Here is a 56407-nt window from a genome sequence, read left to right as displayed (position 1 = left end):
GGTCTTCCAGAAGGACGGTACCGCGCTCGATCCCGAGCAGCTTTCCGGCGGCGAGCGCGCGCTGTTCAACCTCTCACTGCGCTGTGCGATCTACCGACTGCTCGCGGAGGGCATCGAGGGCGCCGCGCCGATGCCGCCGCTCATTCTCGACGAGCCGACGGTCTTCCTCGACTCGGGGCACGTTTCCCGGCTGGTGGACTTAGTCGAGGAGATGCGTCGGCTGGGCGTCGCCCAGATCCTCATCGTGAGCCACGACGACGACCTCGTCGCCGCCGCGGACGACCTCGTGACCGTCGAGAAGGACCCGACGAGCAACCGGTCGTCGGTCGACCGCGTCGCCGACGCGTCGCTCGCGGCGATCGAATCGAGCGCCGACGACTGAGACGGTCGCCCCGACTGATACGATCGAACCGGGTGATACGATCCCGCCCGACCGCGCGGCGAAGCGGCGTTCACTCCCCCCATTCGACCGCCTTCGACAGTATCAACACCGCCGCAATCGATGCCCGGGTATGGGCACGCCGCGTTCCGATCGCGAAGCACAGGTCGCGGAGGTTCTCGACCGGCTCTACGAGGAGTACCCCGACTCGACGATCTCGCTGAATTTCACGACCCGGCTGGAGCTGCTCGTCGCCGTCGTGCTCTCGGCGCAGTGCACAGACGAGCGGGTCAATCAGGTGACCGAGGAGCTGTTCGAGACGTATCAAAGCGCGGCGGACTACGCCGCGGCCGATGAGGAACAGCTCGCAGACGACATCTACGGGATCACGTTCCACAACAACAAGGCCGGATATCTGAAGTCGATCGGCGAGACTCTGCTCGAAGAACACGACGGCGAGGTGCCGGACACGATGGCCGAACTCACCGAGCTCTCGGGCGTCGGCCGCAAGACCGCGAACGTCGTGTTACAGCACGGTCACGACGTTGTCGAGGGAATTGTCGTCGACACACACGTCCAGCGGATCTCGCGTCGGCTCGGCATCGCCGAGGAGGAGACGCCGACGAAGATCGAACGCGAGCTGATGGCGCTCGTCCCCGAATCGGACTGGCAGCAGTTCACGCATCTGTTCATCAGTCACGGTCGCGCGGTGTGCACGGCGCGCAACCCCGACTGCGAGGCGTGCGTTCTCGAAGACATCTGTCCCTCGTCGAAGCTCGACGGCGGCGTCGATCTCGCGTCGGGTGAGGCGTGGGGTTGAAGGGGCGTCTGAACACCTGAACGCCGACGGCTACCCGAGCACGTATCGCCCGAGGTACTGATACACGCCGAGCAGCCACGCGAGAATCCAGAAGATCACGTATCCGAAGACGCCGATCCGCAGTCGACCCCGCCACGCACTCATATCCGGATGGAGTTCGTCGAGATCGACGTCCTGACCGGGGTCATCGTAGAGGTCGGCGGCGCGCTTCACGTGGATGATCCGGACGATGCCTGTCAGCGCGAGTACCAAGAGCGCGTACGCCTGCAAGCCCAAAATCGCGTGGAGGACGATCACGCCGCCGAGTTGGTCGAGCAGTCGCGGGAGCATCCATCCGACGACCGGGACCGTGGTGAGGACCAGTCCGGGAACGATGAACTTCAGGTGGTAGATCAGCACGCCCCAGCTGACGGTGTCGGCGTCGATCATAATCCACGCGCCGTAGAGGTAAAACGGTAGACTGGCCGTGACCATCAGCGCGGCGACCGTCGCGATGGCCGACTCGGATACCATCGCCCGACGTTCGGACTCCCGGCGGGTAAAGTGTCCGACTTACTCGTGGTGGTGAGAAAAACCGTTACCCTAAGGAGTGTGCCGATCCAATAGCCGGGAAATGACGGAGTCCTCCGAGGAGTCGGACGCGACCGAGGGTCGATCCGATCCCCGCGCGCCAGACGGGTCGATGGACGAGGCGAGTGCGTCGACTACGGGGGATGGTGGTGGGTCGTCGACTGCGGGAGATGAAGATGGGTCGTCGACTACGGGAGATGAAGATGGGTCGCCGACTGCGGGAGACGCGCAATCGGCCTCGAAATCCCCCTCGGAGTCGGCGGATCTCGATGCGCTCCGCCGCCAAGTGGAGAAAACCTACGACTTCGACGACTTCGGCCCGCAGGAGATGGCCGAGATGAGCCTCGACGAGTGGGAGGCCGTGTTCGACCCCGACACGTGGATCGTCGGCGAGGAACTCCTCGATCGGGTCGAACAGGAACTGAACGCGCGGGTCGCGATTCGCGAGATATTCGCCGTCGTCGAGCGAGTTCGAGCGGGCGACGACCGGGTCGTGGCCTACTCCGACGAGGGCTATGCGATCGTCCACGCCGACGGGAGCGTCGAGGGCGAGGGAACGGTCCTTCGGGACGTCAAGCCGACCGTCGCGCTCTGCTCGATGGAGAGCTACGAACTGATGGACGCGCCGGAAGACGCGTCGCTTCCGGACCCCGACGAAATCGTCGAGGGCAGCGGCGAGTTCGGCAACCTGATGCTCCAGATCGTCGCCGCCGCGCAGATGGTGGTCGGACTCGGTCTGCTCGTCGCGTGGATCGCGCTGCCGTCGCTCTCGACGATCGTCGCGCCGATCGCCGCGATCGGGTTTCTCGTCATCGGGTTCTTCCTGTTCCTGGTCGTCGCGAACGCGCGCCTCTCGGACCGGTTTCGAACGCGGGAGTTCCGCAATCGACTTCGCGCCCTCGAAGCCGTCAAAGATGAGCGCCCCGAGTTCCTTCCTGACAGACCGACGGCTGGGAGGGCCGAAGAGGAAGGCGGTCCCTCCACTGAGGCCGAAGCGATCGACGGGGGAGACGCCTCCGACCCCGCGGAAACAGCGGACGACGGAACCGACTCCGAGCGTCCGCTGTGAGGGGGGAGTCGGTGGGTTTAAGCGCGCTCCATCCTGACGTCGAACCGTATGAAGAGGCGGGACTTTCTGCGAGCAGCGAGCGTCCCTGCTGCTGCCACGACGGCCTCTGCCACCGCCGGACTCGGTGCCGCCCAGGAGACCGAGACCGAGGGTGGAACAGCCACCGGCACGGCAACCGGAACCGACACTGGGACCGGAACCGGAACGGGGACCGAAAGCGGCTCCGGCGGCGGAGGCGGAACCGAAGAGGTCCTCGTCGGCCCCGACGGATCGCTCGTGTTCACGCCCGGTACTGACGAACCGCTACAGATCGCTCCCGGGACGACCGTCGAGTTCGTCTGGGAGTCGGACAACCACAACATCATCGTCGACAGCCAGCCCGAAGATGCCAACTGGGAGGGACATGAACCCCTCGAGAACACCGGGTTCACCTACGAGTACACCTTCGAGACGCTCGGCACCTACGAGTACTACTGCGAACCGCACCGAGTGTCGGGGATGGAAGCCACGATCGAGGTCACCGAAAACCCCAACGCCGGCGGCGGTGGCGGCGGCGAGAAGGAACTGCACGATCTCGGCGTCCCGATTCACGCCCACTGGGTCGGCGCGGCGACGATCCTCGGGATCCTCGTGACGGTGATCTTCACGTTCTACATCCTGAAATACGGTGAGTCCCCGCACACGGGGACCGGGAGAAACTGACAATGTCATCGAGCGGGAGTACCTACGGCGACATCCACCGGTACGAACCGGCGCGAGAGAGCACTGCCGCGGCGATCGCGATCGTGCTGCTCACGATCATCGAGGTCATTTTCGTGTTCCTGTTCACGTACGGTCTGCTCTCCGGATGGGGACTGACCGACACGGGTAATATGTACCTCGGGGCCGTGCTGGCGGTCATTTTCATCGACCTCGCGTTCATCCTCGCGATGTACCGCAAGGAGTTTCTTCCGGACGTCGTGATCGTCAAGAAACGACGCCGCAAGTGGGAAGATCTCTACGTGCGCGAAGAGGAGGTCGACGGCGTGCCGTTCGCTGACGGCGCGTGGGATCACGTCAAGCGTGCGGTCTACCCCTACTACAAGCGATAACCATGAGCCTCGAAAAGAAAGACGAGTACGACCACAAGGGCTGGATGAAGGAGAAGGATCTGACTCCCGTGGAGTCGATCTTCCTCACCTCGCTCATCTGGCTCGACAAGCGACTCCGCATCGTCGACTATCTGGAACTGCTCGAGACCCTTTATTACCGGGTCAACCTCCAGATGCCGAAGAGCCACACCGAACAGTACAACCTGGACAACAAGTTCTGGTACTGGTACCCCCTGTACACGCTGGGGCTGTTCTCCACGCTCGCGTACGTCGTCGCCGCCATCAGCGGCGCGCTGCTCGGGTTCTACTACTCCCCGGCGACGACCGGCGATCCCTCGACCGCCTACAACTCCATCGCGTTCATTATGCAGGACCTCCAGTTCGGGTTTATGCTGCGGTCGATCCACCGCTGGTCGGCGCAGGTGATGGTCGCGGCGGTGTTCCTCCACATGCTCCGCGTGTACTTCACCGGGGCGTACAAGGAGCCTCGCGAGTTGAACTGGCTGCTCGGCATCGTCCTGATCAGCCTGACAATGGTGTTCGGGTACACCGGCTACCTGCTCCCGTGGGATCAGCTCGCCTACTGGGCGGGACAGATCGGCGTGGAGATGGCGCTGTCCGTTCCGCTCGTCGGCGAATGGGCCGCACAGCTCCTGTTCGGGGGCTTCTCGCTGAGCCAGGCGACGCTGCAACGAATGTACATCCTCCACGTGTTCCTGCTCCCGTTCGTGGTGACGGCGCTCATCGCCATCCACATCGGTATCGTGTGGGTGCAGGGCATCGCGGAACCCCACTAACTCAATGACCGACGAAAACACATCAACCGACGACGTCCGCGCCGACGGCAGCGGCATCGTCGCTCCCGACGACGAGACCCCGACGTGGCGCGAGCGCAAAGAACGCACGCAGGGCCTCTCACAGCTGACCTACGAGTACTTCGAGCGGTCCCGTCGCGAAGACCAGGACCTCAGACAGGAGTCAGACTACGTCGAACGCGACGTGCTCGCGTTCCCGACGTGGCCCCACGAGATCATTCGAAACCTGGCCATCGCCAGCTTCTTCGTGGGAATGCTGCTGTTCCTGTCCGCGACGCTTCCGCCGCACATCGGCGACCCGGCGAACCCCTCGAGCACGCCCGCGATCATCCTCCCCGACTGGTATCTGTACTGGTCGTTCGGCCTGCTCAAGCTCGGTCCGCTGAATCCCGAACTGTCGATCCTTGGCGGGCAGAAACTGATGTCCGACCGGATGTACGGCGTCCTCGCGAACGTCGTCGTGGTCGGCTTCATCGCGATCGTCCCCTTCCTCAACAAGGGGAGCGCGCGGCGGCCGGTCGAGCAGCCCTTCTGGGCCGCCATCGGCGTCGGCGGCGTCATCTTCGCGCTCACGATCAGCGTCTACTCCGCGAAGAACCTCCTGCCGATGAACGTCAACCTCGCGTTCGACCTGACGTTCCTGCTTCCGATCGTCGGCGGGTTCATCACTTGGGCGGTGCTGAAGACGATGCGCGAAGGGTATATGTACGACCTCAATCGCCGCTACTACCGGCTTCGGCCGCCGAAATAGCGGTACCGCACGTTCAGCTCTCCCGCTTTCGATCGATTTTCCTCACCCCTGAGCGACGCACCCGCTCGCGACCGACACGAAAAGGATCATGTCCCGTCGGGCCGAATGGCCGCCAATGAGTGATGACGATTCGAGAGCGGGCCCCGCGGGGTCGACTGAGCCCTCCCGGGAGACGGAAGCGTCGACTGAGCCGCCCCGAGAGACGGAGGCGTCGCCCGAGCCGCTCAAGGAGACGGAGGCGTCGACCACGCAGAGTGGGGTGGCGTCGACTGCGCGCGGTAGCGAAGGCGACGAGGACGGCCGACGCGGTCGCGACGTCGTCGTCCCGATGCGACTGTACAAGACCGTGACCGTGTTCTCCACCCTCATCGCCGTGGTGAGCGTCGTACTCGGATTTATGCTGCTCGACGCGGCGACGCTGAACGTGAGTTTTCTGGGAAACATCGTCCGGGGCGCGCTCGCCGCCGTGGGCCTTACGATCGGTGACGGACTGTTGAGCACTGCATTCGCGGCCCTGGGGCTGGCCATCATCACGTTCGGTGCCGGGGTGTACGTGATCGGAACGCGGTTTCGCGCCCGCGGAATGGGAAAGTCTCAAGAGGACTCCGGTGAAGATTCAGATACCAATGGCTGACGAGTTCATCAAAGGGCTGGGTATCTTCACGGCAGCAGGTCTCGGGTGGATGATCCTCGCGGGTTGGTACCGCACACCGAGCTTCGAGAGCCAGGAACAACTCGTCTCGCCGGTGTCGCTCGGCGACTCCGCGACGATGTTCGACACGCTCGGCGTGATGCTCATGGACGCATTCTTCTGGTTCACCATCATCGGCGCGCTCACGTTCTGGGTCGTCATCCCCGTCATTCGGCAGGCCCGCGAAAAGCTCCAAGAGCGCGCCCAGTAACTTCCGCCGACTTCGTTCCGTCGCCAGCCTGCGACCGGATATGTCATTTCTGCGGTTTTCCACCCATTGCTCCCGCATCGGATTGGAAAAACTCTAATGAGTCCTGTACCCAACGTCGGGTATGCAACCGCTACAGTTCCTCGTCCCACTCGATGCGTTGGACGCACTCGAGCCTATCATCCCGCTCGTGGTCTTCGGTTTCGTCATCCTCAACATTCTGACGCGCCTGCTCCAGCACCGGCGGCACCGCTCGCAGGTCGAATCCGGTGACGAAGACGGGTCGGTCAGTCGCTGGCTGCCGCACACCGCGACCAATCTGGGACTCGTGCTCTCCTCGTTCGTCTATATGATCATCGAACCGCACGGCGGGATGGTAATGTCGATCCTCGCGCTGTCGGTGTTCATCTCTGACTTCTTCGAGTTCGAGTCCCGCCTCGTCGAGGCGCGCTCGAAGTCCAAGTCGCTCGAACGGCCGACTGCGGCGATCGGCGCGTCGGTGTTTGCGCTCCTGTACGCGAGCTACCAGAGCTTCTTCTTCCTCATCGAGCCGCTCTGGAACTCGATCGTCTGAGGCGGACGGTTGTCGCTGTCCCCCGGTGGTAGCGCTCCACCGGGTGGCACCGGGGTGATTCAATGCGAGGCGACGCACCCGTATGAGATCGCTCAGTCGTCCTCGGACAGCTGTGGACGGACGAGCGACAGCTCTCGGGCGACCGACACGGTGACGGGAACGTTCGTCGGGACCGAGCGGACGACCTCGTCGTCGAAGTGCAGCGATACGTCGGCTTCGTCGCGCTCGACCGAGAGCGTGATCGGCTCCCGAAGCACCCACGCGTCGGGGTTCATCGCGTAGGGCGACACGGGGAGGCAAACGAGCCCCGTCTCCGGAGCGAGCACCGGGCCGCCGACTGCGCGCGCGTAGCCGGTACTTCCCAGCGGCGTGGCGACGACGACGCCGTCCGATCGAACGGTCTCAGTCCACCGGTCCGCCGTCGAAACCGAATACTCCGAGATCCGTGCCGGATCGGCCGTCATCAGCGTCACGTCGGCGACTGCGTACCCCGCCGATTCGCCGTCGACATCGACGTCGAGAACTGGATGCCGTGCGATCTCGAACACGTCCTCCCGGAGGGCGTCGACGACCGCGGTCATATCCCCGCCCGCGATATCGTAGCGGCCGCTGTCGACGCCGAGGGGGACGATCGGGCAATCGACCCGCCGCGAGGCGAGTGCCGAAAGCGCCTCGAAACCGACGGCGAAGACGGCGTCGACACCAGTTGTTTCGTCGCCGCTCTCGACAATCTCGCGTATCGCGACGACGTCCTCGCGAACGTCGTCGCGCGCGCCGAGCGCGTCGGTGACGCCGTCCGTCGAGCCGTCGTCTCCGACGACGAGGCAGCGCAGGCTCACGGGCGTCTCCTCGTCCGATCGCACCCCATCTCCTCGGACTCGACTTCGCGCATACCCGTCGGTACACCGCCGGGGAAAAAGACCCAGCGGTTCCGGTAGCCACGCGGAGCATTCTTTTGACGGTCGGTTACGCCGCACACGTCCCGAGGTCCGATTATTCCTCGATGGCGTCGCGGACGACATCGACGAACGCGGCGGGGAATTCGACGTGCGGGAGCAGTTTCGCGTCGTCGATCACGACGAGTCGGCAGTCCGCGGCTTCCGCAAGCGCTCTGCCCCGCTGCAGCGGCGTGATCTCGGCCTCGCGGCCCCAGACGAGCGTCACCGGTGCGTCGACGGCCGCGAGCGCGGCTTCGAGGTCGACGTCGCTGTTCAGAAAGCCGCTGACGAACGACGCGGGTGCGAAGCGCGCGTTCGGCTGATGGGCGGTCCGCCACTCGTAATCGATCCACGACTCGCTCACGCGCTCGGGATCGTAGTAGCCGTGGTCGGCGTTGAAGTACCGTATCGACGGCTTCGAGGCGAGCGCGTTGAACAGCGCCTCGCCGACGAGCGGCGCGCGGAGGAGTTCCCTGACGGGGAGGTTGCGGTCGGGACCGCCCCGCGCCGTTGGGCAGACGAGGACGACCGACGAGAGGTCGAGGTGTGCGGCACCGGCGGCCAGATACGCGCCGGTGAGCGAGGAGGCGACGACGGCCGGGCGATCGAACCGAGCGACGAAGTCGCAGACGAACTCCTCATACAGCGTCGCGGAGTACCGAAGCGGCGGGCGATCGGAGGTGCCGAAACCCGGGAGGTCGGGGGCGATCACGTGGTACTCCTCGGCGAGAGCGTCGAAGACGGCCCGGAACTCCCCACTCGATCCCGCGGCGTTGATGCCGTGTAAGAGTACGAGATCTCGATCGGCGGGGTCGCCCGCTTCGGCGTATCGGACGTCGATCCCGTTCCACTCGACCGTGTTCTGCGTCCCGTCGAGCGGCGGTTCGAGCTCCGCCGCGTTCCGTCTCAGGACGGCGTTCGCGACGGCGGTGGCACCGATGCCGAGCGCGACACCGGCGGCGAGCGAGCGAAGGCGCATACTCCTGATACGGTCGCGGTCGGTTTCAGCCTACTGGCACGAACGTCGGGAGGATCCGCCCGTGGTCACTCTCGTTCCGGCGCGGATCCCTCCGCTTCGGTCGCTGTCTCACCGGGTCCGAGACAGTCGCGGAGCGGTTCGAGGATCGATTCGGCGACGGCGTACGGATCGGTTTCGCCGTCACGGACGCGACGCGCCAGCGTCTCGATCCCGCCGCGACGGCGGATTTCGGCCTCCAGCAACTCGTTCCCGTCGTTTCGCACGAGTCGTCTGAGTTCCTCTGCGATCCGATCGAGTTCCCGTCGCTCACCCTCGGCTGAGCGCGTCAAGTACGCGGCGTGGTCGTCGAGCGCCGCGAGGAGGTCGTCGATTCCCGTGCCCGCGGTCGCGACCGTCTCCACGACGGGTGGCTGCCACGAGGCGTCGTTCACAGCAGGTTCGTCCGGGTCGGCGTGCGACTGCCCGTCCGATCGCCGGTGGATCATCTCCGTCAGTTCCGCCACCGTCCGCTCGATCCCGTCCATATCGGCCTTGTTGACGACGAAGACGTCCCCGATTTCGAGGATTCCGGCCTTCAACATCTGAACATCGTCGCCGCTGCCCGGCTGGACGAGCACCGCGACCGTGTCCGCCGTTCGGACGACGTCGACCTCGCTCTGTCCCGCGCCGACGGTCTCGACGACGACGACGTCCTTGCCGAAGGCGTCCAGCGCCGTGATCGCGTCGGTCGTCGCGGTCGATACCCCCCCGAGCCGACCCCGCGCGCTCATCGACCGGACGAACACGTCCATATCGCCGACAGTCGAGCCCATTCGGATTCGGTCGCCGAGGACGGCCCCCCCCGAAAACGGCGACGACGGATCGACGGCGATGACGCCGACTGTCTCGCCGCGCTCGCGATACGCGGCAGCCAGTTTGTCCACCAGCGTCGATTTCCCGGCTCCCGGGCTTCCGGTGATCCCGACGACGCGCGCCGAGCCCGCGTGTTCGTACAACCGAGAGACGAGATCGCGGTACCCGGGTTCGCGGTTCTCGATCCGGGTGATCGCTCTCGCCAGCGCCCGGTGTTCACCGTCGAGCAGCGCGTTCACGAGTCGGTCGTTGCGCTCCGATGTTCCCGTCTGCCCGGAGTCGTCGTCGGTCATCATTCTCGCCGCGGTGCGTTCTCTCTGACGAACTCGATCGTGTCTCGCATCGGGGTACCGGGACCGAAAATCGCGTCGACCCCCATCTCGCGCAAGCGTTCGCGGTCTTCGTCCGGGACGATCCCGCCGACGATGAGAAGCATCTCGTCGAACGCGTCGTAGGACTGCAAGCCCTCGATGACCGCCGGAACGAGCGTGTTGTGTGCGCCCGAGAGGATCGAGAGACCGAGAACGTCGACGTCCTCTTGGACGGCCGCCTGCACGACTTCCTCGGGAGCGCGGTGGAGCCCCGAGTAGACGACCTCGAATCCCGCGTCTCGAAACGCCCGAGAGATGACGTGTGCGCCACGGTCGTGGCCGTCGAGCCCGACTTTCGCGACGAGACTCCGAATCGGCCGGTGCCGCCGTTCGGGATCGGTGTCAGCACTCATACCCCAGCGTTCGACGTCTGCCGGTTTGGTTCTACCGCTGCTGCGGTCTTTCCGGGCTCTCGGTCGCGCTACCGAGAGGTGTCACAATCATCTGGCGTGCGACTGGATTGTCTGGCGTGTGCTCACTGGACGGATTCGAACGCTTTGGTGGTCCTGTCGCCGACGTAGATCCCGTAGGCGCATTCGTGGACGGTGGGGCGTGATACGGGAATGATGCGGAGCGCGAACGTCTCTGTCCCCCCGTTTGTGGTCGTTCGCTCCGCACTTCCGGTCGAAACGGTTCCCGTATCGAACGCGTGCTGGTACTGCTCGAATTCGGCGTCGGTCTGTACGACATCGGCGAGTTGTTGGCCCGGTTCGAGACCGCCGAAGTGTTCGCTATACGCGTGGTTGGCCTCTTCGACGACGGTTACCCCGCCCCGTCGCTCGACGTAGATCGCTGGCGAGGGGAAGTCGCTGAAGAACGCGTGGAGTCGATCGCGTTCCCTTCGGAGCGTCACCTCTCTCCCGATTCGTTCGAGGGCCTCTCGGGTGTAGCCCGCGAGAATTTCGACGAACTCCCTGTCGCGGTCGTCGAACGCGTCGTAATCGCTCGAAACGACCTGGATCACGCCGTGGTCGGCGATCGGAACGCTCAGCACCGCGTGCAACTCGTCGTGTTCCGGTATCGCGTCCGGATCGGTCTGCATATCCGGAACGATCTCAGATTTCCCCCGCGCTAAGGTCCGTCCGGCGATCCCCTCCGAAACGCCGCAGGGGCTCGCGGGCGGGTCCGGGAGGGTCGACGCCCGCGGAACGAGCAGCGTATCCTCGGCGAGAAGGACGACACAGTAATCGAACGCGAGCGCGTCGATGGTCGCCTCGACGGTCCGCTCGACGACGGCCTCGACTGTCTCACAGGCGGTGATATCCTCGGCGTAGTGACTCAGTGCAGTCAATCGCGCGTTGGACTCCTGAAGATCGTTTTCGACGCATTCCCGTTGGATCTCGGCCTGGACGTATTCGATAAGCGTCTCGATCGAATCCGCCTCGGTAGCCCCCTCGTCGATACGGCCGACGATCGGCGGCTGGCAGACGATCGTCGGAACCGACCCCGCCGCGACGAGCGCGTGAAGCAACTGTCTGTCGTCGACGAGGACGACGACGCATTCGAGGGTCGGCCCGAGTTCCTCGACGTACTCGATCGCTGTTTCCGTACAGCGCATCACTACGTCGACGGAGAGTCGCTCCTCGAGTTCCGAGATAACTCGGCTCGGATCACAACTATCTCGGAGTGGACCGTCTGAATCCGCTGATCCCCTTCCTGTATGTCGCCGGTCGCCGTTCTCGTCGGTATGTCGCTGGTAGTCGCTTTCGTCGGCATATCGCCGGTCGCTGCTCTCGTCAGATCGCTCCTGTGGGTGCGTGCGCTCGCTCGGTTTCGGGGCTGAACTCCCGCCACGACAGAAATCATCCACGTTGGACGCGTCGGAGTCGGTGCCCCCGGTACCCGTTGTCGACCCTCTCTCTCCCTGGGTCGATTCCCCGTCTCCGTGAGTCGGTTCTCTCTCCTCCTGGACGCCGGGTTCCCCCCCGCTCGGTTGCACCCACTCCGACGGAACGACGACGAGCACGCGCCCTCCAGTCGGATCTCCCGTCATATCTCACCTTCTTGTTCGTCAACACATTAAGACGTTCGATTTTCTGATGATTATGATTCACTTTTCGCTTCCCTCCGACGCACAGCCGCTGGAAAATCGATTCAGTGGTCGTCTGAAATCCTCACAACCATTCGGTTGTATAACATATGTATTCCGACAGTAGCTTACTCGACGTGCTCGGCGAGGAACTCGACGATCTCCTCGTAGGCGCGGACACGGTTTTCGAGCTTCGTAAATCCGTGACCCTCGTCCTCGAAGATGCGTTCACGCACCGGGACGTGTTCCCTCGCGGCTTCGACGAGTTGGTGCGCCTCCGAGACGGGGACGCGGGGGTCGTTCTCGCCGTGCAGGACGAACAGCGGCGCGCGGATCGAATCGATGGTGGTGAGCGGCGAGATGGATTCGAGGAACTCCCTGTCGTCGGCTAAGGACCCGTACTCGGCCTCGCGGAGCTCTCGACGCCACTCGCCGGTGTTTTCGAGGAACGTCACGAAGTTCGCGATGCCGACGATGTCGATCCCCGCGGCCCACAGGTCCGGATACTCGGTCATCGCTGCGAGGACCATAAACCCGCCATAGGAGCCGCCCATCGCGACGATTCGATCGGAATCGACGGCGGGGTGGTCGTGGAGCCACTCCACGGCGGCTTCGATGTCCGCGACGGAATCCATCCGCTTTTCGACATCGTCAAGGTGGCCGTAGGCCTTGCCGTAGCCCGCAGAGCCTCTGACGTTCGGCTCGAAGACAGCGTAGCCGTTCGCGAGGAAGTACTGCGTGACCGCGCTGAAAGAGGGCCGTCGCTGGGATTCGGGGCCGCCGTGAATGTCGACGATCACCGGCGTTTCGCCGTGGCCGGTGTCTGTCTCCGGCAGCGAGAAGAACGCGGGGATTTCGCGGCCGTCGAACGTCGGGTAGTGGACGAGTTCGGGCTCGACGAACGAATCGAGCGGGATTCCGGCGGTCGCGGCGCGCGTCCACCGCTCGGTCTCGCCCGTGGATCCGCCGCCGACGTAGACGTTCGCGGTGTCACCGCGACGCGTCACCGTCAGCGCGAATCCCTCGCCCGCAGCGTCGAAGTCGATGCCCCCCGCGACGCCCCGCGGGAGCTCGGGTGTCTCCGTCACCTCGATCGCCGTCGGCGTCGATAGCTCGCCCACAGTCAGTTCGGTGTACCCGTCGACGTTCGTCGAGTAGGCGATCCGCCCGGTCTCGTCGTCGACGGCGACGCCGTCGATCTCCCAGTCGTCGTCCGCCGCGACGAGCGAGAACGCCCCGCTGTCGATGTCGACGCTCCAGAGGTCGAGCGTGTCGCTCTCGCGGTCGGAGACGAAATACACGTGGTCGCCGTCCGGTCCCCACGTCGCGCTCTGGAACCTGACGGTTCCGTCGTGCGGCGTCAACTCGGTCAGTTCGCCGGTCTCGACGTCCACGACGGCGACGTCCTGATCGAAGTTCGAGTACGCCTCCGTGACGATCAGCCGGGAGCTGTCCGGTGACCACCCGCCGAGCGTCAGCCAGCCGTCGCCCTCGGCGACCAGTTCCGCGTCGGTACCCGTCTCGCTGCGATCCTGCACGTAGATGTCGAACACCGACTCGTCGCGACGGTTCGCGGCGAACGCGATGCGCTCGCCGTCGTGGCTCCAGCCGCCCCAGCGGTGCTTCGCGTCCGGATCGGTGGTCCAGTTCGTGATCTCGCCTGTCGACACGTCGTAGTGAAACAGCTGCTGGCGTTCGTCGCCCCCTCGGTCCATTCCGAAGGCGAACGCCGGGCGCTCGGGCGACCACGACACGAACGTCACGCGCTCGTCGAAGAAGGTGCGCTGCTCGGGCCAGCCGCCCGGGTCCGAAAGCGTCCACACCTGCGGTACGCCCGTCGTATCCATCAGAAAGGCGAGTTCGTCGTCCGCGCTGAACGACGCACCGTAGGCGCTCCGTATGTTGAGGTAGCGCTCGATATCGTGGGCCATACCGTCATGTTCGGGCGATACGGACGAAAGCATTCGGGTGGGTCCGAAAGAATCGTCGCCGCCGTTTCACCGCGTCGCGATGTCTCCCCGTTCACTCCTGGTCCGCGAAATCGTCCAACGAGGTCCGCTCGTCGTCGATCCAGCCGCGCAGTTTGGCGTACTCTGTTGGATTGTTCGGGACGCCCTCTGTGTTGAGGAGCGTCTCCGGAAACAGTTCGTACGCGATGCCGACGAGTTGGTATTCGAGCTCCGCCAGATAGGGATACGTGTCGGGATACGGTCCCTCGCTGCGATCCCACGGGCTGACCCAGAAGTACACCGGCTGGCGGAGTCGATGCGTTCTGGGCTCGAACAACTGTGCCGCCCACCTTCGATACTTCCCCTTCGGATCGCTGTGATTGGTCGTGTCGATGTCGTCGCAAGCGTCGAGGACGGCGGCGCTCAGATCGCCGAGATGGTACGCGTCGCCGTAGCCCCAGCGTGCGAACTTGCCACCCGTCTCCGAAATGTTCCGTAAGTTCGCGCTCAGGCGGCCGTCTGCGCGTCCGAACATACCGGATTTTCCGATGTAGTACGGTATTACCCGCGATCCGTCCAACCCGTACATCAGATACACGATGCCGTCGTAGTCGCCTTCTCGACGCTCGTGGTCCTCGACGACGGTTTCGACGGCGTCAAAAAGCCGTGCGTTCATCGCGTCGCTCCGTGTGAGTACGGGCCGCTTTCGCCGGGTGCCGTAGTCGGTGAGCGCGACGGTCAGCGGTCCGTCAGTGGCGTCGTCGCCGAGACGGTCTCCGCTACGTTCTCCGTCGCCGTCCACCGTTGCAAAAAGCGGCGTAGGGTCGTCGCTGTCGACGTACCGATCGATCCACGACTCCCAGAGAATCCGTTTGGTTTCGCGCACGAGCGGGCCGCCGTTCGGACTGTCAGATCATCCCTTCGGCTTTAAGCCCCTCGATGACGTCGTCGACGAGCGTTTCGACGTCGTCGTAGGGGAAGTCCTGGTGGGAACCGAGCTTCGCGGCCATTTCCATCGCGGTGAGCGTGACGTCGCCCGCCTCGAACTTCGTGCCCGGACCGTTCGGGAGCGCGGGGACGAGGTCCATCTGGCTGCTGATCGGGAAGTCGGCACCACTGAACGCGTCGATGAACTGCTGGCGGAGCTCCGCCTCTACGTCTGCCATAGCCGTGACGTGCCAGACGACGCGCAAAAGCGTTGCGGAACCACCTTTTTACTGCGGAGGGTCCAGCGGACCCTCCGCGCAAAAACCTGGAGGGAAAAACTACCCGCGAGGCTCGCAGGGGCGAGCCACGCGGTACAACCGCTTGCGGACCGCACCGCACTGGGACCGTCCCGCGACCGCCCAACTACTCCGCATCGTTCCACACTGCAACCGCTCCGCATCGTTCCGCATCGTTCCGCATCGTTCCGCACTGCGACCGCACCGACGACGGACTGCGACTGCCGCCAGCGACGACCCGACCCACTCCGTGCATCCCCGACGAAAGAGACAAACCAAAGTATTCACTACAGCCGACTCCCAACGCCCGTGTATGACTGACGGCAACGCGGATATGTCCCGTCGTGCCTTCCTCACGGCGGCGGCCGGTTCGGCTGCGGTCGCCGGTGCTACTGGTGCCGCTGCGGGACAGGAAGGCGGCGGGTCCGAGCAAGTTCTCGTCGGTCCGGACGGATCGCTCGTGTTCACGCCCGGAACCGACGAACCGCTGGAGATTCTCCCGGGGACGACCGTCGAGTTCGTCTGGGAGTCGGACAACCACAACATCGTCGTCGAGAACCAGCCCGAAGACGCCAATTGGGAGGGATCCGAGAGCCTCGAGAACACCGGGTTCACCTACGAGTACACCTTCGAGACGCTCGGCACCTACGAGTACTACTGCGAACCGCACCAGGTCTCCGGCATGGAGGCGACCATCGACGTCGTCGAGGAGATTTCGACGCCCGAACCCGCGAACGTCCCGCAGGTGCCGGATTCCGCGAAAACCCTCGGCGTCGCGACGACGTTCGCGATGGTGGCGACGCTGGGCCTCGCCTTCTTCTTCATGAAGTACGGCGGCAACTACGAACTCGAAGACGACGAGTAGTCCTCGCGTTCCGCCGTCGGCACCGCCCGCTCGCTCACCCACTGGAGGGCGACGTTGATCGCGGCGAATACGACGCCGACGATCGCGCCCACGATCCCGGCGGCCACTCCACCGATCGTGGCGATGAGCGCGACGGCGGTGAGAGACGCCGCATCGGTGACAACGACGGCGATCCCGGCGACGAGGGCGACCCCGCCGATCAACCCGCCCCCGGCGAGTGCGCCGCCCCCCGCGCTACGGACGATGAGCGTTCGGATCGCGCGCTCTTCTCGAAGTCCCCCGTCGCGCAGCACCCACCACACGGCGGCGACGACGAGGAACCACAGGTACCCGAAGAGCAGCAGCCCAGGGACCGTCCCCAGCCCCGCGAGCGCGCCCGACAGTCCTCCCGAGAGATGAGCGGAGACAAGCGCGACGAGCGAGAGCGTCGCCAAATCAACGGTCCCGATGACCCAGACCTCGAACCAACTCGCGGAGTCACCCATGGGCGAGCACCTCCGCGAGCGCGACCACCAGAACGAGAGACCACGCGGTCCCGGCGTACAGCGTCCGGAGACGAGCGTGTGCGTGATCGCTCGCCGCTCGATCCCGGTCTTGGAGGCGCAACACCGCAAGCGATCGGACGGCCGAGCCGACGACGAGCGCGAACACGACGAGTAACTTGGCGGTCAACACGGCACCCCAACTGGTCGACGGTCCCGGTGGGCCGAGCGTCCCGAGGTTTCCGACGCCCGTGGCGACCAGCAGCCCGATTGCGCCCCAGAAGAGCCACTCGAAGCGGCGCAACGACGGAATCGGATCTTGATCGTCGCTTCCGAGCAGTTGCCAAGCGAGGACGGAGCCGCCGAGGGCGATCGCCATCCCGAGTACGTGGATCGATCGAACGACGAGGTGGAGGGAACTCGACATCGCCTCCCCGTACGTTGGGCGGGTAGGAAACTCCCCGGGTCGACCGGTTCGGCTCGCTCGCTTCAGAAGAATCCGAACTCGTCGATCTCGGACCGGTAGATCCGCAGAAACGACTCGAGTATCTGCTCGTGATCGTAACCCGCGAACGCCTCGTTGACCGACGCCGGTTCGTGCGCGGCCGCGGCCGCGACCTCGTCGGCGAGTTCCTGCGGGCTCGTCACGCGCACGCCGCGGTCGAAGTTCTCGACGAGCTCGTGCGCGCTCGATCTGGCCTGGTACTCGACGATCCCGACGCAGCCGCAGGCGAGCGCCCAGAGCAGCTCTCGGGCGAACGGTTCGACCGTCGCCGTCTGGGCGAACACGCGCGCGCCCTTCAGAATCGGCACGTACTCCTCGGGCGTGAGGTCGCCGAGGAAGGACACGCGGTCGTCGATCCGGAGGTCGGCCGCGGTCCGCTCGACGGCGTCACGCTCGGGCCCGTCACCGATGACGACCGCGCGCCACTCGCGGTCGCGGAGCTCCGCTAAGGCGAGCAGGAAGGTCTCCGCGTTCGCGTGCTCGTCGAGTCGGCGGGCGTAGACGAGATCGGCACGGTTGTCCACCTCCGCCTCCCGAACGAGGTCGAAGTCGATCGACTCCGGGACGAGCGTGACGGCATCCGCGGGCGCGCCGCACTCGCGCGCCTCGGTTTTGACCAGCCGAGAGGGAGCGATCACCCGGTTCGCGCCGGTCGCGGCGCGGCGGGTCATCCGATCGGTGTCGTCGTCGCGGCGCGCCCACCAGTCGACGACGACCGGCACCCGAAGGAACCTCGCGGCCGTCTTGGCGGCGACGACCTGCGAGGGCGGGCTGTTGGTGCAGTGAATCACGTCCGGCGACACGCGCCGAAGCGCGAAGGGGAGCCTTGAGGCGAAGGACCGAACTGCGGGTGTCTCGACGACGCCGACGTATTCGACGCCGTTCTGTTCGAAGGCGTCGATCGGCCCTTCCCACCATTTCGCACAGCAGATGAAGACGTCGTGGCCGCGCGCGGCGAGCCGTTCGGCGACTCGTCGAAGCCGTTGCGTCGCGCCGTCGGAGCGCCGTTGATCGGTGTACAGCGAGACGAACGCGACGCGCATACCCGTGGGTTTCGTCGCGGCGATAAAAATCCTCGACATTCGGTGCCCGCCCCGAATTCACTCGATCCCATCGCGTGACACGGGCGTGGTTGTCGAGTTCAGAGAACGAAGAGAACCGCCGCGGTCATCGAATAAAAAGGACCGCCGCAGTCATCGGATGACCAGAACCGCCGCGGCGGCTTCGACGTACTCCCAACTGAACGCGTGGTTGAGGAGGAGGTACGTGAGCACCCCGAGCGCGAGCGAGAACAGCCACGCCGAGGCCGCGATCCGGCCGACGCGTCGATGCGGCGTCTCGCGCCTGAGTTCCTCGGGCGAGTGGGTCGCGCCGAGCACGAGCGCGTACAACACGACCGGAACCGCTACGATCGAGAGCACGATGTGGATCGCGAGCATCGCCAGGTACGGGTAGTACACGAGCGTCGGCCCCACGAACTCCTTCGTGCCGCCGCCGCCGATTTTGGTGAGATACATAACCAAAAACACGAGGATGAGGAGGAACGACGTCACCATCGCGGCAGCGTGCTTTCGCACGTCGTCGCGGCGGATCCAGCGCCAGCCCGCGGCGATCACGACGACGTTCGCGGCGTTGACGACGGCGATCGCGTCCGAGAGGCGATTCACTTCCCACAGCGATAGCTCCGGGAACACGCTCCCGGGGACGGCACCGAGAAAGGTACCGATGACGGCCGCGTATCCGACGATGGACAGCAAACCGGTCACGGCGAGCGGGTGACGTTTGGCCGCGTTGTCGGCGCTGGAGGTTGCCATACCTCGGGTTGGCAGCCGTTCCTAATCGGTCCTTCGGAACGGGTCGTCCCCGAACGGATCGCCCGTCACCGTGTTGATCGCGTCGCCGCCTCGCGAGCGGCCGACGCGCCGACGCTCAGACCACGTCGGTCAACGTCGCCGCCTCGCGAGCGGCCGCCTCGCTGACGCCGTCGCCGAGGATCGTGTACCGGTCGCGAATCGAGTGCGCGGTCGTCACCGCCTCCAGGAACGTGTCGTCGCCGATTCCCAGTCCGGATGCGGTCGTCGGCGCGCCCATCGCTTCGAGGGCGTTACGAATGTCGGCCCACTCGCCGCGCTCGCCGGAGTGGAGGTACTCCGTCACGATCGACGCGACGCCGACCTGGTGGCCGTGGAGCGCCCGACCGGGGACGAGTCGGTCGAGTTGATGTGAGACGAGGTGTTCAGCGCCCGAGGCGGGCCGCGAGGACCCGGCAATCGACATCGCGACGCCGGAGGAGACGAGCGCCTTCGCGACGAGCCACGCCGACTCCTCGAAACCGGGTTTGATCGCGTCGGCGGACTCGACGAGCATCTCCGCGGTCATCTGCGAGAGCGCCCCCGCGTACTCGCTGTATTCGACGTTCTTCAGCCGATGGGCGAGCTGCCAGTCCTTGACGGCGGTGTAGTTCGAGATGATGTCCGCACAGCCCGCTGTGGTGAGTTCCCACGGGGCCTCTGCGAGGATCTCCGTGTCGGCGACGACCGCCAGCGGCGGGTCGGCGGCGACCGAGTGGCGGGTGTCGCCCTCGGGGATCGACGAACGCCCCGAGACGATCCCGTCGTGGCTGGCGGCGGTCGGGACCGAGATGAACCCACAGCCCAGCCGATCGGACGCCATCTTCGCGGTGTCGATCGGCTTGCCGCCGCCGAGCGCGACGAGGTAGCCCGCGTCTGCGTCCGACGCGGCGTCGACGACGCGCTCGACGGCGTCGAAGCTCGCCGTTTCGATCACGATCGTCCCGGCGACGTCGAACTGCGCTCGGACTCGCTCGCCGACGAGTTCGTTCGGCGTCGGACTCGTCACCACGAGCGGCCTCCCCGAGAGGTAGAGTTCCTCGACCGCTGCCGAGAGGTCGTCGAGGACGCCGTGACCGACGAGGACGTTCCGCGGGAGCTTGATCCACGTCGTCTTCTCGAACATACCGCCCGTTTCGTCGGGTGGCTCAAAGGGTTTCCCTTCGGTGACAACTGCTACCGAGATATTCCGTCGATCTGGGCGCTACAGCAGGATTCCGGCGCTCTGCGTCACGAAGAGGATGCCGAAGGCGGCGAGCACGACGGCGCTGACGCCCGCGACGATCGGCGCGAAGGCGTCGACGCGGCGCTCGGCACCGACGAGGGCGGCCGGGAAGCCCGTGATCCACACCACAATACCCCCGAAGAAGCCCGCGATGAGCGCTGGCGAGCCGGTGTCGACGACGACGAGTCCAGCAATCGACTCGCCGAGGTACGGCGTCTGCGCGAGGACGTCGACGCGTCCCGGTTGGAGCATCCCGACGCCGATCGTGAGCCAGAAGAGGATCTGGTAGGGGTTGGTGAGCGCCAGCACGAACGCCTTCCGAAAACCCGTTCCCGCGCGCGACTCCCGCGGTTCGACTCCGCTGTCCGCCCGGAACGACGATCGCATCTCGACGAGCGCGCCGTAGGCGAAGTACAGCATCAACCCGCCGCCGACGCCGATCATCACCGCGCGGACGATCGGGAACTGCTCGACGAACGCGACGACGCCAAGGAGCGCGAGGACGAAGAAGATCGCGTCTGCGGTCATCGCACCCAGTCCTGCTTTGAACCCCGCGATCCAGCCGCTGAGAACGCTCTCCTCGGCGATGATCGCGTTCATCGGCCCCGGCGGTGCCGCGAGTGCGACGCCGAAGATGAGACCGGCCGTAAGCGTCACAACGAGACTCGTCATCACACTAACAACGGGAGCATACCGAGAAAAAGGATCCGAAGAAAGACGGATTGCGAGGACGCGAAACGACCTGCGGGGACGCGAAACGATCTGCGGGGACGCGAAACGATCTACGAGGACGTTCCACTGGTGATCAGACGAGTCCCGCGGCGGCCGCGCTGACGACGCCGATGAGTGAGTCCCAGACCGAGAAGCCCGTCAGTAACGAGAGCACGACGTCGAGGCCGAAGAGGGCGAACAGCGCGGCCGCGGCGAGGTGTGCTTTCCGCATATCGACCCGGTGTGCGAACGTGTGGAAGAAGTACGCGTTCGCGAGGCTGATCGGGATGATCGCCAGCATCTCGCCGACCCAGATGGCGGAGGTCGCGCCGTACTGGACGGCCAGCCCGATGGTGATCAACTGGGTCTTATCGCCGAACTCGCCGGTCACCATCAGCGCGAAGATCGGGAGGAAGCCGCCGAACGACCCCGAGTAGCGGTCGAGCGGCTCCGGCAGCCGCAAGCCGTCGAGATCGGCGGTCCCGCCGTCGGTCGTCGGCGACGCCGAGCGGTCGCCGGACGAGGGGGCAGAACGGTACAGCAGGACGGCGAACGTCAGAAAGAGCGCCGCCGTCACCGCGTCGAGGACCTGCGGGGAGAGCGCCGACTGCAACGCCCGTCCGAAGAGGATCTCGAGGGCGGTCCAGCCAGCGAACGCCGAGCCCGCGGCGGCGACGACCACCTTCGGGTCGTAACGGGTTGACAGTCCGGCGATGATGAACTGGACTTTCTCGCCGGGGAGCACCGCCAACTGGGCAACGAACGCGATGACGACGATTTCGAGGTACGCGCTCACGCGTTGCCGACGCCTCCCCGTTGATCGGTGTCGCCTCGCTGCTCGGAGTCGGTCGCGTCGGCGTCGGCGGCGACGTAGATTGCCTCGGCAATCGATTCGGGGAGGCTCTGTTCGACCCCCTCGTCCGTTCGAACCGTGATCATTCCAAAGGGAGCGACATCGACGATTTCCAGCGCCGTTCCGGGCGTGATTCCCGCGTCGGCCAGGTATTCGAGTTCCTCGCGGTCGCGGTCGCTGACGCGGGAGACGACGACGCGGTCGCCGACCTCCCGAGTCGACAGCGGCGTCGCCTCGTCCTCTTCCAGCGGCGTGAGATCCGCCGACGGGATCGGGTCGCCGTGCGGGTCGACGACGGGGTCGTCGAGGGCGGCCGCGACGCGCCGCTCGAACTCCTCGCTGATGTGGTGTTCCAGCGCGTCGGCCTCCTCGTGGACCTCGCTCCAGGAGTAATCGAGCTGTTCGGCGAGGTACGCTTCCAGCAGTCGGTGGTGTCTAAGCACTTCTAGCGCGACGGTCTCGCCCTCGCGAGTGAGTTCGGCCCCCTTGTACTTCTCTCGCGTGATCAGCCCGCGCTCTTCGAGCGTACCGAGCATACTCGTCACCGTCGCGGGCGTCTTATCGAGCGCCGTCGCGATCGCGGAGGTGGATACCGGCGGTCCAGAGCGCGCCTGTATCTGGTAGATCGCCTTGAGGTAGTCCTCCATCACGTCGCTCAACATACCCCGGTTTAGACCCGTCTAAAGTAATAATCTGGCGGTGGAAACTTCCGGGAAATCGAATCGAAACCCGACCGACGTCGGTACTGTGGACTCCGTGTTAGATCCAGTTCTCCCCGTTATATCCCCTTCCCCATCAAGTGACTCCGGAGCACGTCGGCGCTTTTAGTCCCGGACGCCGTGTTGAGGACGACGACGTCGTCATCGCTTCCGAACGCGCCCTCGTCGGCGAGCGCCGCGGCACCCGCGAGCGCGACGCCGCCAGCCGGTCCCGCTTCGACGCCCACCCGCTGTGCGGCGAGCACGGCGCTCTCCAGACTGTCCTCGTCGTCGACGGCGACGACCCCGCCGCCTGTCGATCGGACCGCTTCGAGCGCGGCGTCCCCGCCCTTCGGGTCGGTGATCTCCAGTTCGCCGACGATCGTGTCCGGCGACTCCCAGGACTCGATCGCGTCGGAATCTCGCTGATGGGCCGCGACGATGGGCGCACAGCCCGAAGGCTGCGCGGCGTAGATCGGCGGTACGTCTGCGGTCAGTCCGAGCTCCCGCAGTTCGCGAAATCCCTTCGCGATTCCGGCGACGACCTCGCCGGTGCCCGCGGGGACGACGACGCCGTCCGGAGTCGCCCACGAGAGCGACTCCGCGATCTCGAAGGCGGCGGTCTTGATCCCGTCGTGTCGGTGCGGGTTGTCGAACTCCTGGAGCGTGTACCACGCCGACTGCAACTGCTCGGAAAGGGCGGACTCGGCGTCTGGGTAGCGCCCGCCGACGACGCGCATCTCGCCGCCGTGGACGTTGATCATCGCCTTGTTCGGGAAGGGGGCCCGCGAGGGGACGAACGCGTACGAGCGCAACTCGGCGAGTCCGGCGTAGGACGCGGCCGACTGTCCCGCGTTCCCGGGCGTCGCGAGCGCGACGAGGTCCGCGTCGGCCTCGCGCGCGGCGGTCACGGCCGGGGCGAGGCCGCGGTCCAGCACCGTCCCAGTCGGATTCCGCCCCTCGTCTTTGATCGAGAGCGCACCGATATCGGCCTCCGCCGCGAGCGTCGGTGCCGAGACGAGCGGTGTTCCGCCCTCCGCGGCCGTGACCGGTTCTTCGAACGCGAGCAGGTCGGCGTAGCGCCACATCGAGTCGGATTCGTCCGCGGGCGTCCCGTCGGCCCAGTCGACGGCGTCGTACTCGTAGGCCGCTTCGAGTCGCGCGCCCGCGTCGCTATGTCCCGTCGCGGTCGCGTCGTAGCGTTCTCCGGTCTCGGTACAGACGAGTCCCAGAAACGCGTCGTTGGTCGGCATAGCCGAAATTTCGACCCGACGAACAAATCCCTATTCACTTCGCGCTCGCTTGCGAGCACTCGCGCCGAGGCTTTCGAAGCCGTCACGACACTCGCAGTCTCTTAGTGGCCGCCGACCGAAGGTTCCGTATGGATGGAGATTCCGTCGTGGTCGTCGGCGCGGGGCTGGCCGGTCTCGTCGCCGCCCGCCGACTCGCGACTGCGGGCGCGGACGTGACCGTCGTAGAGCGGGGTCGGACTGTCGGCGGACGTGTGCGGACCGAGACGCGAGAGGGGTTCACGCTCGATCGCGGGTTCCAGGTCCTCTTCACCGCCTACCCCGCGGTTCGTCTGGAACTCGATCTCGACGCGCTGGACCTGCGGTTCTTCCGCCCCGGTGCGGTGATCGCGCGCCCCGGATCGCGGTCGGTGCTCTCGGACCCCTTCCGCGACGTCCGCGCCGCCGGAGCGTCGCTCCGAAACGGCGAGGTGACGCTGAGCGATAAGCTCCGAACGCTGCTCCTCAGACAGCACGTCGGCACGCGGACGGAATCGGAGATCTTCCGTTCGGCGGACCAGTCCATCCGGTCCTCCCTCCGGGAGTGGGGCTTCACCGACGACTACATCGAGCACTTCGTCGCGCCCTTCTACGGCGGAATTACGCTCGACCGGTCGCTCTCGACCTCCAAGCGCGTCTTCGAGTACACGTTCAAGGCGCTCTCGGAGGGGCGGATCGCGCTCCCCGCGCGCGGGATGGGCGCGATCGCGGAGCAGTTAGCCGACCGGGCCCGCGATGCGGGGGTCGCGATCCGCCTCGGCGAGCGGGTCGCGTCGGTCGACGAGGACGGCGACGGCGTGACCGTCAAAAAAGACGGGGAGACGATTACGGCGGACGCGGCCGTCGTCGCCACCGACCCCAAGGAAGCGTATCGGCTCACGGGCGTCGACTCGATTCCCCGAGAGGCACGCGGCTGCGTAACGCAGTACTATCGGCTCCCGGACGGTTCGGCGCCGCGGACGCGACGCAAGATCCTGCTCAACGCGGCCGATCCCTCTCCGAACACGGTCGTGCCCGTCTCGGAGGTCGCGCCCGAGTACGCGCCGGACGGGTCCGCGCTGCTCAACGCGACGTTCCTCGGCGAGTCGGCGCTGGATCGGGACGCGTCGGCGCTCGCCGAGGAGACGCGGCTGACGCTCGAAGCGTGGTATCCAGAGCGAGACTTTTCCGCGTTGGAACCGGTCCGAACGCACCGAATCGAGTTCGCGCAGTTCGCGCAGCCGCCCGGCGTTCACGAGACGCTCCCGGATGTCCGCGAGCCGGGCCGATCGACGTATCTGGCTGGCGACTACACCGCGTGGTCGTCGATTCAGGGTGCGCTGCGGAGCGGCCGCGAGGCCGCGCGCGCCGTCGAGCGCGACCGCTGAATTCGGTCAGCCGATCCCCTGCGTCAGTATCGCCACTGTCGGCGGCTCGCTGTGTCAGTACCGCTCACAGCATCCGCCGAAACGACTCCAGCGGCGGGAACGTGAGCGCAACCTCGCGCCCCTCGTCGTAGACGACCGGCCGGGCGCTGTCGAGGTCGTCGACGAGCGGTGACAACAGGTCGGCGGCGCGCGCGGCGTTGATCTCGACGCCCGGCGCGAGCCGCGAGAACGCTGGCAGCATCAGCACGTCTGCGCCGCGGTACGCGTCGGGAGCGTCGAGCGCACAGGGCCGTCGCTGTCCTTCGATCTCGATCGCCGGGTGATCGTGGCCGATCACGTATCGGTCGGCGTCGACCGATGGCTCCTCGTGACCGTGACAGACGACGGTCCGGGGATCATCACAGGCGACGTAGTGTTCTCGAACGTCGTCACTGACGGATTCGAGTGCCGTGTCGTGGTTCCCGCGAACGAAGACGGGCGTGCTTCCCGCGTCGTCGCAGCAGCCACGGAGCGCCTCGACGGTCTCGCGGCTCCGCGCGGAGGCGGTTCCGAACCGATGGAGGACGTCCCCAGCGAAAACGGTCCTCGCGGGGCCGGTCGCGGCGAGCAGTGCGTCGAGCCGTTCGACGAGATCGCGTCGCTCGCCGACCGGGAGGCGGAGGCTGGACGATTCTCCGCGCCCGACGTGGAGGTCCGCGAGGACGAGCGCGTCGGCTCGGCGGAGGTACACGGCGCGCGGCAGGAACTCGACGTCGTCCACGGCGTCCACGGCGGCCCTTGGATCGAGGCGGTGAAATCACTGACGGCAGCGGCGTTGCAGTTGCGACTCGAGATCGCGTCCGGACCGTCGCCATTCCGTTGGGGTTTTTCTCGGCGGCGGCCGAGGGTCCGGTATGAGCGGCGCGCTCGATGACAAACGAACGGCGACGCGGTTTCGGATCCTCGTCGAGATCGCCGACCGACAGCCGGCGGTGAGCCAGGGGGAGATCGCCGACGCGGTCGGGGTGACGAGCCAAGCCGTCAGCGAGTACATCCGTGAACTCGTCGACGACGGCTACGTCGACAAGGAGGCGCGCTCCCGCTACCGGGTGACGAAGGAGGGTGTCGACTGGCTGTTTCAGGAGGCGAAGGGGCTCCGTCGATTCGCCGAGCACGTGACCGAGGACGTCTTAGAGAGCGTCCAAGAGGACGCCGCCGTGGCCACCGAGCGGATCGACGTCGGTGACACGGTGACGCTGTCGCTCCGCGACGGACTCCTTCACGCGACGCCCGGTGACGACGGCCCCGCGACCGGCGTGGCCACCACCGCCGCCGACCCGGGAGGCGACGTGAGCGTCACCGGTTTCGAGGGCGTCATCGAGATCGACCCCGGCCGCGTCACCGTGGTACAGATCCCGTCGGCCCGCTCTGGCGGCAGTCGGGCGGTCCCGGCCGACGAACTCGCGGTCCGCTGTGCGGACGCGGACGTGGTCGTCGCCGCGGGCGTCGAAGCGGTGGTAGCGCTCCGCGCGGCCGACGTCGACGTCGAGACGTCCTTCGCCGCTGGCGACGTCGCGGCCGCGGCTGCCGCCCGCGGCGTCGACAGCGTCGTGGTCGCGACGCCGGATCTCGTCGGCCGGGTGACCGACGCGCTGCGCGACGCCGAGGTGCGCTACGAGGTGACGGAGATGACGGACGAGCGCGACGGTGTCACGCCCGAGCGGTGAGGGATACGCGGACGTCGCCACTGGGTGGTGAGAGGTGGGACGGCCCGGTGCCCGGGCGGTGGGCGATACGGTAGTCTGGCCGTCGGGGCGAACAGGTGACACGGCGGAGCGCGCACTGTATGCGAGGCGCGAACGGCACTCCGAACACGGCGCGATGTGTCACACAACCGCGAAACGCGCCGTGGCGTCGGTCAGATCACGACGCGTCTGGCCTCGCCATCGCATATAAACCTACTCCGCAGCGTGTTCTCTGGCGGTCGCGTACGCCTCTTGTAACCGTTTGAACTCCGCTTGCGACCCGCCGTGATCTGGATGGGCCGACTTCACGCGGTCGCGGTAGGCGCTTTTGACCTCCTCGGGGGCGACGGTGGGTGCGAGGTTCAGGTAATCGAACGCCTCCGTCACGGGGTCGTCGCGTGCGGGTCGGTGCCTGCCGAACTCGAACTCCGGTACCTCGAAGGGGAGTCGGCGACCCAGGGCGTGCGCTGGCATCTCGTGTTCGCAGAGCACCGTGTACGTCCCCGCGCGTTCGAGTCGGAAGTACGCCTGCGCGTCGAACGTGAGCGCGACCCCCCGCTGTGGAAGGTAGAATTCGACCATCTCACCGTCGATCGGGTGATCCTCGACGAACGGCTCGGAGATCGTTCGGAGGTAGCTGCGGATCTCCATCCGACGCCGCGACGGGCCGTCGATCCGATGGCCGCTCGTCGGCGGCGCGTCCGGGAACAAGCGACCGCCGACGAGGAACACTCCGGCGACGACGACCGAGGCGAGGCCGCCGCCGAGAAGGCCCAATACGAGCCACGACGGCAGCGATGAGACCCACTCCGGGAGCACAGTGCAACGAAGGGCTTCGCCGGTAAAGAACCTCTCGGCGGAACAGTCATAAATAATATACTCATATTCGAGTACGTTTTATTCACGGTTGCGCTCTTCGGAAAGTACTTTACGAACATCCGCGGAATTGCACACGCTAATGGCAGTAGCTTGGCTGGACGACGTGCGGTCCGCCGACATCGATCGAGTCGGCGGCAAGGCGGCTTCACTGGGCGAACTCACAGGTGCAGGGCTACCCGTGCCGTCGGGATTCGTCGTGACCGCCGGGACCTACCGCGAATTCATCGAAAACGCGGGTATCGACGAGGAACTATTTTCGGTTGTCGACGTGGACCACGAGGACAGTTCGGCGCTCCGCGAGGCGCACGAGCGCGCTCACGAACTCATTATGGAAACGCCCGTCCCGGACGCGGTCAGAGACGAGATCCTCGAGGCGTACGGCAACCTGGGCGACGGCGAGCGCTTCGTAGCCGTCCGCTCGTCTGCGACCGCCGAGGACCTCCCGGACGCCTCCTTCGCGGGGCAACAGGAGACGTTCCTGAACGTCCAGGAGGACGCGCTGGTCGAGCGCGTCAAGGAGTGTTGGGCGTCGCTGTTCTCCCAGCGCGCCATCTACTACCGGAACCGACAGGGCTTCCCCCACGAGGAGGTCGACATCGCGGTCGTCGTTCAGGAGATGGTCGACGCGGAGAAGTCGGGCGTCCTCTTCACCTCCCACCCGTCGACGGGCGAGCCGCAGATCATCATCGAGGCGGCGTGGGGTCTCGGCGAGGCGGTCGTCTCCGGTTCGGTCTCCCCGGATAACTACGTCGTCAATCGCGAGACTGCAGAGGTCGAGACCGTCACCGTCGCGGACAAGAAGATGATGATGGTCAAAGACGAGGAGACCGGCGAGACCGTCGACCGCGACGTCCCCGACGAGAAACGGAGCGCCCGCGTCCTCACGGACGCCGAGATCGAGGAACTGGTCGAAATCGGCGCTCGCGTCGAGGATCACTACGGGACGCCGCAGGACGTCGAGTGGGCCATCTACGACGGCGACGTGTACATGCTCCAGTCGCGGCCGATCACGACGATCGGCGAAGAGGAGTCCGAGGCGGCCGCGTCCGCGGAAGCTAACGGCGGCAAAGACGATGCGAACTCCGGCGACGTCATCCTCCGAGGGCTCGGGTCCAGCCCCGGCATCGCCTCCGGCGAGGCCCGCATCGTCACGAAGCTCGATCACCTCGATCAGGTCGGCGACGGCGACATCATCGTGACCGAGATGACGATGCCGGATATGGTTCCGGCGATGAAGCGCGCCTCCGGAATCGTCACCGACGAGGGCGGAATGACCTCCCACGCGGCGATCGTCTCCCGCGAACTGGGCGTTCCGGCCGTCGTCGGCGTGGGATCGGCGACTCGCGAGCTCGAAGACGGCCAGCCGATCACCATCGACGGCGACAAGGGGACGATTCGCGAGGGCGTCGAACCCGTCGAGGAGCAGCACGAACCCATCGAGGAGGCGCGCCCGAAGACGCCCGTCAAGCCGATGACGGCGACTGAGGTGAAAGTCAACGTTTCGATCCCGGAAGCGGCCGAACGCGCCGCTGCGACCGGCGCGGACGGCGTCGGTCTCCTCCGGATCGAGCATATGGTCCTCTCGCTCGGCAAGACCCCGACGAAGTATATCGCCGACAACGGCGAGCACGCCTACATCGACGAGCTCGTCGACGGCATCCGAACGGCAGCCGAGGAGTTCTACCCCCGTCCCGTCCGCGTCCGAACGCTCGACGCGCCGACCGACGAGTTCCGGCAGCTCGAAGGCGGCGAGGACGAACCCCGGGAGCACAACCCGATGCTCGGTTACCGGGGGATCCGCCGCTCGCTCGACAACCCGGGGCTGTTCAAACACGAACTGGAGGCGTTCCGTCGCATCTACGAGATGGGCTACGACAACGTCGAGATAATGTTCCCGCTCGTCAACGACGCTGAGGATGTCGTGCGCGCACGCAACCTGATGGAGCAGGCGGGCGTCGATCCGGAGAAGCGCCAGTGGGGCGTTATGATCGAAACGCCCGCGGCCGCCTACGAAGTCGAGTCGATGGCCGAGGCGGGCATCGACTTCGCCTCGTTCGGGACGAACGACCTCACGCAGTACACGCTCGCGGTCGATCGAAACAACGGGCGCGTCGCCGACCGCTTCGACGAACTGCACCCGGCGGTGCTGAAGATCCTCGGCGACACGATCGAAACGTGTCGCGAACTCGGCGTCAAAACGTCGATCTGTGGACAGGCCGCCTCGAAGCCGCGGATGGTTCAGTTCCTCGTCGAGAGGGGGATCTCGTCGGTGTCGGCGAACATCGACGCCGTCCGCGACGTCCAACACGAGGCCAAGCGGGTCGAACAGCGGCTCCTCCTCGATTCGGTGCGGTAATTGGGGCGGGTTCGATAGTCGGCAGGGAGCGCCTCCGAAAGGGCGTGAGATCGGCGGTTCGTCCGTTCCAGCCGCGGACGACCCGTCGACCGATCTAACGGGATCGAAGACCGCGCGACCAGAACAGAATGACTAAACGAGACCGCATCCTACGAGGTTCTATGCAGCGGGCGGCCCCGCAGACGTTCGAGCGCGTTCTCTCCTCGATGTGCACGGAGCCGCATCCGAGCGCACGGGAGGCCGCAGAGCGGTTTCTCGCGACGAACCCGGGCGATCCGGCCACCTACGCCGAGGTCAGCGCACTCGAAGCGCGAGCCGTGAACGGACTCGGTCGACTCGCCGGATTGGGCCAATCCACGTCCAGCCCGACGGCGGCTCCGGATCCGAACGCCGCCTCCGACGGCCCGCACGGATACGTCACGAGCGGCGGGACCGAGGCGAACATCCAGGCGGTCCGCTCGGCGCGACACCGAAGCGACGCGACCGACCCGAACGTCGTCGCCCCCGAGAGCGTCCACTTCTCCTTCACGAAGGCGGCCGACATTCTCGGCGTCGAGTTGCGCACGGTCCCGACGGACGACGACCACCGCGCTGACGTCGACGCCGTCGGGGCCGCGGTCGACTCGGAGACGATCCTCGTCGTCGGCGTCGCGGGCACGACCGAGTACGGTCGGATCGATCCGATCCCCGAACTCGCCGAGATCGCCCACGACGCCGACGCGTACTGTCACGTCGACGCCGCGTGGGGCGGCTTCCTCCTCCCCTTCACCGACCACGCGTGGCACTTCGGGCACGCCCCGATCGACTCGATGACGATCGACCCGCACAAGTGCGGCCGCGCGGTCATCCCCGCGGGCGGACTGCTCTTCCGCGAACGGGATGGAATGGACGCGCTGGCGGTCGATACGCCGTATCTCGAATCGACCTCGCAGGCGTCGCTGACGGGGACGCGAAGCGGGGCTGGCGTCGCGAGCGCCGTCGCCGCGATGGACGCGCTGTGGCCAGAGGGCTACCGCCGCGAGTACGAGCGCGCCGACCGGCTCGCCCGGTGGTTCGCGGCGGAACTCAGATCGCGTGACCGGGACGTCGCCGACGTGGAGCTCCCGATCGTCGTGGTCGACCTCGACGAACCGACTTTCCGCGCGCTCCGCGACGGCGGCTGGCGGCTCTCTCGCACGGGCGACGGCCTCGCGCGGATTGTCGTGATGCCGCACGTGACGCGGGAGATGCTTCGGGCGTTCCTCGACGACCTCGACGCGCTTCGGTAGTCGGTGCCGCGGTCGCACGGGATTCGATTCCGCGTGCCGCCGCCCACCGCGTTCGGTCGTCGTGCCCACCGTGTTCAGTCGTCGCGTTGCCGCCCCGACGACGACGACGCCGAATCAGCGGGATTTTGGTGCCGCCGCCGAGAGTGTCCCCTATGAGCCACGAGGACTTTCCCACCGAGGACCCGGCGGTGGTGACCTGCGGGCTGCCGTACGCCAACGGCGACCTGCACATCGGTCACCTCCGAACGTACGTCGGCGGCGACATCTACAGCCGCGCGCTGAAGCGGCTCGGCCAGGAGACCGCGTTCGTCTCCGGATCCGATATGCACGGCACGCCGGTCGCCGTCAACGCCGCTGAGGAGGGCGTCACCCCCGAGGAGTTCGCCCTTCGACACCACGAGCGGTACGAGGAGACGTTCCCGAAGTTCGACGTCGAGTTCGACAACTACGGCCACACGCACGACGAGACGAACCTCGAAACGACCCAGGAGATCGTCCGGACGTTGGAGGAGGAGGGCTACGTCTACGAGAAGGAGATCCCCGTCGCCTACGACCCCGAGGCCGACCAGTGGCTGCCCGACAGATTCGTCGAGGGGGCGTGCCCGTACTGCGGCGAGCACGCCCGCGGCGACGAGTGCGACGAGGGCTGCGGCCGCCACCTCGAACCCGGCGAGATCGAAGACCCCGTCTCGACGGTCACGGGGAACGCCGCGGAGTACCGAAACCGCGAGCACAAGTTCTTCGCCGTCTCGGACCTGCAAGAGTACCTCGTCGAATTCATCGACCGCCTCGAAGGCACCTCGAACGCCCAGAACCAGCCCCGCGAGTGGATCGAGGGCGAACTCCAGGACTGGTGTATCACCCGCGATATGGACTGGGGCGTCGACTACCCCGGCGAGGAGGACCTCGTCCTCTACGTCTGGGTCGACGCGCCGATCGAGTACATCTCCTCGACGAAGCAGTACACCGAACGCGTCGGGAGCGACGTCTTCGACTGGGAGGCGGCGTGGAAAGCGAGCGGTTCGGGCGCGGTCGACGGTGACGGAGCGGGCGGATCGGACGGAGCGGGTGGACCGACCGGGGGCGGCGAGATCGTCCACATCATCGGTCGCGACATCATCCAGCACCACACCGTCTTCTGGCCCGCGATGCTGCGCGCCGCGGGCTACGCCGAACCGCGCGCCGTGATGGCCTCCGGCTTCATCACGCTCGAAGGCAAGGGCTTTTCGACCTCGCGGGACCGGGCCGTCTGGGCCGACGAGTACTTAGACGAGGGCTTTCGCCCCGACCTCCTCCGCTACTACCTCGCGACCAACGGCGGCTTCCAGCAGGACGTCGACTTCTCGTGGGGCCGCTTCCGCGAACGCGTGAACAACGAACTCGTCGGCACCGTCGGCAACTTCGTCTACCGCTCGCTGCTCTTCGCCGCCCGCGAGTTCGGCGGCTCGCCCGACGTCGACGTCTCTGAGGACGTCCGCGCGCGGATCGAGACCGCGATCGAGGAGTTCGAGGCCGGTGTCAACGAGTACTCGGTCCGTGCGGTCGGCGAGAGCGCGGTCCGGCTCGCGCAGTTCGGCAACGAGTACATCCAGCGCAACGAGCCCTGGAAGCTCGACGACGACGATCCCGAGAAGGCGCGGGTCATCCGCGACTGCGTCCAGATCGCGAAAGCGGTGGCCGTGCTCTTCGAGCCGGTCACGCCAGAGGCCGCCGAGAACATCTGGAGCGATCTCAACGAGGACGGCGACGTCCACGCCGCGGGCATCGATGCCGCGCTCGATCCCGCTACGCAGGCGTTCGACGAGCCGACGGAGCTGTTCGAGAAGATCCCCGCGGAGCGCGTCGAGGAGCTGAACGAGAAGCTCGAAGAGCGGGTCGAAGCGGCGACCGAGGACGATCACTCCGGCGCTGACGACGATACCGACGGCGACCGCGAGGACGGCGGCGCGGGGAACGCGTCGGCCGCGGACCTCGAACCGATCGCCGACGAGCGCATCGGGTTCGAGGACTTCCAGGCGCTCGACATCCGCGTTGGCGAAATCGTCGCCGCCGAGGGCGTCGAGGGCGCCGACAAGCTCGCGAAGCTGACCGTCGACATCGGCCTCGAGGAGCGCCAGATCGTCGCCGGGATCAAACAGCTCCACGATCTCGACTCCCTCGTCGGAGAGACGATCGTCGTGGTCGCCAACCTGGAGAAGGCCGAGCTGTTCGGCGTCGAATCGAACGGGATGCTGCTCGCGGCGGGCGAGCAGGCCGATCTGCTCACGACGCACGGCGACGCCGTCCCCGGGACGAAGATCCGATAGACCGGTCCGAAAATCTCCGCCTGCGGCCGTTTCGAGCGGCACCGCCTCACCGTCGACCTTTTTAACTCGCTCCCGAGTAGGGTTTCTATGCGCAAGGCCAAAATCGTCTGTACGCTCGGCCCGGCCTCCGACGGGGAGGCCACGATTCGCGGACTCGCGGATGCGGGGATGAGCGTCGCGCGGCTCAACGCGAGCCACGGGACGCCGGACCACCGCCGCAAGGTGATCAGCCGCATCCGCGCGGTCGACGACGTGACCGACGGGCCGATAGCCGCGATGGTCGACTTACAGGGGCCGGAAGTAAGGACTGCGCCCCTGGAAGAGCCGATCGCGCTGGAGACCGACTCCGAGGTCCGATTCGTCGAAGGAAGCGAGGCGACGCCGGAGACCGTCGGCCTTTCGTACTCCATCGCTGCCGCGGAACCGGGCGATACGATCCTGCTGGACGACGGTCGGATCGAGGCGACGGTGCGCCGAATCGAGGGCGACACCGTCGTCGCGCGAGTCGTCTCCGGCGGGAGCCTCGGCGGGCGGAAAGGCGTCAACCTCCCGGGTGTCAACCTCGACATCGATCTCATCACCGAGGGAGACCGGCGGGAACTCGCCGTCGCGGCCGAGACCGACGCTGACTTCGTCGCGGCCTCGTTCGTCCGCGACGCCGCCGACGTCTACACGATCAGCGACGCGCTCGACGAACTCGGTGCCGACATCCCGGTCGTCGCCAAGATCGAACGCGCGGGTGCGGTCGAAAACCTCGACGAGATCATCGACGCGGCCTACGGCGTGATGGTCGCCCGCGGCGACCTCGGGGTCGAGATGCCCTTAGAGGACGTCCCGATCATCCAAAAGCGGATCATCAGAAAGTGCCACGCGACGGGCACGCCGGTCATCACGGCGACCGAGATGCTCGATTCGATGATCCACGCGCGGCGGCCGACCCGCGCGGAGGCCTCCGACGTCGCCAACGCGGTGCTCGACGGCACCGACGCGGTGATGCTCTCCGGGGAGACGGCGATCGGCGACGACCCCGTCCGCGTCGTCGAGACGATGGACCGGATCGTCCGGCAGGTCGAAGCCAGCGAGGAGTACTCCGAAAGCCGCGAGCAGCACATCCCGACCGCCGACAGCGAGTCCCGGACTGAGGCGCTCGCGCGCTCGGCGCGGTACCTCGCCCGCGACGTCGGAGCAAGCGCTATCGTCGCCGCCTCCGAGTCCGGCTACACCGCGCGGAAGACGGCGAAGTTCCGACCTGCGGTTCCCGTGGTCGCGACGACGCCCACCGACCGCGTGCGTCGACAGCTCGCGCTCTCGTGGGGCGTCGTGCCGAAGTACTCCGCCTACCGGGAGGATATCGATCAGATGATGGAGGACGCCGTCGACGCCGCGCTCGACGCCAACGTCGCCCGCTCGGGCGACACGCTCGTCGTCCTCTCGGGGATGATGACCGAACTGGAGAGCACGAATACGACGAATATGCTGAAGCTCCACGTTGCCGCCGAGACCGTCGCCACCGGGCGCAAGGTCGTCGGCGGCCGCGCCGCCGGTCCGATGGCGACCGTCGACGACGGCGACCTCTCGGCGATTCCCGACGGGGCGATCCTCGCGCTCCCGGCGCACTTCGAGGGCGAGTTCGAGGGAGGAACCGCCAAGATCGCGGGGATCGTCGACGCGCGGCCCGGGATGACCGGCTACCCTGCGCTCGTCGCGCGGGAACTCGACATTCCGATGATCTCCGGTGCACCGCTGCCGCGACGGCTCTCCGACGGAACGACACTGACGCTGCACGCCGAACGCGGCGTGGTCTACGAGGGGGATCTCATCAGCCACCGCGGGCAGTCGCTCGCGCGGGAGTGAGATGCTGAGCGGATATGACCGCCGATCAGAGTTTGGAGCGACTGTCTCGTTCGGAGTCGGGGTCAAGCGTTGCGGTCGGAGTGGGAGACGAGCGTTGCGATCAGAGTGGGAGACGAGCGTCGCGGTCGGACGGCAGACCTTTTCCCGCGAGGAACGTAGAGCGGGTAATGACTGAGAGCGACGGGGAGAAACCACGACCGACGGGCGTGTCGATCGCCGGGGCCGACGACGGATCCGATCGTGAGGGGCGAGACGGCTCTGTCAGCGCTGAGACGGCCGTACGGACCGATTCGAGATCGGATGCTGGTCTCGGTGGGAACGGCGACGACACCGGTAACGGCAACGGCGACGATCAGCGGTGGACTCCGGCCCCGATCGAACCCGAGGATCCGTCCGCAGAGAACGCGCTGTTCGTGGTTCTCGGCGTGATCGGGACCGTCCTCCTGCTCGTCAGCGCGGTCGCACCGGGGCTCATCTGACCGGTCGTCGGCGGAGCAGCGAGTCGCATTTCGCAGGCGGGATCCCCGCCGTCGACCGGTCTGTTATCAAATCTGATGGTTTGACCGCAGTACTTTATGTAGCGTGGTCGGTACCGTAGGGAGACAACGCCCTCGCCGATGCCTCACGCCCCCACACCGCTGGTCCTCGCAATCGCCATCTCGCTCCTCCTCGGGAGCGCGACCCCCGTCTCGGGCCTGGGGATCGACGCGGACCGAGAACAGCGGGTCCAGGCCGTCGGCGACGCACCTTCGCACGTGTCGGCGGAAGCCGCCGCCACGTCGGAGACCGCGAACCCGATCCGCAGACAGGTCGACGACGACTCGGGCTCATTTCCCGATGGCAACGTCAGCGTCACGCGCGGCGACGAGGTGACTATCGCCGTCTCGCACTCCGCCGCCGCGACGGTGACGATCGGCGGCCCGGAGTACGGCTTCCACGTCACTGTCAACCTCGGCGGTAGCGGCACCGACGAAATCGTCATCGACACGCGCCGGACCACCGATTCGGACCCGAACGCGTTCATCGATGGCGGGTCCGCGACGATGCACACGCCGCCGCTCGACGAGCCGATCGAACCCGAGGACTACCTGGTCCGCGTCGACGTCGACGGCGTCGAACGCGACGTCAGCACGCTCACCGTCGAACCGCGCGGCGATCTGCGCGCGGAATCCTTCCGCGCGCCGGGGTCGTTCGAGCCAGCCGAATCCGCTGGCGGCGGCGAGGACGGCGACGCCGACGTCGGCCCGCTGCAGTCGACGATGACGGCCGGATCCGCCGTCGCCCGCGGCGACTACGCGGTGATGCGGGTCGAAGAGAGTGGGCTGGAGACGGCCCTGAACGCGAGCGATCTCACCGGGAGCGCCGCAGCCAACGGACTCAAGGTGAACTTCACGCAGACGGATCCCGGACCGAACCACGCGGCCCGCGAGTACGTCGCGACCGACTCGGCGAACGTCACCGTGCTCCCGAACCTCGCGAACGACGAGTTGTACGTCCTCTGGGACACCTCGGACGTCGAACTCGAATCGCAGTCGGAACGCAACCGCTACCGTGCGGCACTGACGCTCACCGAGGAGAGCGGGCTCTCCGACGGCTCGGAGACGGTCGCGACGGCGACCTTCTTCCTCCGAGAGCCGAGGGTGTCGCTGTCGCCAGCGAACGATTCCGTCCACTACCCGTGGGACGATGACGCCTTCCCGGTGACCGGATCGACGACGCGCGCGCCGAACACGGAACTCGAAGTCCGCCTGCGCTCGACGGATCCGAACGCGTTCCTCGAACTCGCCGACGCGACCGTCGACGAGAACGGCGAATTCGAGGCGTCCTTCGACTTCTCCGGGCTCTCTCGCGGCACGAACGCGACACTGTGGGTTCGCGATCACTTCCTTGAGACCGCTCAGGAGGTGCACTTGGTCGCCCCCGATCCGATGGTCGACATCGAGAATCAGACGGTGAACGGGACGGCCGTCGAGATCGAACGCGCCGAAGTCCCGTCTGGCGGATTCGTCAGGCTGGAAGACGAGGGCGGAGAGGCGATCGGCCGCAGCGACTACCTCGCACCCGGCCAGCACGCGAACGTGTCGGCGGAGCTCGAAACCGTGGTCTTCGAGGACCAACTGCTCCGTGCGGAACTGGTCCGCGCCGACGAGGACGGCTCTTACGATCCGAGCGCGGCGGCGTACGCACTCGACGGGGTCACCGTGAACGACACGGCGATGATCGACTTCCCGCCCGCGCCGACCGAGACCGCCACGCTGACGCGGACCGAGACGGAAACGGGGACGCCGACCGCGACCGCGTATCCGGTCGTGACCCGGACGCCGCTGCAACCCGGTGGAACCACCGAATCGAGCCTGCCGCTGTCGCCGGGCGTCGCGGTCGCGGCGCTGGTCGGGGCCGCGGCACTCCTCGCCCGCCGGGGTGACGCGCCGTGATCCCCGAACTCGAACCGCGGGAGTTCGTCGCCTTCCTCGCCGATCTGTGGGACGAACGCGGCTGGAAGACGTCCGTTCGCGAGCGCGCCGACGAGTCGTACTTCGTGATCGGCAAACGCGGTGACGGCAAGCGCGGCGTCATCTACGTCTTCCCCACGGCGACGGCGACGGTCACCGACCGACATCTCAAACAGTTCGTCGGCTTCTGCCGCAAGCGCGGGATCGACGTCGCCGTCGTGGCGACGCAGGGGGCGTTCGCGCCCGAGGCCGAGCGGACCGCCGCCCAGCGAAGCGTTCACCTCCTCGACCGCGCGGCTCTCGCCGATACCGTCGCGGCGGGCGGACTCGAAGACGTGTTGGGACGCTACACACAGGCGGGGCCGCTCGAATCGGTCGCCGAACGACTCGTCGCGCTCGGGCTTCCTCTCCCTGAGTCGATTCTGGACCGCGTCGGCGACGTCGACGAAGCGTTCGCGTCGGTCCGAGCGAAACTCGGGGGTGGCGACGACAATGGTGGCGCTGACGGCGGTCGATCCGCCGCGGGCGGCGGCGATCAGGGCGACGCCGACCAGGGTGATTCCGGTCACCCCGACGAGGAGTCGAGACTTCCCCTGGCGGGAAGCCCCATAGCGGCGCTGCGGGGGCTCTCTACCAAGTCGATCCCTGCCGTCGTGCTCCCGGTGATCCTCGTCATCGCGTTCGTCCTGGGTGCCACGGTGGGCCCCGGTGTCGGTATCGGTGCGCCCTTGGACGTCGGTAGCGGCGATGGGATCGACGCCTCCGCGGTGTCGACGGCGGGCGCGAACGCGACGCTGGACGTTCGATGGAACGCGCGCACGGTTGACTCGCTGGAGGTGAACGGCACCACCTACGACGCTCCCGAGGGGGAGACCCTCGTCCTCGTACGGATGAACGTCACCAACACGAACGAGTCACCCACGCAGTTCGACCAACCGTCCCTCTCAGTCGAGGTCGCTGGCGAACGCTACGGGCATCAGCCCCTTCAAGGAGTGACCGGCTTCCCGCGCGCCGGGCTGTACGAACCGCAGGAGAACCGAGAGGTGTGGACGGTGTTCAGCGTCCCGGCCGACAGCGAAAGCGTGACACTCCTGACGTCCAGTGCGGAGGGCGTTCGATTCACTCGCGACCGTTCGATCGCGCCGGAGGCGACGGTGCCCGACGACGGGGCGTGAGTTCCCGTTTTGCAGACGCGCCGGGTTACGTAATTTTTTAACGACGACGACCTTCCAGAGTGACGTCCGTGCTTGAATCGATCTCGTGGTTGGCGGCCGCCTCGGTGCTTTCGGGGGTCGTCTCTGCGGGGTTTATCTGGTACCTGTGGCCGTATCGGAACCGCCTGGGGGGCCGCTTCTTCATCGCGACGATCGGGTGTGAGGCGTTGTGGGCGCTGTCGTACGGTGTCGCCCTTCTCGTGTTCGATCCCGCGCTCAGAGAGGTGTTCGAGATCCCGATCTGGGTCGCCATCAACTTCATCGGCGTGTTCTTCCTCGCGTTCGCGCTGGAGTACACCGGCCGCCGGAAGCTCCTCCGATCGAAGACGATGGCGGCCGTCGTCGGCCTGCAGATACTCCACACGCTCGTCGTCGTCACCAACTCGCTGCACCACGTCGCGTGGAGCGGGTACCGGATCGAACCGACCTTCGGCGCGGCGACCGTCGTCTACGCGCACCAGCCGTGGCTGTTCGTGAACGCGGCGGGGTTCATCCTGATGATCGCCGTCGGCTCCTTTCTCCTCGCCGACACGGTCTTCAGCTACGGTCCGCTGTATCGCTCGCAGGCCGCAGCAATCGCGGTTTCACCGGTCTTTCCTGGTCTTCCCTTCCTCCTGTGGCTGGCGGAAATCGGGGCGTCTCCCCCGGTGAACCTCACGCCGCTCGTGTTTCCCGTCCATCTCGCGTTCGATATGTACGCCTTCTTTTCGCGGGAGATGTTCGATCTGGTTCCCGCGGCTCGGCGGACGGCGGATCGCGCCGCCATCGAGAACCTCGGCTCGCCGGTCGTCATCGTCGACAGCGGCCACCGGATCATCGAACTGAACGAGGAGGCCGCGCGGCTCGTCGACGCGACGGCGACCGCGGCGCTCGGTCGGCCCGTTTCGGAGTATCTCCCCGACGTCGATCCCGCGGGCGGCAAGCAGACGTATTCGCGTCGGATCGACGGACGGAAGCGGATATACGCGGTCACGACCGCACCGCTCACGGACGCCTCGGAGACTCGCGTCGGCGACACGATCGTTTTCCAGGACATCACCGATGAACGACAGCGCGAACAGCGGCTCGCCGTGCTTAACCGCGTGCTGCGGCACAATCTGCGGAACGACCTGAACGTCGTGCAGGGCTATCTGGAGATCGCGGCAGAGCGGATCGACGACCCCGAACTCGACCGAATGATCCGAACCGCGTCGAGGAACACCGCGGGCGTCGTCGCGCTGGGCGAGAAGGCGCGTCAGATCGAAGGCGCGATGCAGGCCGATACCGGGGATACCGGCCCCGTCGCGTTGCTCCCGCTGGTGGAATCGCTACGAGACGAGTTGCGAGCGTCACATCCGAACGGGACCGTCGACGTCGAGATCCCTTCGGATACCGCGGTTCGGGCGCGGCGGTCGCTCCTCGAAATCGTGCTCGAAAACGTACTGGAAAACGCGCTCGAACACGGCGACTCGACGACGCCGACCGCGACCGTCCGACTGCTCGATCCCGGCGCTACCGAGGACGTTCTCACCGTCGAAATCCGCGACGACGGGCCGGGGATCCCGGAGCACGAACTCGCGGTTCTCGACGACACCGAAGAGACCGCGCTCGAACACGGGAGCGGACTCGGGCTCTGGATCGTCAAATGGGGCGTCGACGCGCTCGGCGGGTCGGTGGCGTTCGACGTGTCCGAGGTCGGGACGAGTGTCCGGATCGACCTTCCGAAGGCTGGTGCGGTATTCGAAGCGTCCGAAGTGCCCGGTGCATCCGAAGTACACGGAGCGTCCGGAGCGTCGGAAGCTTCCGACGCGCCTGAGGCTTCCGACGCGCCGGAACCGGACCACGAGTGATCCCCCGCGTGACAACGCTTAATCCGCCGCCAGCCTAACGACGGGTATGCTCGATGGTGCCGTCTCGGTCGCCCTGCAGCTCTCGATCCCGCCGGAGACGCTACCGCTGCTGCTCGTCGCCGCGGGGTTGGGGCTGAGCGTGCTCGAAGCGTTCGCGCCCGGAGCGCACTTCATCGTCCTCGGGGTCGCACTCCTCGCGGCGGGCCTCGTCGGCCTCGTTCTCGGCCCGTTGGCCTCGCCGATCGTTCTCGGGGTGCTCGTCCTCGTCTTCGGCTCGCTGGCGCTTTACGGGTACCGCGAGTTCGACTTCTACGGCGGCAAGGGCTCGGGACAGACGAGCGACTCGACGAGCCTCCGCGGCCGGACCGGGCGCGTCACCGAGCGCGTCACGCCGACCGAGGGCGAGGTCAAACTCGACGACGGCGGTTTCAACCCCTTTTACGCCGCTCGATCGGTCGACGGCGAACTGGACGTCGGAACCGAAGTCGTCGTCATTCACCCCGGCGGCGGGAACGTCGTGACCGTCGAATCGATGTCGACGAACTACGACGAGATCGATCGCGAACTCGCTCGCGGGCGGGAGCAAGAAGGTGACGCGGAAATGACGGAAGGCGATGCGGAGACGGCAAGCGGAGATCGAGACGCCGAGATGGGGGCCAGCAGCGACGACGCGGAGATGACAGACGAAGATCGAGACGAGGACGTAGATACCGAGACCGAACGGGCCTGAACGGGCCGATAACCGGCTGGTCAGCGTTGATGTGGGTGGCCGTGTTTTGGCTGCTCCCCTCCGCAATTCGATTACAGTGGTCGCGAGGACCAAGTCCATCCACCACGCAGGGGCCAACGCTTATGAGAGCGACACACCAAGGCGAAATATGGCATTTGGTCCCATTCCGCTACAGATAGGCATCGGTATCCCGACGATCGGGATACTCGTGCTCCTCCTCGCGATCGTCACTGTCTATCAGATGGTCGAGATCGTCGACGCCTACGAGAAGAAGGCGCTGACGGTGTTCGGCGAGTACCGGAAACTCTTAGAGCCGGGTATCAACTTCATCCCGCCGTTCGTCTCGCGAACGTACCCGTTCGATATGCGGACCCAGACGCTTGACGTCCCCCGACAGGAGGCGATCACCCGCGACAACTCCCCCGTCACTGCGGACGCCGTCGTCTACATCAAGGTGATGGACGCGAAGAAGGCGTTCCTCGAAGTCGACGACTACAAGCGCGCGGTCTCGAACCTCGCACAGACGACGCTGCGCGCAGTCATCGGCGATATGGAACTCGACGACACGCTCAACAAGCGACAGGAGATCAACGGTCGGATCCGCCGCGAACTCGACGAGCCCACCGACGAGTGGGGCGTCCGCGTCGAGAGCGTCGAAGTCCGGGAGGTCAACCCCTCTCAGGACGTCCAGCAGGCGATGGAGCAGCAGACCTCCGCCGAGCGCCGTCGCCGCGCGATGATCCTCGAAGCGCAGGGTGAACGACGCTCCGCGGTCGAGCAGGCAGAGGGTGAGAAGCAGTCGAACATCATTCGCGCGCAGGGCGAAAAGCAGAGTCAGATTCTCGAAGCGCAGGGTGACGCCATCTCGACGGTGCTGCGCGCGAAATCCGCCGAATCGATGGGCGAGCGCGCCATCATCGAGAAGGGAATGGAGAGCTTAGAGGCGATCGGACAGGGCGAGTCGACGACGTTCGTCCTCCCGCAGGAGCTCACGAGCCTCCTCGGTCGGTACGGTCGGCAGCTGACCGACTCCGACGTGCAGGAGTCCGCCGGACTCGACAGCCTCGAATTCGACTCGGAGACCCGCGAACTGCTCGGTCTCGACGACATCGAGGAGATCCTCGGCCAGATCGACCAGGCGACGGAGATGGACGTCGAAGAACTCGAACAGGAAGCGGAGGCGATCAAGCAGGGCGGCGGCACCGACATCAAGAGCGCCGACGAGATCGTCGCCCAGGCGGACAACGCGGACGAAGCGACGATCAAAGACCCCGATGAGGTCGTCGGTGACGCTCCCAGCGACGGTTCGGCGGCCGGAGACGACTCGGCCGCTGACGATTCCGGATCGGCCGACGACGCCGAACCGGCGGTCGAAACCGAGAAGGAGTGAGGCGGTCGGCTGTCGTCCGAGGCCGCTGCGGTACCGCTCTCCCATCTTTTTCGCGTTCGTACTGCCGCGTCATCCCCTCGAAAAGTGGACCGAACGAAGCGCTTTTGACTGAATCAGCCGTTTGTACGATCGAAACCGATGCCGGATCGCGCAATCGACGAGGAGAAACGGGCGACGCTCAGACGCTTCGCAGCGTTGGGGGCGGCCTCACCGCTTGCCGGGCTCGGCGCCGCCGGGAACGCGGCCGCCGAGACCGACACGACGAGCGACGCCCGCGACGCGATCGTCGGCTATGTCGCGTCGACGCCGGGCGCGCACTTCTCGAAGATCCGCGACGATCTCAGCCTCGGAACGGGCGAGACGCAGCACCACCTCCGCCGACTCGTCGACGACGGGGTGCTCGTGTTCACCCGCGACGGCGATTACAAGCGGTTCTTCCCCGCCGAGCGGTTCTCCGCGTTCGAACAGACCGCGCTCGGGTACCTCCGACGACGGACGCCGCGCGGGATGGTGATCGAACTCCTCCGAAACCCGTCGACGACCGGGTCGGCCCTCGCAGACCGACTTGACGTCTCGCGAGCGACCGTGAGCGGCTACGCGGGCGACCTCGAAGCCGCCGGACTGCTCTCACGGGAGGACGGGTACGTGATCGAGCGACCGGAGACGGTTCTCACGCTCGTCGTCAGATACGCCGATTCGTTCGGGTCCGACGCGGTCGAGTTGGCCGCAGAAGCCGATTCCCTCGTTCGATACGACCCGTAACGGTGCGGAAGACGCGCCGTCGCCGTGAGTTACGCCTCGGCGGTTCCGGTCCCGGCCGCTGCTTGCGTCTGTGCTTCGATGTCCGCCTGCGAGACGAGCGCGCTCACCTCGTCGCTGTTTAGTAACTGTAGGATGCCGCCAGCGTCGCCAGACACGATCACCGCGCCGAAGGAATCGTACTCTTCTTCGACGCTCACGCCCTCCTGGGCCTCGGCAGCGTCTGTTAACGCCGTTATCGCCTCTTCGATGTACTCCGACTGGATCGTGGCGTACTCCTCTCGGGCCTCCTCCTGAGTGAGGTTCCCGCTCTGGATCTCCTCTTGCAGTCTGACCTGCTCTTCTTGCATCGCTTGTTGATCCACTGCGGCGATCGCACCGACACCGTCACTACTCGACTCGTTGGGGGATTCGCTCTGGGCGTCGCTCGCCTCCTGACCACCGAGATCGAGTTGGTCTGTACACCCGGCGAGAAGCGTCGCGCCACCGATACTCGCGCCTTCGAGGAACCGCCGACGGTTCGTCGGAGTCAGATCGTCCATTACCGATCGAAAATCACGGTCCGAGACAGATAACGACTGTTGTTTCACCCGTCCACCGATCGGTATCAGGTCTACCGCGTGACTTTCCAGGTCGTCCCCGAGGAGTACCCCCACTTTTCGACGGTGAGGTCGACGTCTCCGTCGAGCAGCGCGCGCATATTGGCTCCGACCTCCTTCGCCGACAGCCCGAGGTCTTCAGCGATGAGCCGCGATTTGAAGTACGTTCGGTCGTCGGCGTTCGATCGGAGGTACCGGAGGATCCGGCGCTGTTTCTCGCTGAGGTTCGATGCAGTCGTTGCGGCGACGGTCGCGCTCATATCTACTCTCACGGGATATCGGCCTAAGAACGGTTTGGTACATGTAGTTAACACGGTGCTGTAATGCGGTTACTGGTGAGAAATACTGGATATCATCACCCCAGATCACAGTTCCGGGTACAGTTGCCTAACGCACACTGAGATACGTTAACACGTTGATGTCGCGTGGGGCGAACACCCCGGACGGCAGCGCCGGGACGCTCTCGCGTTCGTACTGACGGTGCTCCTGTGCGAGCAAGCGGCAACCATCGAGACAGAAGGTTCATATCGAACGCTGTTTCAGACTGTGCTAATGAGCGGTCCCCGTCACGGAGCCGAGCGTGAACCGCGACCGACGAGCGGCGGGGAGCCGACGAACCACAACGAGTCTCCGAAGGAGTCGTCATCGCGTCCGGGTGTTCCGTCCGTGAGCGTCGTGCTTCCGGCGTACAACGAGGAGGAGACCATCGAATCGACCGTGGAGACGACTCTCGAAACGCTCGCGTCGTTTCTCGCTCCCGGGACGTTCGAGGTCATCGTCGCCGAGGACGGCTGCGACGATCGGACACCGGAGATCGCGGATCGGTTGGCGACCGAGGACGACCGCGTCAGGCACTTCCACAGCGGCGAGCGACTCGGCCGTGGCGGCGCGCTCGAACGGGCGTTCGAGGCGGCTCACGGCGACGTCCTCGCGTACTTCGATACGGATCTGGCGACCGATATGCGACACCTCGAAGAGCTCATCGAACGGGTCCGTTCCGGCGACGCGGACGTCGCGACGGGATCGCGATGGATGCCCGGAAACGTCGCCGACAGACCGGCCAAACGCGGCGTTCCGAGCCGAGCCTACAACGGGCTCGTGCGGACGTTCCTTCGCTCGGACCTCCAGGACCACCAGTGCGGGTTCAAGGCGTTCAGTCGGGAGGCGTTCGAGACGCTCCGCGAGGACGTCGAGGACGAACACTGGTTCTGGGACACCGAGATGCTCGTACGGGCGCAGCGACACGGCTACGAGGTCGCGGAGTTCCCCGTCGACTGGACGCCGAAGGGCGACACGAAGGTCGATCTCGTCCGCGACGTCCTCGGAATGGGGAGTCAGATCTTCCGGACGTGGTGGCAGCTGTCGGTCCGGCCGCGCCTCTCGCGCCGCGTCGGGCTCGTCGCTGGAGCGGCGCTGGCGGTGCTCGCGCTCGCTCTGATGACGCAGTACATCGACTTCGGTGCGGTTCTCTCCGAGATGCGCGAGGCGAACCGGGGACTCGTCGCCGCGGCCACGCTCGTGTATCTCCTCTCGTGGCCGCTTCGCGGGCTCCGATACCGCGACATCCTCTCAGAGCTCGGGTATCGCGAGCGGGTGGGATTCCTGACGGGCGCGGTGTTCATCAGCCAGACCGGGAACCTCGTCTTCCCGGCCCGCGCCGGTGACTTGATCCGCGCGTACGTGGTCAAAGCACGCCGAAACATCCCGTATCCGTCAGGGTTCGCGTCGCTGGCCGCCGAACGGGTGTTCGACCTGCTCACGATCGCCGCGATGGCCGGAGTCGTCCTCATCGGATACACGGTGACCGGGCAGACGGCCGATCTCGCGCAGACGATAGTCGGCGCCGAGGGCGCGGGTCGCGTGGCGGTCTTCGTCTCGGTGGCCGTCAGCCTCGTTGCGATCGGCGCGGTCGGTGTGATCGCGTTCTCCGCGCGGAGCGATCGGGATCTGGTCACCGCGCTCGTCCACCGAATGAGCACGGACTCCTACGCCGACTTCGTCGCGGGAATCATCGGTCAGTTCGTCAGCGATCTCCAGACGGTGGCGGGCACGCGGGCTGGATTCGCTCGGGTCGGCGGGATGAGCGTCCTCATCTGGACGCTCGACGTGATGACCGCGCTGCTGGTTCTCGCGGCGTTCGCGCCGGGGTTGCCGGTCGTGGAACTCGTGGCGGTGAGTTTCTTCGCCGTCAGCGTCGGCAACCTCGCGAAGGTGCTGCCGCTGTCGCCCGGTGGCGTCGGTCTCTACGAGGGCGCGTTCACGCTTCTGGTGGTCGCGCTGACGCCGCTCGGGCCCGAACTGGCGCTGGGCGCGGCCGTCCTCGATCACGCCGTGAAGAACATCGTCACCGTCATCGGCGGCTACGCCTCGATGCTTGGTCTCAACGTCTCGCTGACGACCGCCGTCGAGGAGAGCAGAGACGCGCGCGAGGGAACGGACGAAGCCGTCGAACTCGATTAACGCGAGGCGGGAGCGGACGTCAGTACAACTCGCTCAGAAACGGTGCGGCGGCGGCGGTCACCGCGGCGTCGAGCGCGTCCGTGCGGGTCATCAACCCGCCGGTGAACGCCCCCGCCGCCCCCTGTTTTTTCGCGACGTTCGACTCGCCGAGGACGTCGTCCATCACCGGCCCCAACTCTTCGCCGTCCCGAACTCGGTCCGCGATCGACGCCGGGAGCGACAGGCTCGGTCCGGCCCCGACGCCCCAGCGCTCGCCGTCGGTGACGGCGGCCCACATCACGAGAAACAGCTCGTGTGATTCGAGCGACGACCGCCGCTCGGAACCGACATCCTCGCCGAGTGCAGTGACGCCCCCTTCGCCGAACCCGGCAACGCCGCCTTCGATGCCGACACCGAGGTCGTACGCATCGGTCCGGAGCGCCGCATCTGCGCGGTTTCGCGCGCCCGTTCGCGTCTCGTCGTGGCCGATCGGTTGCTCGGCGACGCCCGACGGAACCGACTCGGCGACCACCGTCGATTCGGGAAAGACGCGCGCCGTCGCATCGCGCTTCACCGGGTTTCCGCTACCCACTGCGATTCGCATAGACGCATCTCCCGCTCTCCGCGCAAACGTGTGTCGCTTCGCGATGGGACGTTCCCCGGCCCGCGTTATTCGTCCGGATAACAGAGTGCCGAGAGCGTTTCGATGCCATCGATGAGCGCGGGACTCGGCTGGTTCAGGAGGTCGTCGTCGAAGACGTGAACGGCGGCGTCGAGCGCCCACCCGCGTGCGTCGACGGCACCGGGATCGACGCGGTCGCCGCGTCCACAGTGGTGGAGGATCACGTGGTCGGGGTCAGCGCGCTCGACGCGCTCGCGAGATACCTCGCGGGAGCGCTCGCCGGAGTCGCAGAACGGATACCGTCCGCCCGCGGCCTCGACCGCGTCGGGGACCCAGTTCCCGGCGGCCATCGGCGGATCGCCCCACTCCTCGCAGTAGACGACGGGCCGTTCGACGCCGTCGGTTTCTCGCGACGTGTCGACGCGACGCCGAACGTCGGAGATTCGCGCACGCGCGTCGACCGCGAGCCGCGCTCCGGCCTCGGCCTCGCCGACCGCCCGTCCGAGCGTCTCGAAGGAGTCGACGACGGCGTCGAGGGTGTCGGGTTCGACGTGACAGACGTCGTAGCCGCGGTCGCGGAGGTCCTCGCAGATTTCCGCTTGAAGACCGTCGGCGGTACAGACGAGGTCGGGATCGAGTTCGGCCAGTCGATCGTAATCGGGGCTCAACCAGCCGCCGACGACCGGACGGTCGAGCCCGCAGTGGGCGGTGACGCCCGCGATGCGATCTCCGACACCCATCGCCGCCAGCGTCGCCGTCGCGCTGGGGGCGAGCGAAACGACGGTCGTATTCGGTCCTCCGCCCGTCGCGACGGTCTTCTCGGCGCTCTCGGGAGTCACGGTCGTCGATCGTCGGCTGTCCATCGTACGAACGACACCGCGCGGGCGACGACCAAGTGCGTTGTGGTGGCAGTGCGTTGTGGAGACGAGAAGCGCGGGATCGCCGTGGCGGCGTGCGCGTCTGAATGCGCTGTCGGTGGCGACGGAGTCGGGTGCGTGAAAGTGCGTTTTCGGTGGCGGCGGAATCGGCCGCGTGGATCACGGAAACGACCGCGTTCGCGGGGGGTTACGCCGATATATAAATCATAACGGTCGTTGTCGAAAGATCGCGCGATCCGGGGCTGTGCGTCCACTTCGCGCGAACGATTCCGAACCGCTTTTATATTCTCCGTCGGTTGGGTTGGTACGGACCGCTCCGGGCCTCTCTTACCCGTATCTGTGGCACGGAGCATTCGTCGCTATACCGATGAGCGAGAAGAGTACGTACACTCGCGTGAATGCGAGAACGAGAGACGAATCGCGAACGAACGACGGCCGAAGCGGAAGCTCGGCCGGTCAGCGGTGGGTTCGGCCCGACGAAGAGGAAACCGAAACCGAATCCGAGACCGCTGACGAAGAACTGGCGTGCCCGGAGTGCGGCGGCAACGTCGTCGTCGACGACGAGCACGGCGAGACTGTGTGTGACGACTGCGGACTGGTCATCACCGAGGACTCCGTCGACCGCGGCCCCGAGTGGCGCGCGTTCGACGCCAAGGAGAAGGACCAGAAGTCCCGCGTCGGCGCGCCGACGACCAACACGATGCACGACAAGGGCCTGTCGACGAACATCGACTGGCGCGACCGCGACGCCTACGGCAACTCGCTGTCGTCGAATCAGCGCCAGAAGATGCAGCGCCTCCGCAAGTGGAACGAGCGGTTCCGCACGCGGGACTCGAAAGAGCGCAACCTCAAGCAGGCCCTCGGCGAGATCGACCGGATGGCCTCGGCGCTCGGCCTCCCCGAGAACGTCCGGGAGACCGCGTCGGTCATCTACCGTCGCGCGCTCGACGAGGATCTGCTCCCCGGTCGCTCCATCGAGGGCGTCGCCACCTCGTGTGTCTACGCCGCGGCGCGGATGGCGGGGGTTCCCCGCTCGCTCGATGAGATCTCGGAGGTCTCTCGCGTCCCCAAGAGCGAGGTCGCGCGCACCTACCGATACATCGCCCGCGAGCTTTCGCTCGAAGTCAAGCCCGCGGACCCCGAACAGTACGTCCCCCGGTTCGCCTCCGAGCTCGGACTCTCCGACGAGGCGAAACTCCGCGCGCGACAGCTCCTGAAGAACGCCAAGGAGAAGGGCGTACACTCCGGGAAGTCGCCCGTCGGCCTCGCGGCGGCGGCCGTCTACGCCGCGGCGCTTCTCACCAACGAGAAGACGACCCAGGCGGCCGTCAGCGACGTCGCCGACATCTCCGAGGTCACGATCCGCAACCGCTATCACGAGCTGCTCGAAGCCGAAGAGAGCATCGGCCTCGCATAGTCCGTCGCGGAGACCGGTCGTTTCGCCCCGCTCGGCGGTTGACGCCCGTTTTTCTGTCCGTCAGTAATTCCGGAGATTTATACGCGCCCACGCCGTCGTCACCGGATATGACCCGAACGCGCCGTCGTGCAGTGATCGCCGCGCTCGTCGCCGTTCTCGGCGCGAGCGTCGGCGTCGCCGGTGCCGGACATCTCTACTTGCGTCGGTGGCGTCGCGCCGCGGCGTGGTTCGCGTTCGTCATCGGCGCGGCGATCGTCCTGCTCTGGGCGTTCGTGGACCCGTCAACGGTCGCACTCGCGGACCCCGCGGCGATCGCGTCGCTCGATCCGGGATCACTCCCAGCGACGGTCACCGCGCCGATCTTCGGACTGCTGATGGTCAGCACGGTCGACGCCTATCGGCTCGCCATCGCCGGACCGCAGACGAGTGACGGCCTCCAGTGTCCGAACTGTGGCGGCGACCTCGACCCCGAGATCGACTTCTGTCCGTGGTGTACGATCGAACTTGAGTGGGAGTACCCGGAGACAGAAGAATAGTTACTTCTCGATGATGCTCTCTTCGACGGCCTCGCCGAAGTGTCGAGCGGTCTGCTCGTAGTACACCAACACCTCGTCGCCCGCTTCGAGGTCCGTGACCGACGTCCGGCCCTCGCGGGTCGGGACCTTGATCGTCTCGGCGTTCTGTAACAGGGTCTCGATGCGGTCGTCGCCGATCTCAGCCTCGATGCGGAACATCGGGCGCTTCTCGATCTTCACGCGGCCGACGACGGCCTCGCGGGTCTTGCCGTCCGCGCCGACGATCTGCACCTCGTCGCCGCTCTTGAGTTCCGAGAGGTACTTGGTGCCGCCGTCGGGCGTTCGGACGTAGGCGTGGACCGCGCCCGCGTTGACGCGGAACGGCCGCGAGGCGACGTACGGCGACTCGGCGGTCTCGGCGTGGACGAAGAAGAGCCCGCGGCCCATACTGCCGACGAGCATCCCCTCGTCGTGTTCCATCAGGTTCCCGGTGTCGACGCAGACGCGGTCGGCCATCCCGGTGCGTTCGACCGCCGTCACGGTCGCCCACTCGAGATCCAGCGTCTCTCGCTCGGCCTCGTCGCGGATCTCGACCGTCCGCCGGATCTCGTCGGGGTCATCGGAATCGAGAAGGACGCCGTCGGACCCGAGTTCGAGCGTCTCGAACGCCGTCTTCGCTTCCTCCGCGGAGGTCACGCCCGCGATCAGGTCGGTCTCCTCGCCGATACGCGCGATGAGGTTTTCGAGGGGGATGATCGTCCAGTCCTCCCCGATGACGATGGTGTACTCGGCGTCCTTAGCCGCTTCTTCCGCGAAGGACTCGTACTCCTTCGAGAGGATCCGAACGTACGCGCCCTGCGCTCGCTCGTCCTCGCGGCGGAGGGTCGTGAGGTCGGCCGATCCCGAGAAGTCCCCCGGTAGGTCGACGGTACCGTCGCCCTCGCCCGCTTTGCCGACGATGTAGGCGTCGGCGATCGATTCTTCGGAGTCATCGTCCTCATCGGCCTCGACGTCGTCGATGAGGCTGCTATCGGCGTTCGTTTTGAACGCTGCCACCGAGACGTCGCCGAGCGATCGCACGCGGGCGACGTCGGCATCGTCGACGAGCACCCAGTCGACGCCCGCTTCGAGGCCCGTCGTGATCCGCCGCTTCCGTGTCTCCCAGTCGCCGACGGTGTCGTCGGCTTTGAGCCAGACGCTTCGTGTCATCGTTATCGGCCCCACTCGGCCGGAGCGCTTGAACGTGGCGACTCTCCGGAGGTTTGCCGCGGCGACGGTTAGCTCTCGAACCCGGAAGCAGCGAAGTCGGGGTCGACCGCCGACACCGGGCGCGGTTCCTCCGGTTCTCCTTCGGGCTCTCGCAGCCGTCGGTGGTACCAGACGACGTCGTGCCAGTCGCCGAGTTTGAACCCGGCGGCGGGGAACGTTCCGACCCGCTCGAACCCGCGTCGCTCGTGAAACGCCTCGCTCTCGGGGTTCGGCATTCCGAGCGCCGCGTACGCGCCGCAGTATCCCTGTCGGCGGAGCGTGTCCAACAGTCGGTCGTAGAGCGCCGTTCCGATCCCACCGCGATGTGCGTCAGAATCGACGTAGACCGACGTCTCGACGGCCCACCGGTACGCCCGGCGGCCGCGGAGTTGGGTGCCGTACGCGTAGCCGACGACATTGGACGCGCTCGTACTATCGTCGTCGGACGCGTTCGTGCCATTCTCGTCGGATGCGTTCGTATTATCGCCTGCCTCCGCGACGGCGACGTACCACGGGTACGCGTCGTCCTCGCGGTTCTGGCGGATCTCGTCGGCGATGTGTTCGACGGTGGGCACTTCGGTTCGGAACGTCACGGGGGTGTCGCGAACGAACGGCGCGTAGATGTCGCGGACGGCGGCCGCATCGTCCGGGTGAGCGGGTCGCAACCGGACGTCGTCGGTGGCGTCTTCGGGCATAGCTGTCGGGTCGGCGCGGTTGGTAACTGGTCTTACGATTCCGGCTGTTCGACCCGCCCCGAGAGAGTGAGCGTTTTACCGTTCGCCCGTCTTTCACCACCAATGACCGATCCGGCCGATCTCTCGGTGACGCTCGTCGACGGCTACGTCGACGAGCCCGCACACTTCGGTGTGCCCCCGTACATCTCGACGTACCCGCGGTTCACGGCCGGTGCGATCGTCGACGCCGGTGTCCCCGAGTCGAACGTGACGTACCACACGATCGACGAACTCCGCGACGATCGGAAGAAGTGGGCCGACGTCGCCGACGCGGACCTGTTCGTCTACCTCGGCGGGATGACCGTCCCCGGAAAGTACGTCGGCGGGACGCCCGCCGAACCCGACGAGGTGCGCGAACTCGCGTGGGTCGCCGAGGGCGTCTCCGTGATGGGCGGGCCGATCCGCTTCGGCGTCGGCGAGGAGAACGCGGGCGCACAGGAGATGCAGCGGCAGGGCCTCGACTACGACTTCCTCGCGATGGCCGACGTCGAGGCGGCCGCCTACGACCTCGTCGACAACGGGTTAGAGGGCTTCGAGAACCGCTATCGTGACAACGAGGAACTGGACCGCTGGGCCGCGGCAGGGGCGTTCGTCGTCGAGCAGCACCCGAACCATCCCGACTATCTCATCTGTGAACTGGAGACGTCACGGGGCTGCGCCTACCGCTGTTCGTTCTGCACGGAACCGATGTACGGCAATCCGGCCTTTCGATCCCCGGCGTCAGTCGTCGGCGAGGTCGAGGCGCTCTACGAGCGCGGCGTGCGGCACCTCCGACTCGGACGTCAGGCAGACATCCTCGCGTACGGCGGCGACGGCGAGGCCCCGAACCCCGATGCGCTCCGGCGACTGTACGGCGGGATCCGCGAGGTCGCGCCGAACCTGGGAACGCTGCACCTCGACAATATGAACCCGATCACGGTGGTGAAGTGGCCCGAGAAGTCCAGAGAGGGCATCCGGATCATCGCCGAGCACAATACGCCGGGCGATACGGCCGCGTTCGGCCTCGAATCCGCCGATCCCGTGGTACAGGAGGAGAACCACCTGAACGTCACCGCCGACGAGTGCTTCCGGGCGATCGAGATCGTCAACGAGGAGGCGGGCTGGCGACCCGGCGACGACCCCGCCGACGCGCCGACCCACGGCGACGGCGAGACGCCGCACGGCTCGAATGCGAGCGACCCTTCGAACCGACTGCCGAAACTCCTGCCCGGAATCAACCTCCTGCACGGACTGAAGGGCGAGCGCACGGAGACGTTCGAGCACAACAAACAGTTCCTCCAGCGCGTCTACGACGCCGGGCTGATGGTCCGCCGGATCAACATCCGGCAGGTGATGGCCTTCGAGGGGACGGAGATGGCCGACGAGGGAGCGAACATCGCGAACGCTCACAAGAAGCGCTTCAAACGGTACAAACGCGAGGTCCGCGAGGAGATCGATCGACCGATGCTGCGCCGACTCGCACCCGTCGGGACGGTGCTTCCGAACGTCCACCTGGAATACCATCAGGACGGGCGGACGTTCGGCCGCCAGCTCGGGACGTATCCGCTCCTCGTCGGGATTCCGGGCGAGCGCGAACTCGGGACGACCATCGACATCGCGGTCGTCGATCACGGTTACCGCTCGGTCACGGGGGTTCCGTTCCCGCTCGATCCGAACGGGGCGACGATGGACGAGCTGACCGCAATTCCGGGCATCGGCGATCGGACCGCTGGCGACATCGTCGTCAATCGGCCGTACGAATCCGCCGCGGCCGTTTCGAGTCCGGAGATCGATTTCGAGATCTTCACCGGCGACTATCCGCTCGATACGCGGGCGGCCGGGGAGTAGCGGCGGGCCGAGTCAGTCCGAGGAGCGAATCAGGCTTCCTCTTCGATCACTTCGCCGACCGCGAAGTTCGATTTGACCTCGCTGACCTCGATCTTCACCCGGTCGCCGATCTCGGTGCCGGGGACGATGATAACGTAGCCCCGTTCGACTCGCGCGATGCCGTCGCCCTGCTTGCCGATGTCTTCGATCTCGACGTAGCGCAGTTCGCCCGGTTCGACCGGCGGCTGCGGTTCCGTGGATGGTTGCTCCGTCTCGGCTGGCTCCGATGGTGATTCGACCGCACGAGAGATGAGAGCGACGCGGTAGGCCTCGCCGGGGCCGATCGATCCGGTTTCGACCTCCCGCTTCGGTACTTCGACGACGTATCGACCGTCTTCCTCACGAACATCCGCGTTGAACAGACACAAGAGTTTATCTGAGATTTCCACCGTGCAGACCTCCGATGGTACCTCTCGGTGAACCGTTAAAGTAGTACCGCCGCACTGGGAGGCGAACCGGACGAAACGGTCACTGTCGGGCGAAGTCACCGAACGTCGTCTGGAGTCCGGCCGCCATTGTCGACTTTCGGCGGAGCGTCGACAGCGACACCGGAAGGTGCTCGGTAACGCCGCGGACCGCTTCGGCGAACGTCCCGGCGGTCCCGCGCTCGTCGTCGAAGGCGTCGCGGACGGTCTCGCGCACCTGCCAGACGCCGACCGGCCCCCAGTAGTCGTCGGAGACGTGTCGCAGGACGAGCGCCTTCGCCTGTCGGCCCCGTTCTTCGAGGTGTTCGAGGACGCCGAGCCGCGCGGCGTGGTACGCCCCCGCCGTCTCGTCGACGTAGCCCGTCCGGCCCTCCGAGCCCTCCCTGTCGGCCGCGAGGTACATTCCCGCCTCGGGGTCGGGGTTCCAGACGCTCCCGGGCGCTTTCATCTCGACGAGTTCGTACTCCCACTTCCCGGGTGCGAGGATCACCCAGAAGGCGTTGCCCATGAATTCGTTGCGGTGAACTTCGACCTCGTTGATTCCGGGTGCCCCCCGGATCCGCCCGCGGAGATACTGCCCGACGGTGTCGTCGACGGCGGTGATCGACCACCGCGTGGGGACGAGTCGGCGCTGCTCCGTCTGCCCGAGCGCGCCAGCCGAGAGGATCGTGTTGATGTCGTAGACGTCGAAGCCGCGGCGGTAGAGGTAGTTGATCGCGCCCTCGGCGTTCCAGTCGTCGTCTTCGAGCGTCTTCTGAACCAACCGCGGCACGTGCGGGTTCTCCGCGAGGTCCGCCGAGCGGGCGCGCGCTCGGGGCCCGACCGGCGTCGCGACGTCCTCGATGCCGACGTCGAGGTCGACGTCGGGGCGCTCGTCGAGGCCGATCTCGACGGTCACCGGTCGATCGGAGATCGCGACTTCCCGCTGCGTTCCGAGAAACCCGTTCCACGAGTCGGCGACGTTGGTCACCTTCTGCGAGCGATTGGAGTTGAGAAGCGACGTCCGACGTGCGAACACGTCGTTGATCGAGACGCCCTCGTCGTACCACGCGCCGGAGGTCTCGAAGCGCTCGGCGTCGTCGTCGTGACCGACGGGCGAGAGCAGCCCGGTCGAAACCCGCGGGTAGTTCGACGCGCCGACGAAGATCGACGGCGAGACGCCGCCGTACAGCGAATCACCCTGTAACGTCTCCTCGAACCGGTCCTGAAACGTCTCTAACTGATCGAGGATGTCGTAGGACTTCTCCTGCGCGAGTCGCCGACGCTCCGCCCGCTCGTTGCGCTCGATGTCGACGTACTCGTCCAGCTTCATCGGGTGACACTGCGGCGTCGACGGATATGAAGCTTCGGCGTTCGCGGCCACTGTTGGCCGTTCGTCGTCGCGGCCACCGTTGGCTGTTCGCAGTCGCGGCACCGACCGTGACGTCACACAGCCGAGGTACCGACACGCGTCTCGGAGCTCAGTTGGGAAGGCCCATCGCTTCGATCTGCTCTTGGTAGCGGTTACGGATGGTGACTTCGGTCACCTGCGCGACGTCGGCGACCTCGCGTTGGGTCTTCTTCTCGTTGCACAGCAGCGAGGCGGCGTAGATCGCGGCCGCCGCGAACCCCGTCGGCGACTTCCCCGAGAGGAGCCCCTTCTCGGCCGTCGTTTCGATGATCTCGTCGGCCTTCGACTGGACCTCTTTGGAGAGTTCGAGTTCCGAACAGAACCGCGGGACGTACTTCTTCGGGTCGACCGGTCGCAT

The 56407-nt window shown here is 66.4% G+C and carries 56 protein-coding genes and 1 pseudogene (1 of these 57 cut by a window edge); 28 read left to right on the top strand and 29 right to left on the bottom strand.

The window, feature by feature from the left end; all coding sequences use genetic code 11:
- Positions 1 to 382: the 3' end of a DNA double-strand break repair ATPase Rad50 gene (gene rad50 / locus FJT57_RS03580; RefSeq protein WP_144901755.1), read on the top strand. The gene continues 2318 nt to the left of window position 1, outside the view; only the last 382 of its 2700 coding nucleotides appear in the window; its start codon lies off the left edge, out of view; its stop codon occupies positions 380 to 382.
- A gap of 130 nt (positions 383 to 512) precedes the next feature.
- Positions 513 to 1199 (top strand): endonuclease III, encoded by a 687-nt coding sequence (gene nth, locus FJT57_RS03575; protein WP_144901753.1) that lies wholly within the window; start codon positions 513 to 515, stop codon positions 1197 to 1199.
- A gap of 30 nt (positions 1200 to 1229) precedes the next feature.
- On the opposite strand, the gene FJT57_RS03570 is transcribed toward nth, so the two are convergent.
- Entirely contained in the window at positions 1230 to 1712 is a 483-nt protein-coding gene (locus FJT57_RS03570) for a DUF7321 family protein (RefSeq protein ID WP_144901751.1), read from the bottom strand.
- A gap of 100 nt (positions 1713 to 1812) precedes the next feature.
- On the opposite strand from FJT57_RS03570, the gene FJT57_RS03565 reads away from it, so the two are divergent.
- From FJT57_RS03565 to FJT57_RS03530, 8 genes are all read left to right on the top strand, one after another.
- The gene (locus tag FJT57_RS03565; RefSeq protein WP_238993891.1) at positions 1813 to 2838 is read left to right on the top strand and encodes a DUF7319 domain-containing protein; all 1026 of its coding nucleotides are present in this window, start codon (positions 1813 to 1815) and stop codon (positions 2836 to 2838) included.
- 48 nt (positions 2839 to 2886) lie between these two features.
- Positions 2887 to 3540: a plastocyanin/azurin family copper-binding protein gene (locus FJT57_RS03560; RefSeq protein WP_144901749.1), complete on the top strand. Its 654-nt coding sequence runs from the start codon at positions 2887 to 2889 to the stop codon at positions 3538 to 3540.
- A gap of 2 nt (positions 3541 to 3542) precedes the next feature.
- Complete coding sequence (locus FJT57_RS03555) at positions 3543 to 3929, top strand: DUF7318 family protein (protein ID WP_144901746.1); 387 nt, start codon at positions 3543 to 3545, stop codon at positions 3927 to 3929.
- A 2-nt stretch (positions 3930 to 3931) separates the two neighbouring features.
- Complete coding sequence (locus FJT57_RS03550; protein WP_144901744.1) at positions 3932 to 4726, top strand: cytochrome b; 795 nt, start codon at positions 3932 to 3934, stop codon at positions 4724 to 4726.
- Between the two features lie 4 nt (positions 4727 to 4730).
- Positions 4731 to 5495 carry a cytochrome b family protein gene (locus FJT57_RS03545; protein ID WP_144901741.1) on the top strand — a complete coding sequence of 255 codons (765 nt, stop codon included), beginning with the start codon at positions 4731 to 4733 and terminating at the stop codon, positions 5493 to 5495.
- Positions 5496 to 5754: 259 nt separating this feature from the next.
- Positions 5755 to 6129 (top strand): DUF7315 family membrane protein, encoded by a 375-nt coding sequence (locus tag FJT57_RS03540; protein WP_144902539.1) that lies wholly within the window; start codon positions 5755 to 5757, stop codon positions 6127 to 6129.
- Positions 6122 to 6397, top strand: coding sequence for a DUF7314 family protein (locus FJT57_RS03535; RefSeq protein ID WP_144901739.1), 276 nt, complete (start codon positions 6122 to 6124; stop codon positions 6395 to 6397). Before FJT57_RS03540 ends, FJT57_RS03535 begins: the two co-directional genes overlap by 8 nt.
- 121 nt (positions 6398 to 6518) lie before the next feature.
- Positions 6519 to 6968 carry a DUF7313 family protein gene (locus FJT57_RS03530; protein ID WP_144901736.1) on the top strand — a complete coding sequence of 150 codons (450 nt, stop codon included), beginning with the start codon at positions 6519 to 6521 and terminating at the stop codon, positions 6966 to 6968.
- Between the two features lie 92 nt (positions 6969 to 7060).
- Here the strand turns inward: FJT57_RS03530 and FJT57_RS16885 are convergent, their stop codons facing one another.
- The 8 genes from FJT57_RS16885 to FJT57_RS03490 all read right to left on the bottom strand — a co-directional run bounded on the left by FJT57_RS16885 (position 7061) and on the right by FJT57_RS03490 (position 15252).
- Positions 7061 to 7831 carry an NAD(+)/NADH kinase gene (locus FJT57_RS16885; RefSeq protein ID WP_238993890.1) on the bottom strand — a complete coding sequence of 257 codons (771 nt, stop codon included), beginning with the start codon at positions 7829 to 7831 and terminating at the stop codon, positions 7061 to 7063.
- Positions 7832 to 7961: 130 nt separating this feature from the next.
- Positions 7962 to 8885 carry an alpha/beta fold hydrolase gene (locus FJT57_RS03520; protein ID WP_144901734.1) on the bottom strand — a complete coding sequence of 308 codons (924 nt, stop codon included), beginning with the start codon at positions 8883 to 8885 and terminating at the stop codon, positions 7962 to 7964.
- 65 nt (positions 8886 to 8950) lie between these two features.
- Positions 8951 to 10030: a methylmalonyl Co-A mutase-associated GTPase MeaB gene (meaB, locus tag FJT57_RS03515; RefSeq protein WP_144901732.1), complete on the bottom strand. Its 1080-nt coding sequence runs from the start codon at positions 10028 to 10030 to the stop codon at positions 8951 to 8953.
- Entirely contained in the window at positions 10030 to 10461 is a 432-nt protein-coding gene (locus FJT57_RS03510) for a cobalamin B12-binding domain-containing protein (RefSeq protein ID WP_144901730.1), read from the bottom strand. Before FJT57_RS03510 ends, meaB begins: the two co-directional genes overlap by 1 nt.
- A gap of 122 nt (positions 10462 to 10583) precedes the next feature.
- Positions 10584 to 12101 (bottom strand): GAF domain-containing protein, encoded by a 1518-nt coding sequence (locus tag FJT57_RS03505; RefSeq protein WP_144901728.1) that lies wholly within the window; start codon positions 12099 to 12101, stop codon positions 10584 to 10586.
- Positions 12102 to 12265: 164 nt separating this feature from the next.
- Positions 12266 to 14068, bottom strand: coding sequence for a S9 family peptidase (locus FJT57_RS03500; protein ID WP_144901726.1), 1803 nt, complete (start codon positions 14066 to 14068; stop codon positions 12266 to 12268).
- Between the two features lie 91 nt (positions 14069 to 14159).
- Positions 14160 to 14972, bottom strand: a complete 813-nt coding sequence (locus FJT57_RS03495; protein WP_144901724.1) for a hypothetical protein — start codon at positions 14970 to 14972, stop codon at positions 14160 to 14162.
- 22 nt (positions 14973 to 14994) lie between these two features.
- The gene (locus FJT57_RS03490) at positions 14995 to 15252 is read right to left on the bottom strand and encodes an MTH865 family protein (RefSeq protein ID WP_144901722.1); all 258 of its coding nucleotides are present in this window, start codon (positions 15250 to 15252) and stop codon (positions 14995 to 14997) included.
- Between the two features lie 370 nt (positions 15253 to 15622).
- Here FJT57_RS03490 and FJT57_RS03485 point away from each other — a divergent pair, with 370 nt between their 5' ends.
- Positions 15623 to 16174: a plastocyanin/azurin family copper-binding protein gene (locus FJT57_RS03485; RefSeq protein ID WP_144901720.1), complete on the top strand. Its 552-nt coding sequence runs from the start codon at positions 15623 to 15625 to the stop codon at positions 16172 to 16174.
- Here the strand turns inward: FJT57_RS03485 and FJT57_RS03480 are convergent.
- From FJT57_RS03480 to FJT57_RS03440, 9 genes are all read right to left on the bottom strand, one after another.
- The gene (locus FJT57_RS03480; protein ID WP_144901718.1) at positions 16150 to 16659 is read right to left on the bottom strand and encodes a hypothetical protein; all 510 of its coding nucleotides are present in this window, start codon (positions 16657 to 16659) and stop codon (positions 16150 to 16152) included. The two genes, FJT57_RS03485 and FJT57_RS03480, sit on opposite strands and share 25 nt — an antisense overlap.
- Complete coding sequence (locus FJT57_RS03475; RefSeq protein ID WP_144901716.1) at positions 16652 to 17083, bottom strand: CopD family protein; 432 nt, start codon at positions 17081 to 17083, stop codon at positions 16652 to 16654. Before FJT57_RS03475 ends, FJT57_RS03480 begins: the two co-directional genes overlap by 8 nt.
- Before the next feature lie 62 nt (positions 17084 to 17145).
- Complete coding sequence (locus FJT57_RS03470; RefSeq protein ID WP_144901714.1) at positions 17146 to 18204, bottom strand: glycosyltransferase; 1059 nt, start codon at positions 18202 to 18204, stop codon at positions 17146 to 17148.
- Positions 18205 to 18354: 150 nt separating this feature from the next.
- The gene (locus FJT57_RS03465; RefSeq protein WP_144901712.1) at positions 18355 to 18975 is read right to left on the bottom strand and encodes a DUF420 domain-containing protein; all 621 of its coding nucleotides are present in this window, start codon (positions 18973 to 18975) and stop codon (positions 18355 to 18357) included.
- Between the two features lie 115 nt (positions 18976 to 19090).
- Positions 19091 to 20137 carry an NAD(P)-dependent glycerol-1-phosphate dehydrogenase gene (locus FJT57_RS03460; RefSeq protein WP_144901710.1) on the bottom strand — a complete coding sequence of 349 codons (1047 nt, stop codon included), beginning with the start codon at positions 20135 to 20137 and terminating at the stop codon, positions 19091 to 19093.
- A 78-nt stretch (positions 20138 to 20215) separates the two neighbouring features.
- A complete protein-coding gene (locus FJT57_RS03455; RefSeq protein WP_144901708.1) occupies positions 20216 to 20908 on the bottom strand; it encodes a LysE family translocator in 693 nt (230 codons plus the stop codon).
- Between the two features lie 133 nt (positions 20909 to 21041).
- Entirely contained in the window at positions 21042 to 21743 is a 702-nt protein-coding gene (locus FJT57_RS03450; protein ID WP_144901706.1) for a TMEM165/GDT1 family protein, read from the bottom strand.
- Complete coding sequence (locus tag FJT57_RS03445) at positions 21740 to 22462, bottom strand: metal-dependent transcriptional regulator (protein WP_144901704.1); 723 nt, start codon at positions 22460 to 22462, stop codon at positions 21740 to 21742. The genes FJT57_RS03450 and FJT57_RS03445 overlap by 4 nt, the downstream gene beginning before the upstream one ends.
- A gap of 116 nt (positions 22463 to 22578) precedes the next feature.
- Complete coding sequence (locus FJT57_RS03440; protein WP_144901702.1) at positions 22579 to 23751, bottom strand: pyridoxal-phosphate dependent enzyme; 1173 nt, start codon at positions 23749 to 23751, stop codon at positions 22579 to 22581.
- A 128-nt stretch (positions 23752 to 23879) separates the two neighbouring features.
- On the opposite strand from FJT57_RS03440, the gene FJT57_RS03435 reads away from it, so the two are divergent.
- Positions 23880 to 25154 carry an NAD(P)/FAD-dependent oxidoreductase gene (locus FJT57_RS03435; RefSeq protein WP_144901700.1) on the top strand — a complete coding sequence of 425 codons (1275 nt, stop codon included), beginning with the start codon at positions 23880 to 23882 and terminating at the stop codon, positions 25152 to 25154.
- 64 nt (positions 25155 to 25218) lie between these two features.
- On the opposite strand, the gene FJT57_RS03430 is transcribed toward FJT57_RS03435, so the two are convergent.
- Positions 25219 to 25914: a metallophosphoesterase gene (locus FJT57_RS03430; RefSeq protein WP_394348804.1), complete on the bottom strand. Its 696-nt coding sequence runs from the start codon at positions 25912 to 25914 to the stop codon at positions 25219 to 25221.
- A 133-nt stretch (positions 25915 to 26047) separates the two neighbouring features.
- Between FJT57_RS03430 and FJT57_RS03425 the strand changes: the two genes are divergently transcribed.
- A complete protein-coding gene (locus FJT57_RS03425; protein WP_144901696.1) occupies positions 26048 to 26860 on the top strand; it encodes a DUF7839 domain-containing protein in 813 nt (270 codons plus the stop codon).
- Positions 26861 to 27091: 231 nt separating this feature from the next.
- On the opposite strand, the gene FJT57_RS03420 is transcribed toward FJT57_RS03425, so the two are convergent.
- Entirely contained in the window at positions 27092 to 27697 is a 606-nt protein-coding gene (locus tag FJT57_RS03420) for a J domain-containing protein (RefSeq protein ID WP_144901694.1), read from the bottom strand.
- A 139-nt stretch (positions 27698 to 27836) separates the two neighbouring features.
- On the opposite strand from FJT57_RS03420, the gene ppsA reads away from it, so the two are divergent.
- The 11 genes from ppsA (at position 27837) to FJT57_RS03365 (ending at position 43919) form a co-directional block, all read left to right on the top strand.
- Positions 27837 to 30113, top strand: coding sequence for a phosphoenolpyruvate synthase (gene ppsA, locus FJT57_RS03415; RefSeq protein WP_144901692.1), 2277 nt, complete (start codon positions 27837 to 27839; stop codon positions 30111 to 30113).
- A gap of 161 nt (positions 30114 to 30274) precedes the next feature.
- Positions 30275 to 31381 (top strand): tyrosine decarboxylase MfnA, encoded by a 1107-nt coding sequence (mfnA, locus tag FJT57_RS03410; protein WP_238993889.1) that lies wholly within the window; start codon positions 30275 to 30277, stop codon positions 31379 to 31381.
- 152 nt (positions 31382 to 31533) lie between these two features.
- A complete protein-coding gene (gene metG / locus FJT57_RS03405; protein WP_144901688.1) occupies positions 31534 to 33687 on the top strand; it encodes a methionine--tRNA ligase in 2154 nt (717 codons plus the stop codon).
- An 87-nt stretch (positions 33688 to 33774) separates the two neighbouring features.
- Positions 33775 to 35541, top strand: coding sequence for a pyruvate kinase (gene pyk / locus FJT57_RS03400; RefSeq protein ID WP_144901685.1), 1767 nt, complete (start codon positions 33775 to 33777; stop codon positions 35539 to 35541).
- Between the two features lie 167 nt (positions 35542 to 35708).
- On the top strand, positions 35709 to 36020 hold the full coding sequence (locus FJT57_RS03395; protein ID WP_144901684.1) for a DUF7312 domain-containing protein: 312 nt from the start codon (positions 35709 to 35711) through the stop codon (positions 36018 to 36020).
- Positions 36021 to 36158: 138 nt separating this feature from the next.
- The gene (locus tag FJT57_RS03390) at positions 36159 to 37976 is read left to right on the top strand and encodes a BGTF surface domain-containing protein (protein ID WP_144901682.1); all 1818 of its coding nucleotides are present in this window, start codon (positions 36159 to 36161) and stop codon (positions 37974 to 37976) included.
- Positions 37973 to 39169, top strand: coding sequence for a restriction endonuclease (locus FJT57_RS03385; protein WP_144901680.1), 1197 nt, complete (start codon positions 37973 to 37975; stop codon positions 39167 to 39169). The genes FJT57_RS03390 and FJT57_RS03385 overlap by 4 nt, the downstream gene beginning before the upstream one ends.
- A 68-nt stretch (positions 39170 to 39237) precedes the next feature.
- Entirely contained in the window at positions 39238 to 41037 is a 1800-nt protein-coding gene (locus FJT57_RS03380) for a histidine kinase N-terminal 7TM domain-containing protein (protein ID WP_203229081.1), read from the top strand.
- 46 nt (positions 41038 to 41083) lie between these two features.
- On the top strand, positions 41084 to 41767 hold the full coding sequence (locus FJT57_RS03375) for an NfeD family protein (protein WP_144901676.1): 684 nt from the start codon (positions 41084 to 41086) through the stop codon (positions 41765 to 41767).
- Between the two features lie 148 nt (positions 41768 to 41915).
- A complete protein-coding gene (locus tag FJT57_RS03370) occupies positions 41916 to 43157 on the top strand; it encodes an SPFH domain-containing protein (RefSeq protein WP_144901674.1) in 1242 nt (413 codons plus the stop codon).
- A gap of 138 nt (positions 43158 to 43295) precedes the next feature.
- Entirely contained in the window at positions 43296 to 43919 is a 624-nt protein-coding gene (locus FJT57_RS03365) for a winged helix-turn-helix transcriptional regulator (RefSeq protein ID WP_144901672.1), read from the top strand.
- A 29-nt stretch (positions 43920 to 43948) separates the two neighbouring features.
- Here the strand turns inward: FJT57_RS03365 and FJT57_RS03360 are convergent, their stop codons facing one another.
- Positions 43949 to 44458 carry a hypothetical protein gene (locus tag FJT57_RS03360; RefSeq protein WP_144901670.1) on the bottom strand — a complete coding sequence of 170 codons (510 nt, stop codon included), beginning with the start codon at positions 44456 to 44458 and terminating at the stop codon, positions 43949 to 43951.
- 71 nt (positions 44459 to 44529) lie between these two features.
- Positions 44530 to 44775 carry a DUF7123 family protein gene (locus FJT57_RS03355; RefSeq protein ID WP_144901668.1) on the bottom strand — a complete coding sequence of 82 codons (246 nt, stop codon included), beginning with the start codon at positions 44773 to 44775 and terminating at the stop codon, positions 44530 to 44532.
- A 292-nt stretch (positions 44776 to 45067) separates the two neighbouring features.
- On the opposite strand from FJT57_RS03355, the gene FJT57_RS03350 reads away from it, so the two are divergent.
- Positions 45068 to 46975 (top strand): flippase-like domain-containing protein, encoded by a 1908-nt coding sequence (locus FJT57_RS03350; RefSeq protein ID WP_144901666.1) that lies wholly within the window; start codon positions 45068 to 45070, stop codon positions 46973 to 46975.
- Positions 46976 to 46994: 19 nt separating this feature from the next.
- On the opposite strand, the gene FJT57_RS03345 is transcribed toward FJT57_RS03350, so the two are convergent.
- Positions 46995 to 47558, bottom strand: coding sequence for a DUF84 family protein (locus FJT57_RS03345; protein ID WP_144901665.1), 564 nt, complete (start codon positions 47556 to 47558; stop codon positions 46995 to 46997).
- Between the two features lie 65 nt (positions 47559 to 47623).
- Positions 47624 to 48439, bottom strand: a complete 816-nt coding sequence (locus FJT57_RS03340) for a helical backbone metal receptor (RefSeq protein WP_144901663.1) — start codon at positions 48437 to 48439, stop codon at positions 47624 to 47626.
- 382 nt (positions 48440 to 48821) lie between these two features.
- Here FJT57_RS03340 and FJT57_RS03335 point away from each other — a divergent pair, with 382 nt between their 5' ends.
- Both FJT57_RS03335 and FJT57_RS03330 read left to right on the top strand, forming a co-directional pair.
- Entirely contained in the window at positions 48822 to 49871 is a 1050-nt protein-coding gene (locus FJT57_RS03335) for a transcription initiation factor IIB (protein ID WP_144901661.1), read from the top strand.
- A 107-nt stretch (positions 49872 to 49978) separates the two neighbouring features.
- The gene (locus FJT57_RS03330; RefSeq protein WP_144901659.1) at positions 49979 to 50407 is read left to right on the top strand and encodes a zinc ribbon domain-containing protein; all 429 of its coding nucleotides are present in this window, start codon (positions 49979 to 49981) and stop codon (positions 50405 to 50407) included.
- On the opposite strand, the gene FJT57_RS03325 is transcribed toward FJT57_RS03330, so the two are convergent.
- Positions 50408 to 51595 (bottom strand): 3-dehydroquinate synthase II, encoded by a 1188-nt coding sequence (locus FJT57_RS03325; RefSeq protein ID WP_144901657.1) that lies wholly within the window; start codon positions 51593 to 51595, stop codon positions 50408 to 50410.
- A 68-nt stretch (positions 51596 to 51663) separates the two neighbouring features.
- Entirely contained in the window at positions 51664 to 52329 is a 666-nt protein-coding gene (locus FJT57_RS03320) for a GNAT family N-acetyltransferase (protein ID WP_144901655.1), read from the bottom strand.
- A gap of 102 nt (positions 52330 to 52431) precedes the next feature.
- On the opposite strand from FJT57_RS03320, the gene FJT57_RS03315 reads away from it, so the two are divergent.
- Positions 52432 to 54195, top strand: coding sequence for a radical SAM protein (locus tag FJT57_RS03315; RefSeq protein WP_144901653.1), 1764 nt, complete (start codon positions 52432 to 52434; stop codon positions 54193 to 54195).
- A gap of 29 nt (positions 54196 to 54224) precedes the next feature.
- On the opposite strand, the gene FJT57_RS03310 is transcribed toward FJT57_RS03315, so the two are convergent.
- From FJT57_RS03310 to FJT57_RS16880, 3 genes and pseudogenes are all read right to left on the bottom strand, one after another.
- Entirely contained in the window at positions 54225 to 54623 is a 399-nt protein-coding gene (locus tag FJT57_RS03310; protein WP_144901651.1) for a TRAM domain-containing protein, read from the bottom strand.
- 79 nt (positions 54624 to 54702) lie between these two features.
- Positions 54703 to 55971 (bottom strand): DNA repair protein NreA, encoded by a 1269-nt coding sequence (gene nreA, locus FJT57_RS03305; protein ID WP_144901649.1) that lies wholly within the window; start codon positions 55969 to 55971, stop codon positions 54703 to 54705.
- 148 nt (positions 55972 to 56119) lie between these two features.
- Positions 56120 to 56407, bottom strand: a pseudogene (locus tag FJT57_RS16880) (transcription initiation factor IIB); the annotation flags it as partial.

The organism is Halobellus captivus (genome assembly GCF_007655485.1).
GTDB lineage: Archaea > Halobacteriota > Halobacteria > Halobacteriales > Haloferacaceae > Haloquadratum > Haloquadratum captivum.
The sequence above is the reverse complement of the archived record's forward strand: the minus strand, read 5'-3'. Positions and strand labels throughout refer to the sequence as shown.

Excerpts from the sequence above, each read along its gene's own strand:
- FJT57_RS03330 (WP_144901659.1), top strand. The coding sequence starts at position 49,979 with ATGACCCGAACGCGCCGTCGTGCAGTGATCGCCGCGCTCGTCGCCGTT.
- FJT57_RS03340 (WP_144901663.1), bottom strand. The coding sequence starts at position 48,439 with ATGGACAGCCGACGATCGACGACCGTGACTCCCGAGAGCGCCGAGAAG.
- FJT57_RS03445 (WP_144901704.1), bottom strand. The coding sequence starts at position 22,462 with ATGTTGAGCGACGTGATGGAGGACTACCTCAAGGCGATCTACCAGATA.
- FJT57_RS03480 (WP_144901718.1), bottom strand. The coding sequence starts at position 16,659 with ATGGGTGACTCCGCGAGTTGGTTCGAGGTCTGGGTCATCGGGACCGTT.
- meaB (WP_144901732.1), bottom strand. The coding sequence starts at position 10,030 with ATGACCGACGACGACTCCGGGCAGACGGGAACATCGGAGCGCAACGAC.
- nreA (WP_144901649.1), bottom strand. The coding sequence starts at position 55,971 with ATGAAGCTGGACGAGTACGTCGACATCGAGCGCAACGAGCGGGCGGAG.
- pyk (WP_144901685.1), top strand. The coding sequence starts at position 33,775 with ATGCGCAAGGCCAAAATCGTCTGTACGCTCGGCCCGGCCTCCGACGGG.
- FJT57_RS03360 (WP_144901670.1), bottom strand. The coding sequence starts at position 44,458 with ATGGACGATCTGACTCCGACGAACCGTCGGCGGTTCCTCGAAGGCGCG.
- FJT57_RS03440 (WP_144901702.1), bottom strand. The coding sequence starts at position 23,751 with ATGCCGACCAACGACGCGTTTCTGGGACTCGTCTGTACCGAGACCGGA.
- nth (WP_144901753.1), top strand. The coding sequence starts at position 513 with ATGGGCACGCCGCGTTCCGATCGCGAAGCACAGGTCGCGGAGGTTCTC.
- FJT57_RS03320 (WP_144901655.1), bottom strand. The coding sequence starts at position 52,329 with ATGCCCGAAGACGCCACCGACGACGTCCGGTTGCGACCCGCTCACCCG.
- FJT57_RS03395 (WP_144901684.1), top strand. The coding sequence starts at position 35,709 with ATGACTGAGAGCGACGGGGAGAAACCACGACCGACGGGCGTGTCGATC.
- FJT57_RS03335 (WP_144901661.1), top strand. The coding sequence starts at position 48,822 with ATGAGCGAGAAGAGTACGTACACTCGCGTGAATGCGAGAACGAGAGAC.
- FJT57_RS03375 (WP_144901676.1), top strand. The coding sequence starts at position 41,084 with ATGCTCGATGGTGCCGTCTCGGTCGCCCTGCAGCTCTCGATCCCGCCG.
- mfnA (WP_238993889.1), top strand. The coding sequence starts at position 30,275 with ATGCAGCGGGCGGCCCCGCAGACGTTCGAGCGCGTTCTCTCCTCGATG.
- FJT57_RS03530 (WP_144901736.1), top strand. The coding sequence starts at position 6,519 with ATGCAACCGCTACAGTTCCTCGTCCCACTCGATGCGTTGGACGCACTC.
- FJT57_RS03505 (WP_144901728.1), bottom strand. The coding sequence starts at position 12,101 with ATGACGGGAGATCCGACTGGAGGGCGCGTGCTCGTCGTCGTTCCGTCG.
- FJT57_RS03490 (WP_144901722.1), bottom strand. The coding sequence starts at position 15,252 with ATGGCAGACGTAGAGGCGGAGCTCCGCCAGCAGTTCATCGACGCGTTC.
- FJT57_RS03510 (WP_144901730.1), bottom strand. The coding sequence starts at position 10,461 with ATGAGTGCTGACACCGATCCCGAACGGCGGCACCGGCCGATTCGGAGT.
- FJT57_RS03520 (WP_144901734.1), bottom strand. The coding sequence starts at position 8,885 with ATGCGCCTTCGCTCGCTCGCCGCCGGTGTCGCGCTCGGCATCGGTGCC.
- FJT57_RS03370 (WP_144901674.1), top strand. The coding sequence starts at position 41,916 with ATGGCATTTGGTCCCATTCCGCTACAGATAGGCATCGGTATCCCGACG.
- ppsA (WP_144901692.1), top strand. The coding sequence starts at position 27,837 with ATGGCAGTAGCTTGGCTGGACGACGTGCGGTCCGCCGACATCGATCGA.
- FJT57_RS03470 (WP_144901714.1), bottom strand. The coding sequence starts at position 18,204 with ATGCGCGTCGCGTTCGTCTCGCTGTACACCGATCAACGGCGCTCCGAC.
- FJT57_RS03500 (WP_144901726.1), bottom strand. The coding sequence starts at position 14,068 with ATGGCCCACGATATCGAGCGCTACCTCAACATACGGAGCGCCTACGGT.
- FJT57_RS03475 (WP_144901716.1), bottom strand. The coding sequence starts at position 17,083 with ATGTCGAGTTCCCTCCACCTCGTCGTTCGATCGATCCACGTACTCGGG.
- FJT57_RS03460 (WP_144901710.1), bottom strand. The coding sequence starts at position 20,137 with ATGTTCGAGAAGACGACGTGGATCAAGCTCCCGCGGAACGTCCTCGTC.
- FJT57_RS03570 (WP_144901751.1), bottom strand. The coding sequence starts at position 1,712 with ATGGTATCCGAGTCGGCCATCGCGACGGTCGCCGCGCTGATGGTCACG.
- FJT57_RS03435 (WP_144901700.1), top strand. The coding sequence starts at position 23,880 with ATGGATGGAGATTCCGTCGTGGTCGTCGGCGCGGGGCTGGCCGGTCTC.
- metG (WP_144901688.1), top strand. The coding sequence starts at position 31,534 with ATGAGCCACGAGGACTTTCCCACCGAGGACCCGGCGGTGGTGACCTGC.
- FJT57_RS03345 (WP_144901665.1), bottom strand. The coding sequence starts at position 47,558 with ATGCGAATCGCAGTGGGTAGCGGAAACCCGGTGAAGCGCGATGCGACG.
- FJT57_RS03425 (WP_144901696.1), top strand. The coding sequence starts at position 26,048 with ATGAGCGGCGCGCTCGATGACAAACGAACGGCGACGCGGTTTCGGATC.
- FJT57_RS03545 (WP_144901741.1), top strand. The coding sequence starts at position 4,731 with ATGACCGACGAAAACACATCAACCGACGACGTCCGCGCCGACGGCAGC.
- FJT57_RS03555 (WP_144901746.1), top strand. The coding sequence starts at position 3,543 with ATGTCATCGAGCGGGAGTACCTACGGCGACATCCACCGGTACGAACCG.
- FJT57_RS03485 (WP_144901720.1), top strand. The coding sequence starts at position 15,623 with ATGACTGACGGCAACGCGGATATGTCCCGTCGTGCCTTCCTCACGGCG.
- FJT57_RS03535 (WP_144901739.1), top strand. The coding sequence starts at position 6,122 with ATGGCTGACGAGTTCATCAAAGGGCTGGGTATCTTCACGGCAGCAGGT.
- FJT57_RS03350 (WP_144901666.1), top strand. The coding sequence starts at position 45,068 with ATGAGCGGTCCCCGTCACGGAGCCGAGCGTGAACCGCGACCGACGAGC.
- FJT57_RS03560 (WP_144901749.1), top strand. The coding sequence starts at position 2,887 with ATGAAGAGGCGGGACTTTCTGCGAGCAGCGAGCGTCCCTGCTGCTGCC.
- FJT57_RS03455 (WP_144901708.1), bottom strand. The coding sequence starts at position 20,908 with ATGACGAGTCTCGTTGTGACGCTTACGGCCGGTCTCATCTTCGGCGTC.
- FJT57_RS03565 (WP_238993891.1), top strand. The coding sequence starts at position 1,813 with ATGACGGAGTCCTCCGAGGAGTCGGACGCGACCGAGGGTCGATCCGAT.
- FJT57_RS03550 (WP_144901744.1), top strand. The coding sequence starts at position 3,932 with ATGAGCCTCGAAAAGAAAGACGAGTACGACCACAAGGGCTGGATGAAG.
- FJT57_RS03355 (WP_144901668.1), bottom strand. The coding sequence starts at position 44,775 with ATGAGCGCGACCGTCGCCGCAACGACTGCATCGAACCTCAGCGAGAAA.
- FJT57_RS03365 (WP_144901672.1), top strand. The coding sequence starts at position 43,296 with ATGCCGGATCGCGCAATCGACGAGGAGAAACGGGCGACGCTCAGACGC.
- FJT57_RS03325 (WP_144901657.1), bottom strand. The coding sequence starts at position 51,595 with ATGACACGAAGCGTCTGGCTCAAAGCCGACGACACCGTCGGCGACTGG.
- FJT57_RS03315 (WP_144901653.1), top strand. The coding sequence starts at position 52,432 with ATGACCGATCCGGCCGATCTCTCGGTGACGCTCGTCGACGGCTACGTC.
- FJT57_RS03390 (WP_144901682.1), top strand. The coding sequence starts at position 36,159 with ATGCCTCACGCCCCCACACCGCTGGTCCTCGCAATCGCCATCTCGCTC.
- FJT57_RS03465 (WP_144901712.1), bottom strand. The coding sequence starts at position 18,975 with ATGGCAACCTCCAGCGCCGACAACGCGGCCAAACGTCACCCGCTCGCC.